General features: G+C 72.1%; 50 protein-coding genes and 3 pseudogenes (2 of these 53 cut by a window edge). 26 read left to right on the top strand and 27 right to left on the bottom strand.

Features of this window, described 5'->3' with window-relative positions; all coding sequences use genetic code 11:
* On the top strand, positions 1 to 1005 hold the 3' portion of the coding sequence (locus ACIQU3_RS05160) for an epoxide hydrolase family protein (RefSeq protein WP_403923396.1). The gene continues 159 nt to the left of window position 1, outside the view; only the last 1005 of its 1164 coding nucleotides appear in the window; its start codon lies beyond the left edge, outside the window; its stop codon occupies positions 1003 to 1005.
* A 73-nt stretch (positions 1006 to 1078) separates the two neighbouring features.
* Here ACIQU3_RS05160 and ACIQU3_RS05155 read toward each other — a convergent pair whose 3' ends face one another.
* Positions 1079 to 2434, bottom strand: a complete 1356-nt coding sequence (locus tag ACIQU3_RS05155) for a dipeptidase (protein WP_403923394.1) — start codon at positions 2432 to 2434, stop codon at positions 1079 to 1081.
* Positions 2435 to 2625: 191 nt separating this feature from the next.
* Here ACIQU3_RS05155 and ACIQU3_RS05150 point away from each other — a divergent pair, with 191 nt between their 5' ends.
* Complete coding sequence (locus ACIQU3_RS05150) at positions 2626 to 3891, top strand: geranylgeranyl reductase family protein (RefSeq protein WP_403727472.1); 1266 nt, start codon at positions 2626 to 2628, stop codon at positions 3889 to 3891.
* Positions 3892 to 3919: 28 nt separating this feature from the next.
* On the opposite strand, the gene ACIQU3_RS05145 is transcribed toward ACIQU3_RS05150, so the two are convergent.
* Positions 3920 to 4369, bottom strand: a complete 450-nt coding sequence (locus ACIQU3_RS05145; protein WP_403727474.1) for a nitroreductase family deazaflavin-dependent oxidoreductase — start codon at positions 4367 to 4369, stop codon at positions 3920 to 3922.
* A gap of 170 nt (positions 4370 to 4539) precedes the next feature.
* On the opposite strand from ACIQU3_RS05145, the gene ACIQU3_RS05140 reads away from it, so the two are divergent.
* From ACIQU3_RS05140 to ACIQU3_RS05130, 3 genes are all read left to right on the top strand, one after another.
* Positions 4540 to 5232 (top strand): TetR/AcrR family transcriptional regulator, encoded by a 693-nt coding sequence (locus ACIQU3_RS05140; protein WP_403727476.1) that lies wholly within the window; start codon positions 4540 to 4542, stop codon positions 5230 to 5232.
* A 96-nt stretch (positions 5233 to 5328) separates the two neighbouring features.
* Complete coding sequence (locus ACIQU3_RS05135) at positions 5329 to 6573, top strand: sensor histidine kinase (RefSeq protein WP_403923392.1); 1245 nt, start codon at positions 5329 to 5331, stop codon at positions 6571 to 6573.
* Entirely contained in the window at positions 6570 to 7235 is a 666-nt protein-coding gene (locus tag ACIQU3_RS05130; protein WP_403923390.1) for a response regulator, read from the top strand. The genes ACIQU3_RS05135 and ACIQU3_RS05130 overlap by 4 nt, the downstream gene beginning before the upstream one ends.
* Here ACIQU3_RS05130 and ACIQU3_RS05125 read toward each other — a convergent pair.
* Both ACIQU3_RS05125 and ACIQU3_RS05120 read right to left on the bottom strand, forming a co-directional pair.
* Positions 7196 to 7480, bottom strand: a complete 285-nt coding sequence (locus ACIQU3_RS05125) for a DUF6332 family protein (RefSeq protein ID WP_403727483.1) — start codon at positions 7478 to 7480, stop codon at positions 7196 to 7198. The two genes, ACIQU3_RS05130 and ACIQU3_RS05125, sit on opposite strands and share 40 nt — an antisense overlap.
* Before the next feature lie 79 nt (positions 7481 to 7559).
* Positions 7560 to 9047: an MFS transporter gene (locus ACIQU3_RS05120; RefSeq protein ID WP_403727485.1), complete on the bottom strand. Its 1488-nt coding sequence runs from the start codon at positions 9045 to 9047 to the stop codon at positions 7560 to 7562.
* Between the two features lie 86 nt (positions 9048 to 9133).
* Here ACIQU3_RS05120 and ACIQU3_RS05115 point away from each other — a divergent pair, with 86 nt between their 5' ends.
* Complete coding sequence (locus ACIQU3_RS05115) at positions 9134 to 9529, top strand: MarR family winged helix-turn-helix transcriptional regulator (RefSeq protein WP_403727487.1); 396 nt, start codon at positions 9134 to 9136, stop codon at positions 9527 to 9529.
* A gap of 18 nt (positions 9530 to 9547) precedes the next feature.
* Here ACIQU3_RS05115 and ACIQU3_RS05110 read toward each other — a convergent pair whose 3' ends face one another.
* The 3 genes from ACIQU3_RS05110 to ACIQU3_RS05100 form a co-directional block, all read right to left on the bottom strand.
* Positions 9548 to 10276 carry a maleylpyruvate isomerase family mycothiol-dependent enzyme gene (locus ACIQU3_RS05110; RefSeq protein ID WP_403727489.1) on the bottom strand — a complete coding sequence of 243 codons (729 nt, stop codon included), beginning with the start codon at positions 10274 to 10276 and terminating at the stop codon, positions 9548 to 9550.
* A 65-nt stretch (positions 10277 to 10341) separates the two neighbouring features.
* The gene (locus ACIQU3_RS05105; protein ID WP_403727492.1) at positions 10342 to 11220 is read right to left on the bottom strand and encodes an SDR family oxidoreductase; all 879 of its coding nucleotides are present in this window, start codon (positions 11218 to 11220) and stop codon (positions 10342 to 10344) included.
* Between the two features lie 101 nt (positions 11221 to 11321).
* On the bottom strand, positions 11322 to 12503 hold the full coding sequence (locus ACIQU3_RS05100) for an MFS transporter (protein WP_403727494.1): 1182 nt from the start codon (positions 12501 to 12503) through the stop codon (positions 11322 to 11324).
* 142 nt (positions 12504 to 12645) lie between these two features.
* On the opposite strand from ACIQU3_RS05100, the gene ACIQU3_RS05095 reads away from it, so the two are divergent.
* Complete coding sequence (locus ACIQU3_RS05095) at positions 12646 to 14124, top strand: glutamate--cysteine ligase (protein ID WP_403727496.1); 1479 nt, start codon at positions 12646 to 12648, stop codon at positions 14122 to 14124.
* A 2-nt stretch (positions 14125 to 14126) separates the two neighbouring features.
* Here ACIQU3_RS05095 and ACIQU3_RS05090 read toward each other — a convergent pair whose 3' ends face one another.
* Genes ACIQU3_RS05090 through ACIQU3_RS05080 form a run of 3 tightly spaced genes read right to left on the bottom strand, consistent with a single transcriptional unit; the run spans position 14127 to position 16819 of the window.
* The gene (locus tag ACIQU3_RS05090; RefSeq protein ID WP_403923388.1) at positions 14127 to 15236 is read right to left on the bottom strand and encodes a Gfo/Idh/MocA family protein; all 1110 of its coding nucleotides are present in this window, start codon (positions 15234 to 15236) and stop codon (positions 14127 to 14129) included.
* Entirely contained in the window at positions 15206 to 15916 is a 711-nt protein-coding gene (locus tag ACIQU3_RS05085) for a ThuA domain-containing protein (RefSeq protein WP_403923386.1), read from the bottom strand. Before ACIQU3_RS05085 ends, ACIQU3_RS05090 begins: the two co-directional genes overlap by 31 nt.
* Positions 15917 to 15967: 51 nt before the next feature.
* A complete protein-coding gene (locus ACIQU3_RS05080; protein WP_403923384.1) occupies positions 15968 to 16819 on the bottom strand; it encodes a class I SAM-dependent methyltransferase in 852 nt (283 codons plus the stop codon).
* Positions 16820 to 16926: 107 nt separating this feature from the next.
* On the opposite strand from ACIQU3_RS05080, the gene ACIQU3_RS05075 reads away from it, so the two are divergent.
* The 3 genes from ACIQU3_RS05075 to ACIQU3_RS05065 all read left to right on the top strand — a co-directional run bounded on the left by ACIQU3_RS05075 (position 16927) and on the right by ACIQU3_RS05065 (position 19380).
* Positions 16927 to 17358, top strand: coding sequence for a helix-turn-helix domain-containing protein (locus ACIQU3_RS05075; RefSeq protein ID WP_403923382.1), 432 nt, complete (start codon positions 16927 to 16929; stop codon positions 17356 to 17358).
* Positions 17359 to 17552: 194 nt separating this feature from the next.
* Complete coding sequence (locus ACIQU3_RS05070; RefSeq protein WP_403923380.1) at positions 17553 to 18572, top strand: LacI family DNA-binding transcriptional regulator; 1020 nt, start codon at positions 17553 to 17555, stop codon at positions 18570 to 18572.
* Positions 18573 to 18618: 46 nt separating this feature from the next.
* Positions 18619 to 19380, top strand: coding sequence for a thioredoxin domain-containing protein (locus ACIQU3_RS05065; protein ID WP_403923378.1), 762 nt, complete (start codon positions 18619 to 18621; stop codon positions 19378 to 19380).
* 138 nt (positions 19381 to 19518) lie between these two features.
* Here the strand turns inward: ACIQU3_RS05065 and ACIQU3_RS05060 are convergent, their stop codons facing one another.
* Positions 19519 to 23469, bottom strand: a complete 3951-nt coding sequence (locus ACIQU3_RS05060; RefSeq protein WP_403727512.1) for a glycosyl hydrolase — start codon at positions 23467 to 23469, stop codon at positions 19519 to 19521.
* Positions 23470 to 23677: 208 nt separating this feature from the next.
* Between ACIQU3_RS05060 and ACIQU3_RS05055 the strand changes: the two genes are divergently transcribed.
* The 3 genes from ACIQU3_RS05055 (at position 23678) to ACIQU3_RS05045 (ending at position 28339) form a co-directional block, all read left to right on the top strand.
* A complete protein-coding gene (locus tag ACIQU3_RS05055; protein WP_403727515.1) occupies positions 23678 to 24934 on the top strand; it encodes an MFS transporter in 1257 nt (418 codons plus the stop codon).
* Between the two features lie 171 nt (positions 24935 to 25105).
* Positions 25106 to 26569 (top strand): arabinose isomerase, encoded by a 1464-nt coding sequence (locus ACIQU3_RS05050; protein ID WP_403727517.1) that lies wholly within the window; start codon positions 25106 to 25108, stop codon positions 26567 to 26569.
* Between the two features lie 510 nt (positions 26570 to 27079).
* Positions 27080 to 28339: a cation:proton antiporter gene (locus ACIQU3_RS05045; RefSeq protein ID WP_403727519.1), complete on the top strand. Its 1260-nt coding sequence runs from the start codon at positions 27080 to 27082 to the stop codon at positions 28337 to 28339.
* A gap of 86 nt (positions 28340 to 28425) precedes the next feature.
* Here the strand turns inward: ACIQU3_RS05045 and ACIQU3_RS05040 are convergent, their stop codons facing one another.
* The gene (locus tag ACIQU3_RS05040; protein WP_403728294.1) at positions 28426 to 28623 is read right to left on the bottom strand and encodes a hypothetical protein; all 198 of its coding nucleotides are present in this window, start codon (positions 28621 to 28623) and stop codon (positions 28426 to 28428) included.
* Positions 28624 to 28949: 326 nt separating this feature from the next.
* Here ACIQU3_RS05040 and ACIQU3_RS05035 point away from each other — a divergent pair, with 326 nt between their 5' ends.
* The 4 genes from ACIQU3_RS05035 to htpG all read left to right on the top strand — a co-directional run bounded on the left by ACIQU3_RS05035 (position 28950) and on the right by htpG (position 32912).
* Entirely contained in the window at positions 28950 to 29237 is a 288-nt protein-coding gene (locus ACIQU3_RS05035; RefSeq protein ID WP_403727521.1) for a DUF3040 domain-containing protein, read from the top strand.
* Positions 29238 to 29434: 197 nt separating this feature from the next.
* On the top strand, positions 29435 to 30112 hold the full coding sequence (locus ACIQU3_RS05030; protein ID WP_403727525.1) for a hypothetical protein: 678 nt from the start codon (positions 29435 to 29437) through the stop codon (positions 30110 to 30112).
* A gap of 114 nt (positions 30113 to 30226) precedes the next feature.
* Complete coding sequence (locus ACIQU3_RS05025) at positions 30227 to 30928, top strand: class F sortase (protein ID WP_403727527.1); 702 nt, start codon at positions 30227 to 30229, stop codon at positions 30926 to 30928.
* A gap of 85 nt (positions 30929 to 31013) precedes the next feature.
* Complete coding sequence (gene htpG, locus ACIQU3_RS05020) at positions 31014 to 32912, top strand: molecular chaperone HtpG (RefSeq protein ID WP_403727529.1); 1899 nt, start codon at positions 31014 to 31016, stop codon at positions 32910 to 32912.
* A gap of 11 nt (positions 32913 to 32923) precedes the next feature.
* Here the strand turns inward: htpG and ACIQU3_RS05015 are convergent, their stop codons facing one another.
* From ACIQU3_RS05015 to ACIQU3_RS05005, 3 genes are all read right to left on the bottom strand, one after another.
* The gene (locus ACIQU3_RS05015) at positions 32924 to 33175 is read right to left on the bottom strand and encodes a twin-arginine translocase TatA/TatE family subunit (protein WP_403727531.1); all 252 of its coding nucleotides are present in this window, start codon (positions 33173 to 33175) and stop codon (positions 32924 to 32926) included.
* A complete protein-coding gene (locus ACIQU3_RS05010; RefSeq protein WP_403727533.1) occupies positions 33163 to 33828 on the bottom strand; it encodes a hypothetical protein in 666 nt (221 codons plus the stop codon). Before ACIQU3_RS05010 ends, ACIQU3_RS05015 begins: the two co-directional genes overlap by 13 nt.
* A gap of 76 nt (positions 33829 to 33904) precedes the next feature.
* On the bottom strand, positions 33905 to 34480 hold the full coding sequence (locus tag ACIQU3_RS05005; RefSeq protein ID WP_403727535.1) for a TerD family protein: 576 nt from the start codon (positions 34478 to 34480) through the stop codon (positions 33905 to 33907).
* 140 nt (positions 34481 to 34620) lie between these two features.
* On the opposite strand from ACIQU3_RS05005, the gene ACIQU3_RS05000 reads away from it, so the two are divergent.
* The gene (locus ACIQU3_RS05000; protein WP_403727537.1) at positions 34621 to 35007 is read left to right on the top strand and encodes a BlaI/MecI/CopY family transcriptional regulator; all 387 of its coding nucleotides are present in this window, start codon (positions 34621 to 34623) and stop codon (positions 35005 to 35007) included.
* Positions 35008 to 35013: 6 nt separating this feature from the next.
* Positions 35014 to 35967, top strand: a complete 954-nt coding sequence (locus tag ACIQU3_RS04995) for a M56 family metallopeptidase (protein WP_403727539.1) — start codon at positions 35014 to 35016, stop codon at positions 35965 to 35967.
* Between the two features lie 118 nt (positions 35968 to 36085).
* Here the strand turns inward: ACIQU3_RS04995 and ACIQU3_RS04990 are convergent, their stop codons facing one another.
* Both ACIQU3_RS04990 and ACIQU3_RS04985 read right to left on the bottom strand, forming a co-directional pair.
* Positions 36086 to 37180: an acyltransferase family protein gene (locus tag ACIQU3_RS04990; protein ID WP_403728260.1), complete on the bottom strand. Its 1095-nt coding sequence runs from the start codon at positions 37178 to 37180 to the stop codon at positions 36086 to 36088.
* Between the two features lie 227 nt (positions 37181 to 37407).
* Positions 37408 to 38240: pseudogene (locus ACIQU3_RS04985) on the bottom strand (cellulose binding domain-containing protein); the annotation flags it as partial.
* 99 nt (positions 38241 to 38339) lie between these two features.
* On the opposite strand from ACIQU3_RS04985, the gene ACIQU3_RS04980 reads away from it, so the two are divergent.
* Positions 38340 to 39491, top strand: coding sequence for a CaiB/BaiF CoA transferase family protein (locus ACIQU3_RS04980; RefSeq protein WP_403923561.1), 1152 nt, complete (start codon positions 38340 to 38342; stop codon positions 39489 to 39491).
* A 211-nt stretch (positions 39492 to 39702) separates the two neighbouring features.
* Here ACIQU3_RS04980 and ACIQU3_RS04975 read toward each other — a convergent pair whose 3' ends face one another.
* From ACIQU3_RS04975 to ACIQU3_RS04960, 4 genes and pseudogenes are all read right to left on the bottom strand, one after another.
* On the bottom strand, positions 39703 to 41196 hold the full coding sequence (locus tag ACIQU3_RS04975) for a tripartite tricarboxylate transporter permease (RefSeq protein WP_403727541.1): 1494 nt from the start codon (positions 41194 to 41196) through the stop codon (positions 39703 to 39705).
* 1 nt (position 41197) lies between these two features.
* Positions 41198 to 41737, bottom strand: coding sequence for a tripartite tricarboxylate transporter TctB family protein (locus ACIQU3_RS04970; RefSeq protein WP_403727544.1), 540 nt, complete (start codon positions 41735 to 41737; stop codon positions 41198 to 41200).
* Positions 41734 to 42717: a Bug family tripartite tricarboxylate transporter substrate binding protein gene (locus tag ACIQU3_RS04965; protein ID WP_403728264.1), complete on the bottom strand. Its 984-nt coding sequence runs from the start codon at positions 42715 to 42717 to the stop codon at positions 41734 to 41736. The genes ACIQU3_RS04970 and ACIQU3_RS04965 overlap by 4 nt, the downstream gene beginning before the upstream one ends.
* A gap of 213 nt (positions 42718 to 42930) precedes the next feature.
* Positions 42931 to 43038: pseudogene (locus ACIQU3_RS04960) on the bottom strand (FAD-dependent oxidoreductase); the annotation flags it as partial.
* A 243-nt stretch (positions 43039 to 43281) separates the two neighbouring features.
* On the opposite strand from ACIQU3_RS04960, the gene ACIQU3_RS04955 reads away from it, so the two are divergent.
* On the top strand, positions 43282 to 45180 hold the full coding sequence (locus ACIQU3_RS04955; protein ID WP_403923376.1) for an NAD-binding lipoprotein: 1899 nt from the start codon (positions 43282 to 43284) through the stop codon (positions 45178 to 45180).
* Positions 45181 to 45258: 78 nt separating this feature from the next.
* Here ACIQU3_RS04955 and ACIQU3_RS04950 read toward each other — a convergent pair whose 3' ends face one another.
* Positions 45259 to 46557, bottom strand: a complete 1299-nt coding sequence (locus tag ACIQU3_RS04950) for a PQQ-binding-like beta-propeller repeat protein (protein ID WP_403923374.1) — start codon at positions 46555 to 46557, stop codon at positions 45259 to 45261.
* A gap of 256 nt (positions 46558 to 46813) precedes the next feature.
* On the opposite strand from ACIQU3_RS04950, the gene ACIQU3_RS04945 reads away from it, so the two are divergent.
* Positions 46814 to 46984: a DUF5670 family protein gene (locus ACIQU3_RS04945; protein WP_031139394.1), complete on the top strand. Its 171-nt coding sequence runs from the start codon at positions 46814 to 46816 to the stop codon at positions 46982 to 46984.
* A gap of 89 nt (positions 46985 to 47073) precedes the next feature.
* On the top strand, positions 47074 to 47565 hold the full coding sequence (locus ACIQU3_RS04940) for a hemerythrin domain-containing protein (protein WP_403923372.1): 492 nt from the start codon (positions 47074 to 47076) through the stop codon (positions 47563 to 47565).
* A gap of 80 nt (positions 47566 to 47645) precedes the next feature.
* Here the strand turns inward: ACIQU3_RS04940 and ACIQU3_RS04935 are convergent, their stop codons facing one another.
* From ACIQU3_RS04935 to ACIQU3_RS04920, 4 genes are all read right to left on the bottom strand, one after another.
* Positions 47646 to 48530: a DUF4436 family protein gene (locus ACIQU3_RS04935; RefSeq protein WP_403727555.1), complete on the bottom strand. Its 885-nt coding sequence runs from the start codon at positions 48528 to 48530 to the stop codon at positions 47646 to 47648.
* Between the two features lie 64 nt (positions 48531 to 48594).
* Positions 48595 to 48828 carry a hypothetical protein gene (locus tag ACIQU3_RS04930; RefSeq protein ID WP_403923370.1) on the bottom strand — a complete coding sequence of 78 codons (234 nt, stop codon included), beginning with the start codon at positions 48826 to 48828 and terminating at the stop codon, positions 48595 to 48597.
* Between the two features lie 22 nt (positions 48829 to 48850).
* Positions 48851 to 49513, bottom strand: coding sequence for a response regulator transcription factor (locus ACIQU3_RS04925; RefSeq protein WP_093906458.1), 663 nt, complete (start codon positions 49511 to 49513; stop codon positions 48851 to 48853).
* Positions 49488 to 50660: a sensor histidine kinase gene (locus ACIQU3_RS04920; RefSeq protein WP_403923368.1), complete on the bottom strand. Its 1173-nt coding sequence runs from the start codon at positions 50658 to 50660 to the stop codon at positions 49488 to 49490. Before ACIQU3_RS04920 ends, ACIQU3_RS04925 begins: the two co-directional genes overlap by 26 nt.
* A gap of 175 nt (positions 50661 to 50835) precedes the next feature.
* Here ACIQU3_RS04920 and ACIQU3_RS04915 point away from each other — a divergent pair, with 175 nt between their 5' ends.
* Positions 50836 to 53106, top strand: coding sequence for an MMPL family transporter (locus tag ACIQU3_RS04915; protein WP_403923366.1), 2271 nt, complete (start codon positions 50836 to 50838; stop codon positions 53104 to 53106).
* 40 nt (positions 53107 to 53146) lie between these two features.
* Here ACIQU3_RS04915 and ACIQU3_RS04910 read toward each other — a convergent pair.
* Positions 53147 to 53515 (bottom strand): annotated as a pseudogene (locus ACIQU3_RS04910) (hypothetical protein); the annotation flags it as partial.
* Between the two features lie 899 nt (positions 53516 to 54414).
* On the opposite strand from ACIQU3_RS04910, the gene ACIQU3_RS04905 reads away from it, so the two are divergent.
* Both ACIQU3_RS04905 and ACIQU3_RS04900 read left to right on the top strand, forming a co-directional pair.
* Entirely contained in the window at positions 54415 to 55539 is a 1125-nt protein-coding gene (locus tag ACIQU3_RS04905; RefSeq protein WP_403923364.1) for a Gfo/Idh/MocA family protein, read from the top strand.
* Positions 55536 to 56448, top strand: partial view of a PmoA family protein gene (locus ACIQU3_RS04900; RefSeq protein WP_403727569.1) — the 5' portion only. It continues 11 nt past the right edge of the window; only the first 913 of its 924 coding nucleotides appear in the window; the start codon lies at positions 55536 to 55538; its stop codon lies off the right edge, out of view. The genes ACIQU3_RS04905 and ACIQU3_RS04900 overlap by 4 nt, the downstream gene beginning before the upstream one ends.

Here is a 56448-nt window from a genome sequence, read left to right as displayed (position 1 = left end):
CTCGTCGATGTCGTGAACCACTGGCGCACCGGGTACGACTGGCGCTCGTTCGAGGCGCGCCTCGAACGAATCGGCCAGTTCCGCACGACCGTCGACGGCCTGGGAATCCACTTCCTGCACCGCCGGTCAACGCGCGCGGACGCCACCGCGCTGATCTTGACGCACGGCTGGCCGGGCAGCGTCGCCGAGTTCGTCGACGTGGTGGACGAGCTGGCGGATCCGGACGATCCGGCCACGCCGGCGTTCCACGTCGTGGCCCCGTCGTTGCCGGGCTTCGGCTACAGCGACAAGCCGGCCACCACCGGGTGGGGGATCGAGAAGATCGCCGCCGCTTGGGTGGAACTGATGGGAAGGCTCGGCTACGACGAGTTCGTGGCCCACGGCGGTGACTGGGGAGGTGTGATCACCACCGTCCTCGGCGGCAGGTTCCCGGCGCACGTCCTCGGCATCCACACGACCACCGCGCAGGCACCGCCCGGGTTGTCCACGGACGGCCTGACGGCTGCCGAGCGGGCATGGACCGAGGAGACCCGCGACTTCTGGGGCCGGCACGCGGCGTACGCGAAGCAGCAGGCGACCCGGCCGCAGACCATCGGCTACTCGCTCGTCGACTCACCGGTCGGGCTGCTCGCCTGGATCCTCGACAAGTTCGCCGAGTGGACGGACACCGAGGACAGCCCGTTCGAGAGGATCTCCCGGGATCGCGTTCTCGACGACGTCACGCTCTACTGGCTGACCCGGACCGGCGCGTCGGCGGCCCGTATCTACTACGAGAGTCACCTTTCGCTCGACCCCGGTCTGCGGGTCGACGTCCCGTCGGCGATCACCGTGTATCCCCGCGACATCGAGAAGTGCCCGCGCGCCTGGGCGCAGGAGCGGTACCGGCGGATCGTCCGATGGAGGACTCCCGAAGCCGGGGGACACTTCCCGTCGCTGGAGGTCCCCGGGTACTTCGTCAGGGATCTGCGGGAAGGCCTCGCGGACGTGCTGGCCGCCGGCCGGTGAACACGGCCGCAACGGTGCGGCCGCAGGAAAGGCCCCCGTCCGCGGACGGGGGCCTTCTGCTGGGGCAGAGCGGTCAGCTCGCCGCGTAGTTGCGCAGGAACAGGGCCTCCGCCACCGACAGCCGCTCCAGTTCCTCCGGGGACACGCTCTCGTTCACGGCGTGGATCTGCGCCTCCGGCTCGCTCAGCCCGATGAGCAGGATCTCCGCACGCGGGTAGAGGGCGGCCAGCGTGTTGCACAGCGGGATGGAACCGCCCTGCCCCGCGTACTGCATCTCCTGACCCGGGTAGGCCACGGCCATCGCGGCCGCCATGGCCTGGTACGCCGGGCTGGTGGTGTCGGCGCGGAACGCCTGGCCCTGGCCGACCTGCTCGGTGCTCACCCGCGCCCCCCACGGCGTGTGCGACTCCAGGTGCGCCTGGAGCAGCTTGGTCGCCTCGCCCGCGTCCACGCCCGGCGGCACCCGCAGACTGATCAGCGCGCGGGCACCGGCCTGCACCGACGGGGTGGCGCCGACCACCGGCGGGCAGTCGATGCCGAGGACCGTGACGGCGGGGCGCGCCCAGATGCGGTCGGCGACCGTCCCGGACCCGATCAGCCCGACCCCGTCCAGCACCTTGGCGTCCTGCCGGAACTGCTCCTCGTCGTAACTCAGCCCTTCCCAGTCCGCGTCGGCCGCGAGCCCCTCGACGGTCGTCGAGCCGTCCTCGGCGCGCAGCGAGTCCAGCACGCGGATCAGCGCGGCCAGCGCGTCCGGCGCGGCACCTCCGAACTGGCCGGAGTGCAGATTGCCCGCGAGCGTGTCCACCTGGAGGCGCAGCATGGTCATGCCGCGCAGGGTGGAGGTGACGGTCGGCAGGCCGACGCGGAAGTTGCCCGCGTCGCCGATGACGATCGTGTCCGCCTCCAGGAGACCGGGGTGCTCCTCGGCGTACCGCTCCAGACCGCCGGTGCCCATCTCCTCCGAGCCCTCGGCGATCACCTTCACGTGGACGGGCACGCCGCCGTTCGCCTTCAGCGCGCGCAGCGCCAGCAGGTGCATGACCAGGCCGCCCTTGCAGTCGGCGGCCCCCCGCCCGTACCAGCGCCCGTCCCGTTCGGTCAGCTCGAAGGGCGGGGTCGTCCAGGCGGCCTCGTCCAGCGGAGGCTGCACGTCGTAGTGGGCGTAGAGCAGGACGGTCTTCGCGCCCTCGGGGCCGGGCAGGTAGCCGTAGACCGACTGTGTGCCGTCGGGGGTGTCCAGCAGGGCCACGTCCTCGAAGCCCTCGGCGGTGAGCGCGTCGGCGACCCAGCGGGCGGCGCCCTCGCTCTCACTGCGCGGGAACTGGTCGAAGTCCGCCACCGACCGGAAGGCCACCAGTTCGGTGAGCTCCTCCTTCGCCCTGGGCATCAGCGAGGCGACGGTCTCGGCGACCGGATTCGACGACATGGGCACGCTCCTCGTGGGTGCGACGTTGTAAGGATGCGTACCTTCTCGGTACGCATGATCGTGTGGCGCGGGCGCGTCCCCGTGTAAGGGCCACCCACGCCGCCGATCCTCCCACAGCGGCCTGCGGTGACCGCCGCCGTAGGATGCGGGAGACAGCGGCAGGCGGCTTTGATCGGGAGCAACAGACCATCGTGAGCAGCGAGAACACTTCGGCGGACGACGTGCGGCAGGTCTGGGACGTCGTCGTGGTGGGCGCGGGACCCGCGGGCGCTTCGGCCGCGTACGCGGCGGCGGTGGCCGGCAGACGTGTGCTGTTGCTGGAGAAGGCGGAGCTGCCGCGCTACAAGACGTGCGGCGGCGGCATCATCGGCCCCTCGCGCGACGCCCTGCCGCCCGGCTTCGAGCTGCCGCTCAGGGACCGGGTGCACGCGGTGACGTTCTCCAGCAACGGCCGCTTCACGCGCACGCGCCGCTCCCGGCAGATGCTCTTCGGGCTGATCAACCGGCCCGAGTTCGACCAGCAACTGGTGGAGCACGCGCAGAAGGCGGGCGCCGAGCTGCGTACGGGGGTCACGGTCCAGCGGGTCGAGCAGCACGGCTCGGTGGTGCCGGACCGGCGCACGGTCGCCGTGGTGCTGCAGGGCGGCGAGGTCGTGCTCGCGCGGGCCGTCGTCGGGGCGGACGGCAGCGCCAGCCGGATAGGGGCGCACGTCGGAGTGAAGCTGGACCAGGTCGATCTCGGTCTGGAGGCGGAGATCCCGGTACCGGACACGGTCGCGGAGGACTGGAAGGGCCGGGTGCTCATCGACTGGGGCCCCATGCCCGGCAGTTACGGCTGGGTCTTCCCCAAGGGCGACACCCTGACGGTCGGAGTGATCTCGGCCCGGGGCGAAGGCGCCGCGACGAAGCGGTACTTGGAGGAGTTCATCGGCCGGCTGGGACTCGCGGGATTCGAGCCGAGCATCTCCTCGGGGCACTTGACGCGCTGCCGCGCCGACGACTCCCCGCTCTCGCGCGGGCGGGTGCTGGTGTGCGGGGACGCCGCGGGACTGCTGGAGCCGTGGACCCGTGAGGGCATCTCCTTCGCGCTGCGGTCCGGCCGGCTCGCGGGGGAGTGGGCGGTGCGCATCGCCGAGGCGCACGACGCGGTGGACACGCGTCGGCAGGCGCTCAACTACGCGTTCGCGGTCAAGGCCGGCCTCGGCGTCGAGATGAGCGTCGGCAAGCGGCTGCTGACGGTGTTCGAGCGCCGGCCGGGGCTGTTCCACGCGGCGCTGACGGGCCTCCGCCCGGCGTGGAGGGCGTTCAAGGAGATCACGCAGGGGTCGACGTCGCTGGGCGAGATCGTCCGCACGTACCCGGTGGCCCAGCGGGCCCTCACCGCGCTGGACCGCCGTCCGGCCGCCGGTGGTGAGGCCGGCTCGGCGGACCGGTCGGAGGCTCCCCCCGCGCCGTGATCAGCCCGGCACCGTGATCCACGCGTGGTCACCCCTTCATCGTGATCTCGAAGACCGGGTGGTCGGGTGCGATGCGGCGCAGCCGGTCGTCCGGGGAGTCGGGGCCGACGCCGTCGAAGAAGACCCCCACCTCCGCCTTCCAGCGCTTGAGATAGGCGCGCAGGATCGGGGTCTTGTCGTCGTCGCCCACCTCGGCCGCGGTGAAGGCGTCCACCCGCTTGCCGAGGCGCAGTTCGCCGCCGCCCGCGGCGCGCATGTTGTGCGTCCACTGCACGTGCCCGCGGGGGGCGACCAGGTACTGCCTGCCGTCCAGGGTGAGCAGATTGACCGGTGTGGTGCGCCACTGGCCGCTCTTGCGGCCGCGGACGGCGAGGACGCGGGAGCCCCAGACGCTGATGCCGCGGCGGGTCAGCCAGGCCACGAAGCGGTTGAAGACGTTGACGGTGAACCAGCCGGGCTTCTGGACGTGCGTGGACATGGGGTCCCCTCGTCTGCGGTGAAACGGTGCTCTCTTTTGTGAGCACTGCTCTCGCTCTTTCTGGCGTCAGTCTGCACGAGGGCGGCCTGCCATGCAAGAGCACTGATCTCGTTTCCGTTCACCGCTCTCGTTTGCGTGCACTGCTCTGTTTTCGTGGAAGACTCCCCGTCATGAGCACCGCACACGGCGCCCGTGCCCGGGCGAGGATCGAAGTCACGGCGGCCATCAAGGACGAGGCCCGCAGACAGCTCGCGGCGGAGGGTGCCGCCCGGCTCTCCCTGCGGGCGGTCGCCCGCGAGCTCGGCATGGTCTCCTCCGCGCTGTACCGCTACTTCCCCAGCCGTGACGACCTGCTGACCGCACTCATCATCGACGCCTACGACTCCCTGGGCGAGAGCGCCGAGGCGGCCCACGAGGCTCAGGCCGACCCCTGCGAACGCTGGATCGCGGTCTGCGCCGCGGTACGCGGCTGGGCGCTGGACCACCCGCACGAGTACGCGCTGATCTACGGATCGCCCGTCCCCGGCTACACGGCGCCCGACGCCACCGTCCCGGCCGCCGCACGCGTCGGCCTCCTGCTCATCGGCATCGCACGCGACGCCCACGAGGGCCCGGGGCTCGAACGGCCCGCGCTGCCGGCCGGCCTCCGCCCGGAGGCCGAACGGATGGCCGCCGACCTCGCACCCGACCTCCCGCCGGAGACCGTGACGGCACTCGTCGCAGCGTGGGCCCAACTGTACGGACTGGTCGGCTTCGAGCTGTTCGGCCAGTTCAACCGGGTGGTGGAGGACCGGGAGACGTTCTTCCGGCACGCGGCGGAACAGCTCGCCCGGGGAGTGGGACTGGTTCCCGGGCCCGCGTAGGCCACGACCCCGCGGCGGGCGTACGCCCCGGGGAGTACGTGCGATCACCACGCCGGGGTGACGCGGCGGCGGGAGTGCGGCGTCTAGCGTGGCCGTATGGACGAGCAGCGTGCGCGGAGAGGGCCGCCGCGGTGGTGGCGGCACGGGCCCGCGTGGTGGGAGCGGAGGGAGGGGCGTGAGCCCCGGTGGCCCTGGCGGTCCACGGTCCTCGTGACCGTGTTCGTCCTGGTGGGCTCGAATGTCGCCGCCCATGGGCAGCAGGGCGAGCGGGCGGAGCCGGACCTCTTCGCGCGGGCGCTGCTGGTGGTGGCCTGCGGGGCGCTGCTGTGGCGCAAGCGCCATCCGGTGGCCGTGGTGTTCGGCACGGCGGCCGCCGTCATGGTCTATCTGGGGGCCGGGAATCCCTACGGGCCGGTGCTGTTCACCGTCGCCCTGGCCTGCTTCAGCGCCGTCGTCGCCGGGCACCGCCGGGCGGCGTGGGCCGCGATGGGCATGCTGTGGGCCGGGCACGTCCTGGTGGCGCACTGGCTCTTCAGATGGCTGCCGCCGCCCGCGGACCCCGCCGCCCCCTGGGGTGAGGAGATCGTGGTCGCCACCTGGGTGGTGGCCGTCTCGGCGGTGTCGGAGCTGTTCCGCGTCCGGCGCGAGCAGTGGGCCCGCGAGCGGGCCGGGCGGGCCGAGGCCGCACGACGGCGGGCCGACGAGGAGCGGCTGCGCATCGCGCGGGAGCTGCACGACGTCATCGCCCACAGCATCTCCGTCATCAACGTGCAGGCGGGGGTCGGCCTCGCCCTGCTCGACAGCGACCCCGAGCAGGCTCGCGGCGCCCTCACCACGATCAAGGACCAGAGCAAGGAGGCGCTCGGAGAGGTGCGGCAGGTGCTCGACACCCTGCGCGCCCCCGGCGCCGCGCCCCGCGCCCCCGCGCCCGGACTGGACCGGCTGCCCGAACTGGTCGAGCAGGCCGCGCGCGCGGGCCTCACGGTGGACGTCGAGGGCAGGCCGCCGCACCTCGCCCCCGGCACGGACCTGGCCGCCTTCCGGATCGTCCAGGAGGCCCTCACCAACGTCGTGCGGCACTCGGGTTCGCGGCACGCGCGCGTGCACCTCACGCACGAACGGGACCTGCTCCGGCTGCGCGTCGACGACGACGGACCGGCGACCGGCACCGACGCGGGCGGCAGCGGCAACGGGCTCGCCGGGATTCGGGAACGCGCCGCCGCCCTGGGGGGCACGATCGAGGCGGGCACCCGCCCGGACGGCGGGTTCCGGGTGCTCGCCGTACTTCCGCTGGCGGCGTCCGCCGGCACGGCTCCCCGACGGACGAAGGAGGACCGGTGATCCGCGTACTGCTCGCCGACGACCAGTCGCTGGTGAGGGCGGGGTTCCGGGCGCTGCTCGACGCACAGCCCGACATCGAGGTGGTCGCGGAGGCCGCCGACGGTGCGCAGGCCGTGCGCCGGATCCGCGAACTGCGGCCCGACGTCGTCCTGATGGACATCCGCATGCCCGTCCTCGACGGCCTGGCGGCGACCCGGCAGATCACCGACGACCCCGGCCTGCGGGACGTCAGGGTCGTCATGCTCACCACCTTCGAGCTCGACGAGTACGTCTTCGAGTCGCTCCGCTGTGGCGCCTCCGGTTTCCTGGTCAAGGACACCGAACCGGAGGAACTCCTGCGCGCGGTCAGGGCGGTGGTCGCGGGTGACGCGCTGCTGTCGCCGGGCGTGACGCGGCGGCTGATCTCCGAGTTCGCCTCCCGTTCCAAGGAACCGGCCGAGGCCGCGGCGCTGGGCCGGCTCACCGAGCGGGAGCGGGAGGTGATGGCGTTGGTGGGGATGGGCCTGTCCAACGAGGAGATCGCCCGGCGCCTGGTCGTCAGCCCGCTCACCGCCAAGACGCACGTCAGTCGCACGATGGTGAAGCTCGGCGCCCGCGACCGCGCCCAACTGGTCGTGCTTGCCTACGAGTCGGGACTGGTGCGGCCGGGCTGGCTGGGCTGACCCGCCCTGCGGAACCGGACCAGCACACTGACCACCCGGGCGGCGAAGAGCACCGGCGCGAGCACCAGACCGGCCTGCGGCAGCAGGCGCTCCGGGGCCCGGGGCAGGTCGAAGAGCAACGCGGGCCCGGCCACGGCCCCGAACACCACCGCCGCCGCGAAGGCCGCACTGCACAGCGCGTACCCGATCTCGACGGTGGCGGCGTCCCGTTCGGCCTGACCCCGCCGTCCCCCGTGACTGGTCATACGGCGAGTCAAACAGGAGGGCGCCCGGCGGGCAAGGCAGCCCGCCGGGCGCACTCTCGGAGGCGGTCCCCCGGTCGCGCTAGTCGCGCACGGCGACGCGCTCCGCCTCCTCGGGGATGGACCTGGCGACGACCACGGACGGTCCCGCCGACTTCCCTCGTCGGCGGGGCCGCAGGCCGGTGAGGGCGATCAGCAGGCCGGCGACGGCGATGCCCGTGGCGACCATGAACCCGGGCCGGTAGCTGTCCAGGACGGCCTGCGGAGTGGGGTCCGAGGGGGCGCCCGCGGTCACCACGGCGGTGACGACGGCCAGGAAGATCGCGCCGCCCACCTGGACGGAGGTGTTGAGCAGGCCGGAGACCATGCCCTGCTCGTGGTCGTCGACGCCGTCGGTGGCCTGGATGTTGAGCGAGGGGAAGACCAGGGCGCAGGCGGCGCCGATCAGCAGCATGCTCGGCAGGATCACCGCGGCGTACACCGGGTTCAGGTCGACGCGCAGGAACAGCGCGTATCCGAGGACCATGAGAGCGAAGCCCCCCGCGATCAGCCGCTGGGTGCCGAACCGGTCGACGATCGCGCCCACCTTCGTCGACGACACCGCCACCAGGGCGCCCGCGGGCAGGAAGGCGAGCGCCGTGTGCAGCGCGGACCAGCCCAGCAGCGACTGCATGTAGAGCGTCGCGAGGAACTGGAAGCCGACATACGAGCCGAAGAAGGCCATCGCACCGAGCTGGGCGCGGATCTGGCTGCCGGAGCGCAGCACCCCGAGCCGGATCAACGGTCCCGCCGAGCGCCGCTCCACCAGGACGAACACCGTCAGCAGCGCGGCCACCGCGAGGAAGGACAGCAGGGTGCGGGCCGACGCCCAGCCGACCTCCGGTGCCTGGACGACGGTGAAGACCAGCAGCAGCATCGAGGCGGTGCCGAGGACGGCGCCGGGGACGTCGTAGCCGTTGTGGTTCTTCTCCCGTTCGCTGCGCGGCAGCAGCTTCAGGCCGGCGACGAGCGCGATCAGGGCGATGGGTGCGGGCAGCAGCATGGTCAGGCGCCAACTGGCCTCGGTGAGCAGACCCGAGAGCACCAGGCCCATGGAGAAGCCGGTGGCCGCGCAGGTGGTGTAGATGGAGAGCGCGCGGTTGCGCAGCGGGCCCTGGGGGAACGTCGTGGTGATGATCGACAGGCCGGCGGGGGCCGTGAAGGCCGCGCTCAGGCCCTTGATGAAGCGGCTGGCGATGAGCAGTGGCCCGGAGTCCACGAGACCGCCGAGGAGCGAGGCGAGCGCGAACACGGCGAGGGCCGCCAGGAACACCTGACGCCGGCCCAGCAGGTCGGCGGCGCGCCCGCCGAGCAGCAGCAGACCGCCGTAGCCCAGGATGTAGCCGCTGACGACCCATTGCAGCGCCGAGGTCGACAGGCCGAGGTCGGCGCCGATGGACGGCAGGGCGACGCCGACCATGGACACGTCCAGGGCGTCCAGGAACATCGCGGCGCAGAGCACGAGCAGGGTGCCCCACAGCCGTGGCGTCCAACGCCCTTCGGACGTGGGGGAGATGAGCGGAGAGGTCATGCGGAGGACACTACATGCGTATGCATGAGATGCAAACGCATTTAATTCAGGTGCAACAATCTGGGTTCTCTGTTACGGTGCGCGTCATGGCGGCTCAGCAGGCCGAGCAGGCGCTCGTGGCACAGTGGCGGGACATTCTGGCGCTGCACGCGCGGACCCAGTGCGAACTCGACCGTGCGCTGCACGGCCACGGTCTGTGCGCCAGCGACTTCGAGGTGCTCGACGTCCTCGCCGGGTGCCGGACGCCCAAGGGCACGCCTTCCTATCGCGTGCAGGAGATCTCCGAGCGGGTGCACTTGAGTCAGAGCGCGCTGTCGCGGCTGATCGCCCGGCTGGAGAAGGAGGGACTCGTCGCGCGCGGCATCTGCCCCGAGGACCGGCGCGGCGTGAAGGTCTGCCTCACGGCCAAGGGGCGCGCGCTGCACGGCGAGGTGCTCCCCGTGCAGCGCGCGGTACTGGCCCGGATGCTCAACGACGGCTGACCACCCGTCGGTGACCGCTCAGATCGCCGACGCCTCCCGCCACAGCGTGGCGAGCGCCTGGTCGCCCGTGGCGGCCGGCAGCGCGGCCCGGTTCCACAGCGCCAGATACAACTGCTCGGCGGGTGCGGACAGTTCGCACGCGGCATCCCCCGACGCGTCCCGCGTCGTGACGGGCGGCTCCGGCGACAGCCGTACCGTCCACACCGCGCCGGTGTCCTCCGTGCGGATCCGCAGGACACGCGGCTCCGGGGTGCGGACCCGGCTCCTGGAGCGGGCGTGGAAGCCCCGCAGCAGTTCGTCGATGCCGTCGGTCGCGAACTCCGGGGTGACGCCGGTCGGGACGCCCCCGCGCGCGGACTCCGCGTCCACCCGGTGCACCGCCGTCTCGTGCGCCTGCCGCCGCGCCCAGAAGGCCAGCGGGGACGGCGCGGGCAGGAAGGTGAAGCACTCCAGGTCGGGCGGGGCGCCGGTCAGTGTGTCCACGAGCCGGCGGTGGCTGTCGCGGTACCAGGCGATGAGCTCCGCGCCGTCGAGGTCGGTCCGTTCGATCAGCGGGCGGCCCTCGGTGATCTGCTCGGCGACGTAGGCGGTGGCCCAGCGGTGCACGGCGCCCGTGTGCCGCAGCAGATCCCGCACCTGCCACTCGGGGCAGGTCGGCACCTTCGCTTCCGTCCCGGCCTCCTCGGCGGCCGCTGCCAGCAGCCGGCCTTCCGTCTCCAGTGCTTGAAGGAACTCGGCGGTCTCCATGGCGCCGAGTCTGCCGCATGAAGCGCTCTCCAGGCCCTTCGATTTCGGGAGGCCGGCCGCGGTGACTACGGCAGCGGCGTCCCGCCCGTAGCGTTGACGATCTCGGCGGTGATGTACGACGCCTCCTGCGAAGCGAGGAAGACGTACGCCGGAGCCATCTCGGCGGGCTGTGCCGGCCGCCCGATGGGGGCCTGCTTGCCGAACGTCTGCGTGTCCGGCAGGGTCGCCGGGATCAGCGGCGTCCACACGGGGCCCGGTGCGACCGCGTTGACCCGGATGCCCTTCTCGATCAGCATCTGCGCGAGCCCCTGCGTGAAGGTGACGATCGCGCCCTTCGTCGTCGCGTAGTCCAGCAGATGCGGACTGGGCTTGTACGCCTGCACCGACGTGGAGTTGATGATGCTGCCGCCCTCCGGGATGTGCGGCAGGGCCAGCTTGCACAGCCAGAACATGCCGTACAGGTTGGTGCGCAGCACCCGGTCGAACTGCTCGGTGGTGATCGCCTCGATGCCGTCCGGCTGGGACATCTGGTACGCCGCGTTGTTCACCAGCACGTCGATCCGGCCGAACTCGTCCACGGCACGCTCGATCAGCGCCCGGCAGTTCTCTTCCTCCCGTACGTCGCACGAGACGGGCACGGCGCGGCGGCCCGCCTCCTCGACGAGCCGGGCCGTCTCGGCGGCGTCGTCCTTCTCGTCATCCAGATGGGTGAACAGCACGTCCGCTCCCTCGCGGGCGAACGCCAGGGCGACCGCTCGGCCGATACCGGAGTCCCCACCGGTGATCACGGCCTTGCGGCCCTCCAGCCGGCCACTGCCGCGGTAGGAGTCCTCGCCATGGTCCGGGGGCGGGTCCATCGGCCCCGTCCAGCCGGGGTGCGGCTGGTCCTGGGAGGGAAACTCCGGGGTCGGGTGCTGCTCACCGGGGTGCTGCTGTTCGGTCACGGGTCTGCCTCCTCGTCCGCGGCGTACGGCCCGGTGATCACACCGGGCGTGGCCACGGGTACCCAGGATCGCCGGCATTCCCCCTGGCAGCGCCCCTCCTCTCAGCCCCTGACCGTCCGCCGCGCGGACGCCCCCACCAGGGCTCCGACGGCCGCCGCCACCGCCGCCAGGACCGCCACGCTCGTCAGCGCGGCCGGCAGGGAGAACCAGTCGGCCATGAAACCGATCGCGGGCGGGCCGAGGAGCATGCCCCCGTAGCCCAGGGTGGATGCCGTGGCGACGCCGCCGGGACCGGCGAGGGCGCCCGCGCGCTCCACGGCCACGGGGAAGAGGTTCGCGAGGCCGAGGCCCGTGATCGCGTAGCCGAGGAAGGCCGCCCAGAGGGAGGGGGCGAGGGAGCCGAGCAGCATTCCGGCCGCCGCGGTCGTCCCACCGGCGACGACGGTCCGGGTCCGCCCCAGACGTTCCAGGAGGGTCGTGCCGGTCAGCCGTCCCGCCGTCATGGCCAGGGCGAAGCAGGAGTAGCCCACGGCCGCGGCACCCGCCGAGGCGTGCAGGTCCTGTTCGAGGTGCAGGGCGCCCCAGTCGGCCAGCGCCCCCTCGCCGTAGGCGGTGCAGCCCGCGATGACGCCGAAGACGATCACCAGGACCCGGGTGCGGCGGTCCGGGCGGCTCGGGGCGCCCTCGGCGGGCAGGTCCCGTTCCGGGGGGACCGGTGGCTCGTGCCGCAGGAGGGTGGGGCCCGCCGCTGCGGTCACGAGCAGCCCGACGACCGTGAGCAGCAGCAGGTGCCGCGTGGGGGAGAGGACCCCCGCGACCAGACCGCCCAGCCCGGCTCCCACCATCCCGCCCAGGCTGAACGCCGCGTGGAAGCTCGGCATGACCGGCCGCCGCAGGGCGGCCACGAGTTCCACGGCCGCACTGTTGAAGGCCACGTTGATCCCGCCGTAGGCGGCCCCGAAGAGCAGCAGGACCAGGCCCAGTGCGAGCGCCGAGTGGGTCAGCGGAGGCAGGGCGACGCTGAGCGAGAGCAGGACCGCGCAGACGACGGTCACGCGATGGTTGCCGTAGCGGCGGCAGAGCCGGCCCGTGAGGGTCATCGTGACGACGGCCCCGGCGGAGACGCCCAGGAGGGCGAGGCCAAGGGTGCTGGCGGAGGCACCGGTCTGCGCCTTGATGGCGGGGATGCGCACGACCCAGCCGGCGAAGACGAAGCCGTCGAGGGCGAAGAAGACGGTGAGGGCGATCCGGAGCGGGGTCAGGGAGCTGCTGTGGCCCGGCACGTCGTTGTGCGTTCGGGCTTTGTTTATTTGCGGCACAAAGTCAGGCTAGGTGGGTGCGGGGTGGAGGACAAGGTGCGACTCTGGGACGAGACCCCGTCCGCCGGAGAGTGGACGCATCCGCCGAAGGAGCGCAGGAGGGCGCATGGGACGTGACGTGCCGGCCCTGGTGTTCACCCGGGAAGACCGCCGTCGGTACCGGGAGAAGATGCACACCGACCTCGAGGCGCTCGCCCGGATGCTCCGCGAGTCGGGATTCGAGAGCGAGCGCCCCCAGGTCGGGCTGGAGATAGAGCTCAATCTCGTCGACGACGCCGGGCTGCCCGCGATGCGCAACACCGACGTGCTCCAGGCGATCGCCGACCCCGCCTGGTCGAGCGAGCTGGGCCGCTTCAACCTGGAGATCAACATCCCGCCCCGGCAGCTGACGGCAGGCGGCCCCGGCTCCTGGGAGCAGGCGATCCGGGACGCCCTCAACCACGCCGAGGACCGGGCCGCGGCGGTGGGGGCGCACCTGATCATGGTCGGCATCCTGCCGACCCTGGGCGAGTCGGACGTCAGCGAGTCCGCGCTCTCCGGCGATCCGAGGTACCGCCTCCTCAACGAGCAGATCTTCGCGGCCCGCGGCGAGGACCTGCGGATCAAGGTCGACGGGGTGGAGCGCCTGTCGACGTACGCCGACACCATCACCCCGGAGGCGGCCTGCACCAGCACCCAGTTCCACCTCCAGGTCGCCCCCAAGGAGTTCCCGCACTACTGGAACGCGGCCCAGGCCATCGCGGGCGTGCAGATCGCCCTCGCGGCGAACTCCCCCTTCCTGTTCGGCAAGGAGCTGTGGCGCGAGACGCGCATCCCCCTGTTCGAGCAGGCCACCGACACCCGTCCCGAGGAGATCAAGGCCCAGGGCGTACGGCCCCGGGTGTGGTTCGGGGAGCGCTGGATCACCAGCGTCTTCGACCTCTTCGAGGAGAACGTGCGCTACTTCCCCGCCCTGCTGCCGCTGTGCGAGGACGAGGACCCGCAGAAGGAGCTGGACAGCGGCGGCGTGCCCCAGCTTGGCGAACTGACTCTGCACAACGGCACGATCTACCGCTGGAACCGTCCCATCTACGCGGTCACCGAGAGCGGTCCGCACCTGCGCATCGAGAACCGGGTGCTGCCCGCCGGCCCCACCGTCGCGGACATCATCGCCAACGGCGCCTTCTACTACGGCCTGACCCGCGCCCTGGTCGACGAGGACCGGCCGGTGTGGACGCGGATGTCCTTCTCGGTGGCCGAGGAGAACCTGCACACCGCGGCCCGGGACGGCATCGACGCCCGGCTGTACTGGCCCGGTGTGGGTGAAGTGCCGGTCACCGAGCTGGTGTTGCGGCGGCTGCTGCCCCTGGCCCACCGGGGCCTGGAGCTGACCGGCATGGACGCCGCGTGGCGCGAACCCCTGCTGGGCATCATCGAGCAGCGCTGCGTCACCGGCCGCAACGGCGCACTGTGGCAGGCGGAGACGGTGCACCACCTGGAGAAGGCCGGCATCTCCGACCGGCGTGAGGCACTGCGGCAGATGACCAGGACGTACATGGACTACATGCACATGAACGCCCCCGCCCACACCTGGCCCGTGGACTGACGTCAGCCGGTCCCGCCCTGCCACCGCGACGCCGCCGTCAGGGGTACGGGCTCGGGCACCTCCGCCGACGTCGACAGCTCGATCCGCCGTCCCTCGGCCGCCGAACGCAGCAGCGCGGTTATCGTCTCCAGCACGTGCAGGGCCAGGTCACCGTTCGCCCGCGGCGCACGCCCACCGCCCGCGGTGAGGAAGTCGAGCAGCCCGACGCCGCGGGCGCCGTCCGCGTAGCCCGCCGACACCGGGAGGGTGCGCCAGCCGCTGCCGCCGAGCGCGTGGAGGCGCACCTCGCCGTCGAAGCCGTTGGGATCGGGGACCGAGAGGGTGCCGCTCTCGCCGTGCACCTCGATCGGCGCGGCGGTGGTGGCCACGCCGTCGAAGCTGGTCGTGAGCGTCGTCAGCGTCCCGTTCACGTGCTCCAGCACTCCGGACACATGGCTGTCCACCTCGACCGGTATGCGCTCACCCGCGCGCGGGCCGGACCCGATGACGCGCTCGGTGCGCAGCCGTCCCGCCGCCCCGGTCACGGCGCGCACCGGCCCCAGCAGATGGACCAGCGCCGACAGGTAGTACGGCCCCATGTCCAGCAGCGGCCCGCCACCGGCCGTGTAGTAGAAGTCCGGGTGGGGGTGCCAGCGTTCATGGCCCGGTGTCACCATCACGGCCGAGGCGAACTGGGGACGCCCGATGGTTCCGGCCTCCACGGCCGCCCGCGCGGTCTGAACTCCCGTGCCCAGGACGGTGTCCGGGGCACAGCCCACACCGGTGCCCGCCGTGCCGGCGGCCTCCAGCACGGCCCGCGCCTCCTCCAGGCCCGCGGCCAGCGGCTTCTCCCCGTACACGTTCTTGCCGTGCCGGATCGCCCCGAAAGCGATCTCGGCGTGGGCCGCCGGCGTGGTCAGGTTCAGCACCGTGTCCACGTCCGGGCTGCTCAGCAGTTCCGCGACCGTCAGCGCACGGGCGCCGGGCAGGCCGGCGGCGGCCGCGGCCGACCGGGAGGCGTCGAGGTCGGCGACCGCGGTGACCCGCACCGCGGGATGGCCCGACAGTGTGTCCAGGTACGCGCGGGAGATGACACCCAGTCCTACGACCCCGACGCGGTGCGCGTCGCCCACAGCATGCCCCTCTCGACGATGGTGCGGACATCGGGGTGCTCCAGCACGTCGACGCTGTGCCCCGGCGTCGTCACCACGATTCGCCCGGCACCCCACCGGCGGGTCCAGACCGCCGGGGAGGTGACCGGCCGGTGCCAGGGCTGCCACGGACGGGTGGGGTGCGTGGTGGTGGCCAGGACGTCGACGAGGTCGTCGTGGAGCACCCAGTACTGCTCGGTGTCCAGCGTGAAGTCCTCGATGCCGGCGGTGATCGGGTGCGTCCGGCCGGCCTGCGTGATGCTGATGGTGTGCGACAGGAAGTTGTCCGCCGCCTCACCCCGGCGCTCGCACGGCTCCTTGCCGGGATGCGTGGCGAACTGCCCGCCCACCAGGTGCAGATAGTCCGAGGAGGCGCGGAACGAGTCGGCGATGCCGCCGTGCCAGCCGGTGAAGCCCGTGCCCGCCTCGACCGCGGAGCTCAGCCCCGCCAGTTGCTCGCGTGTGATCTCCGACATCGTCACGCACTGCACGACGAGGTCGGTGGCGGCCATCTCGGCGCCGTCCGCGTAGACCGCGGTCGACTCCTCGACCCGGACGGCGTATCCGTTGCCGCGGAGGAAGGGCAGGAACAGGTCCGTGGCCTCGACCGGCTGATGGCCTTCCCAGCCGCCGCGGACCACCAGCGCTCTTTTCTGCGTCATCGTGATCTCACTATGCGCCGGTCGCCCGCGGCCCGAGAAGAGGGCCGGACCTCACGAAAGTTTCGCGCCCGCGGCCCGCGCCGACACCATCCAGCACGCGGCGGTGTAGCGGACCTCCGCGCCCTGCACGAAGGGCTCGAAGGCGGGGCGGACCACCTCGACGATCTCCGCCCGGGTCCGCTCGTCGGCATCGGGCAACACGGTGCCGAGCGGTCCGAGCCGGCTGAAGAACGTGACGAGGTCCTTCTCGGGCAGGACGCAGGTGACGTCGGCCGGCCGGATGTCGATTCCGGCCCAGCCGCTCTCCGCCAGGACGCGGTGGACCCGCTCGGGGTCCGCGAACGCGAACTGGCCCGGCTCGTCCGGCCGGCGCACGGGAAGCTCCGGCAGGAACGGGGCCGCGGCGCTTTCCGCCGTCGTCATGAACGGGTTCTCCTCGGCGCCCCGCCACACGGCGCACCACAGCCCGGCCCCGTCCCTCATCGTGCTCCGGAGATTGGTGAAGGCCCGCACCGGGTCGCTGAAGAACATGACACCGAAGCGGGAGACGAGCGCGTCGAAGGCGGCGGGTTCGAAGGCGTACTGCTGCGCGTCCGCCTGAATGAAGGACGCGGGCACGCCCTCCTGTTCGGCCCGTGCCCGGGCCGCCTCGATCATCGGGCCGGAGATGTCGACCCCGACGCAGCGACCGGCCCGCCGGGCGACGGCCCGGGTGAGGGCGCCCGTGCCGCAGCCGACGTCGAGCACGCTCGCCGGGTGCTCCGCGGCCACGGCGTCGACGAGCAGCTCCTCGATGCCCCTGAACATCCCGTTCAGCACCTCCTGGAGGTCCACCCAGGCGTGGCCGGCGGGCCCGTTCCAGCGGGCGGCCTGCTCGTCGTAGGACTTGCGTGCGGCGTTCATCGTCGTCTCTCCCTCGGCTCGTTCTCGTCCCGCTCGTCTTCGTCCCGCTTGTCTTCGCCGGGACGGGATGACAGCGTTCTACTTCAAGTCGACTTGAGGTCAAGACAATGACAGACCTGGACATAGCGGAGGTGGCGCACCGCGCCGGGGTGCCCGCCTCGACGCTGCGCTTCTACGAGGAGAAGGGGCTGATCGCCCCGACCGGCCGACGCGGACTGCGGCGCCAGTACGACCCGGGGGTGCTGGAACGGCTGGCGCTGATCGCGCTGGGGCGGACGGCCGGGTTCTCGCTCGACGAGATCGCGCGGATGTTCGCGCCGGACGGGCAGCCGCGGATCGACCGGCGGATGCTCTCGGCCAAGGCGGCGGAACTGGACCGGACCGTCCGCGAACTGGGCGTCCTGCGCGACTCCCTGCGGCATGCCGCGGCGTGCCCGGCGCCGAGCCACCTGCAGTGCGACACCTTCCGCCGGCTGCTCGACGCGGCCGCGTCCGGCGGCATCCCGGCACCGGGAAGACGACCTCCCGAACGTCCCTGACGGCCTCCGTCCCCTGCCGGCCGGCTCCCGAACGCCGTTGGTGCTCCTGGTTCCGAATCGGCTCGGGCTCGGCCCGACTCCCGTCACCCCTGTCTCGGCTGGGAGGAAAAACGTTCCAACTCCGGCCACGTTATACTTGCCGTGCCCATGAAGGCCATCGTCGTGCCTGGTCGCGCGGCCGCAACAGCGAGGGGGTGGACGCCGTTCCGGCACGCCCCGCCCGCATCCAGGACGTCGCCGCAGCCGCCGGGGTCTCGGTGTCGACGGTGTCCAACGTGCTCAACCGGCCCGAGCGCGTCACCGCCCGGACGGCCGAACGCGTCCGCGTCGCCGTCGCCGAGCTCGACTACGTCCCCCACCCGGGAGCGGCGGGCCTGCGCACCGGCCACTCCTCCGCGATCGGGCTCGTGCTGCCCGACGTCACCAACTCCTTCTACGCACGCATCGCGCGCGGCGCCGCGGACGCCGCCTACGACCACGGCTACTCCCTCGTCCTCTGCCACAGCGGGGACGCCCCCGAACGGGAGCAGGGCTACTTCAGCATGCTCGTCGAGCAGCGGGCCGTCGGAGTCGTGGTCGTGCCGCTCAGCGCCGACCCGGGCCGGCTGGCCCGGCTGCGTGAGCGGGGCATCCCGCTCGTCCTGGCCGACCGTGCGATGCCCGACCGGGAGGGCTGCTCGGCCTCCGTCGACGACATCGCCGGCGGCCGTATCGCCGTACAGCACCTCCTGGACAGCGGGGCCCGTGACATCCTCGTCGTCAACGGCGAGCGCGGCATCCGCCAGTGCGCGGACCGGTACCAGGGCGCCCGGCAGGCCGTGCGCAGCCGCCGCGAGGCCCGGCTCGGCCAGGTCGTCGCCGAGCGGATGACCGTCGCGTACGGCACGGAGATCGCCCGCGGGCTGACGGACCTGCCCGACGGGGTGTTCTGCACCAACGACTTCCTCGCCGCGGGCCTGTGCCGCGGACTGACCGAACGGGGCGTGCGCATCCCCGAGGACGTACAGGTCGTCGGCTACGGCGACCTCGACGTCGCGACCTTCGGGGCGACGACCCTCTCCACGGTCCGCCAGCCGGTCGAGGACCTCGGCCGGGCGGCTGTGGAGATGCTGCTCGACGAGGTCGAGGCCGGTGCGGACCACCTTCACGAGACCCGCGTCTTCGCCCCGGGCCTCGTCCTGCGCGACTCCACCCGGCCGCCCGCTCTGGGGTAGGGGCGGGGGATGATCTAGAGTCGCCCTGCTCGAGGGAGGGTGGCGCATGGTGCGTGGGGGACATCGGCTGGCCTGGTGCGCGGCCGTGGTGCTGGCGCTGGCGGGCTGTGGGCGGGCGGAAGGGCCGTCGGAGCAACGGCCTGCCGACGGGACCGCGGAAGCGCGGCCCGCGTACGAGATCGCGGAAGAACTACCCGAGAAGCTGGGCGCGGACGGTACCACCATCACGGTCGGCGATCCCGGCGCGAAAGTGAAGGTGCACCTGTACGAGGACCCGCGGTGCCCCGTCTGCGAACAGTTCGAGATGTCGGGCGGCCCGCAGTTGCGCAAGGCAATGCTCGAGCGCTGGGCCTCGACGGAGTACACCATGGCTTCCTTCCTCGACGACCGCGTCGGCGGCAGCGGATCGAAGAAGGCGGTCAACGCACTGCGTGCGGCGCTGGAGCAGGGCAAGTTCGTGGAGTACCACGAGGTCCTCTACTACAACCAGCCCGAAGAGAGCGTCGACGGCTACACCGACGCCCGCCTGCTCGAGCTGGCCGGACAGGTGGAAGGGCTGCGCAGCACAGTGTTCGACAACGCGGTGAAGACCATGAAGTACCGCGACTTCGTGGCCGCTTCCCAGAAGGCCTACGAGCGCGCGGGAGACACGTCGGAGCCCGAGGGGCCCGGCACACCCACCGCGGTGATCAACGACAAGCGGATCACCGCTGAGACCGCCGGCGTTCTCTACGACAGCACGATGTTCACCGAGCTGCTCCGGCAGATCCACGCCCATCCACAGGAGTGGGAAGCCACCACCTTGTGAGGCCCGGGCGAGTGTCCGTGCGGTCGTGATGAATGCCGGGGCCAGGGCCGGCTGCTCAGTCGGGGCGGGCGCTGTGCCCGGTCGGCGATGTGCCGGTCGAATCCGGCCCGCACCCGCACCGGAACGTCCTTAACGGCGTCACGCCCTGACCCCGGACGGGATCCGCAGCGTCACCGGCCCCCACAGCCCCGACGACAGCTGGGACGCGAAGGCCCACTCGGTCGGTGTGGCCTGTGAGAGATACGGCGCCAGCGTGCCCCGGACCGTCACCTCCAGCCGGACGGTACGGCCCGCGGCACCGCGCAGCGGGAATCGGTACGGCGGACAGAACGCCTCACCGGCGAACTCCCCGTCGACCGCGATCTCCGCGCTGCCCCGCACCCGCCCCAGATCCAGCACCGGATCGGGCCCGGCCGGCACCTCCACCGTCCGTGCGTACGTCACGCCGCCGCTCCAACCGCCCAGCCCCAGCTCGCGCCAGTCGCCCAGCGCCAGCGGCGCCGGCACCGTCCGCACCCGCACCGGACCGCGCCAGGCCGAGCCGCCCCGCAGGACGCACGTGGGCTCGGTAACCACCTCGACCTCGGTGGCGTCCGGGGTCGGCTCACGGAGTGTCAGCCGATCGCCGGTCAGAGGCAGTTCGCCGCCGCCCCCGATCCGCACGGTGGCGTCGAGCGCCAACGGCAGCTCCAGCGACACCGTCCCCGGCGGAACCGTGAACCGGAACCGCTGCGGTACCGCCCGGACGTCATCGGTGGACCGCGACGGCCACACGGCACCGCCGAGCACCGGCGTGCCGTTGAGCCACGCAGTGCCCGGGAGCGGGTGCGGCCGCACGGCCGCGTGACAGTGCTGCAACTCGCCCCGCCTGCGGGCGTCCTCGACGGCAGGGCCCCGCCACGAACCCGTCCGGGCTTCCCAGCCGGCGCCGCTGACCAGGGCCCTCACCCCGGACGCGGATCGCACCACCAGGTCGACGAACACCGCGTCCCGGACGTCGGCGCTGTCGGCCACGACCTCCAGGAGATGCTCTCCCGCGCCGAGTTCCCGCTCGTGCCGGAAGAACATCGGCACGGCGCCCCAGTCCGCCTCGTAGTACTCCACCTTCTCCTGCCGCGCCAGCACGTCCCCGTCGAGCAGCACCGTCACCGCGCAGGCGGCCCCGACGACGAGCACCGCACGCGCCTCCCCGGCCGGGACCGGGAGCCGTCGGCGATAGACCACACGGCCGTCGGGCCGGACCCCGTCCGGCGGACGCATGAACCGCGGCCGCGGGCCGAGACCGCCCGGCTCGGACAGGCAGAAGAAACTGCCGAGCGGGGTGCCCGCGACGGCCGAGATCGTCGAGGGCCGGTCCTGAGCGTGTGACAACTCGTACTCGAGCACGTTGCGGTCCCGGTCCACGGTGACCGGAGCCGAGGCCAGGTAACCGCCGCCGTACGGGCCCAGCGGCTCGCCGTTCCACCACACCCGCTTGGCAGCCTCCGCGCCGACGTGCAGTTCGGCGGGGCCCCGAAGGCCGGTCTCCACGATCGCCCGGACCCGTGCGGCCGTGCCGACGGCCGGCACCGGGACCCGCACGAACTCCTCGTTCACCAGCCCTTTGGTGCCCAGCAGTCCGCCCTGGTCCGGGATGCCCCGGCTCGACGAGTACACTCCCGCCTCCCAGGCCGCGTCGGGCGGCACCAGCGGCAGTTCGCCGGCGAGCACCCGCTCCACGCCCGCCGCGTCCAGCGGCTCGGGAGCCAGGTCGAGCGGTACCGGGGGCAGGACACGGACCCGGTTGCCGTAGGTGACCCGGGCGCGCTCCCACACCGTGCCCTCGGTCCACTCCATGGTCCAGATCTGCGGCTCCCGCACCGAGGTTCCCGGGGGCAGGGCGAGATCACCCCAGGTGTTGTCCATCGTCGGAACCAGCCAGCCCTGCCAGCCGGACGAGAGGTCGAGCACCCGGACCGCCGTGGCCTTCGGAGGTGGCGCCGGTTCCGCACGGCCCTCGCGCCAGACGACGAGGACCGCCGGCGCGCCCTCCAGAGGCACCTCGACGGCCGACGAGGCGCCGTCCGCCCGGACCGTGACGCGGGCGGAGCTGCGGGAGCCGGTCGCCGGATTCCAGACCTCGGCCTGCGCCACGGCGGCCCGGACGGTGACGGACGAGGTGCGCACGGGCGCGGGCGCGGAACCGGGCGGCCGCAGCGGATGTGCGCCGATCTCCGGGAAGGCCGCCGTGACCAGCGCCACCGCCTCGCTCCCCTTCCGCCGGACGAGCAGCGGCACGTCGCCCGTCGCGTGCCCGGCCGCGTCGGCCACCGCCGCGGCCGCGGTCTCGGGGCCGCACACCCGCTCCAGCCGGGGATGGGCGAGCAGCGCCGTCACGACGGAGTCGTCACCGAACCGTCCGGCGGCCGTCGCGGGCGGGCGGCCCACGAGGACCACCCGCCCTCCGGCGTCGAGCAGTTCGGACAGCCGCCGTGCCGTGCCCTCCTCCAGCACGCTCGCCGAGGGCAGCAGCACCACCCGGTACGCCAGGTCCCTGATCCGCAGGGCGCCGTCGGTGGCCCGGGCGCGCTGGACCGAGTCGTCGTCGATGACGTCGAAGGACACCCCGTGCCGGTCCAGGGCACCGGCGTGCGGCCGGAGCCAGTTATTGGTGCCGCACAGGTCGAGGTAGTGCCGCTGGGTCTCGTCGGCGAGGGCGTGCCCCTCGCCCAGCCGGCCGTCGCCGAAGTGCCGGACCGGTGCGTCCAGGGGCACGAGGGCCTGCATGGTGGCGGTCGGGTGCAGCACCGCCACATCGGCGGCGTAGCCGCCCCAGGACATGATCGAGCAGATCCGGGACACGGCCCGGGAGAACGCCGGGTACTGCCTCCAGTAGGGCTGGCGCCAGTCGGTGGACGGCGGCGCCCACTCGAACCAGCCTCCCGCCGTGCCGAAGTAACTGGCATGCGGGTTGTAGAGGTTGGCCCCGCTGCGCAGGAACGGCAGCAGCCAGTCGTAGGTGTCCTCCAGCGTGCCGCCCCAGCCGGAGGAGTGGAACGCCTCGATCCAGACACGTTCGTGGCCGTGGAGGTGGGCCATCGACGAGTGCACCTTGGCGTCGCCGTGGTGGTCGCTGCCCGCGGCGCTGTACCAGCGGTGGGTGCGGAAGTAGTCGGTGTAGATCTGCGTGGACTGCGCCGGGTAACCCGCGCGGGCGGGGTGGCTCTGGTCGCTGCCCAGCAGCAGACCACGCTCGCGGTGCCAGGCGGCGAGCGGCCGGAACAGGGCCTCCTCGGTCAGTTCCGCCCGGACCGCGTAGTAGTCCGCGCGGACCTTCCCCTCGGCGACGCCGGCGTCCGCGCCGAACAGGGCGGGCAGGTGGTCGAGCAGGTCGTAGCCGCGCCGGGTGCGGAACTCCTCGGCGAAACGAGGGCTCCAGGCGTTGGTGCCGGGCAGTTCGTCCTGGAAGCTGCCCGCGATGACGGTGCCCAGGTGCTCCGGCACGCGGCGGTCGTACTCGTGGTGGACGGCGTCCATCAGCAGACCCACGGCGTGCCGGTCCAGGTAGTCGAACGCCGTGGGGACGGTGGTGACGAGCCGGACCCCGGTACCGTCGGCGGCGGCGATCCGGCCGTCCGCGCAAAGATCGAGCCGCCGACCCTGCCGGGAGTACGCGGCCAGCGGCGTCCCCGGGTCCGTCAGGTCCAGCGCACCCCCGCTGACACGGACATCACGGCAGCGCAGTGCCAGTCCGGAGGCCTCTGGGTGACGACGCGTCACACCGCCCTGCACATTGGCCCCGGAGAACCCGATCTGGTCGTAGAACCACAGCCGCGTGCCCAGTTCCGCCGAGATCTCGCAGGCTTCGGTGAAGCGCGCCCACCACTCCTCGCCGAACCACGCCGGATCGTCGGCCCGGGCTCCGAACGTCGGGCCCGCCGGGGCCAGGTTGATGACGACGAGGTTGTGGACACCGCCCGCCGCGAACGCCCGCAACTGCCAGGCGAGTCGCTCGCGGGTGACCTTCGCACCCGACCACCACCACAACGGAGTGGGGCCGAAGTCGCGGGGCGGGTCGTCGAACAGCCGGCGGAGCTCGGGGGAGATCACGGACACGGTCCTTCCCCTGAAACGTTTTCAGACCTCATTCACCGTAGGTGAGCTGGTGCGGTCACGCCACACCCCGGGCCGGAACCGCAGAATCCGACCCCGCGTCGGCGATACGTGCGCGACACCTTGTTGCAACGTTTTTCTCCCCCTATATTCGCTGCGACCAGGCCCCCGGGAACGCGATGTCACCAGACGACGGAGTCGCATCATGGCCGGTACCCGCCCCATCCCCAGACCGCTCTGGAAGGCCGCCGCCCTGTCGGGCATGGCCTCCTACCTCGACGCCGGGCTGATCGTGAGCATCTCCGTCAACCTGGCCGTCTACCGCGACAGTTACGACATGGGTGTGTGGATGGCCGGGGCGATCAGCGCGATCGTCACCGGCTGCATCGCCGTCGGATCCCTCGTCGGCGGTCGGCTCGCCGACCTCTTCGGCCGCCGCCGCGTCTACAACTGGGACATCTTCTGCTTCGCGATCGGCGCCCTCGTCATCACACTCGCGCCGGACGACATCACCCTGCTGGCCGGTGTACTCGTCGCGGGGCTCGCGGCCGGCGCCGACCTGCCGACGTCCCTGGCCGTGGTCTCGGACGCGGCGCCCTCCTGGGCCCGGGGGAGACTGGTGGCGTTCACCCAGGTCATGTGGATGCTGGGCATCGCCGTCGCCATCTTCCTCGGCTTCGTCCTGTCCACCACGGGCATGACCGGCGCACGTCTCATCACCGGGCAACTGGCCGTCGCCGCACTCCTCACCTGGGCGCTGCGGTCCCGGCTGAAGCTGTCCGACGGGCCCGCGGAACCGGACACCGGGAGCGTCCCCGAGGGCATCGCCCTGAAGAGTGTGTGGACCCGCGGCGCGATGCTGCCGATGGCCGCGACGTTCGTGTTCTACGTGACCTGGGGCCTGGGAGCCAACACCTTCGGTCAGTTCGGAACCTATCTGCTCGTCACCGTCAGCGACGCCTCGCAGAGCCTGGCCACCGGCATCAACCTGGCCGCCATCCCGATCGGCGTGCTGCTGACCTTCGCCTTCGTACGCGTCGCCGACACCCCCTGGCGCGACCGGCTGTTCCACGCGGCCGCGGTGGTGCAGATTCTCGCCTTCGTCATCGCGTCGCTCACCGCGGGCGCACTCGTCGGCATGCTCGTCTTCTTCGTGCTCTACCAGCTCTCCAACCCGTTCGCCGGAGAGGCCAACTACAAGGTGTGGTCGCAGCTCACGCTGCCCGCGGACACCCGCGGCACCACCCAGGGCCTGACCTACGCACTGTCGCGGGGCGTCTTCGCGGTCGCCGCGTTCTTCACCCCCGCGCTGGCCGACCGCAGCCCCACCGTCCTGCTCTGGACGATCACCGTCTGCATGACGGTGGCGGCGTTCGCGGGCGTGTTCATCATCCGCGTCCTGGTCCCGCGCTCCACGCGTGCCGTGCGGGACCGAACGGACCTGCCCGTCCCCAGCACCTGAGCCGCAGCACCCCTCCGCAAGGAGCAACCGGAGCCACAGCCCCGGCGAGAGCACCCGAGCCGCGGCACCCGTCTACAAGGACCAACCAGAGCCGCAGCACCCCGGCAAGAGCACCCGAGCCGCGGCAACCCCGCAACCCGAGCCGCAGCACCCCGACAAGGAGCACCGCCCATGGCAACGACCGCGGACGGCACGGCCGTACGTTCCGCCGCCTTGCACGATCTGCTCCCGCCCGTCACCCGGCGCCGCACCCGCATCGGACTGGTCGCCGGCGGACTCGGCACGTACTGGCCGCAGTTCCCCGGTCTCCTCCCGCAACTGCGGGAGTCGGCCGCGTATGTCGCCGGACGACTCCGGGAGATGGACGCCGACGTGACCGACGCCGGATTCGTCTCCGACGCCCGCGAGGGCGCCCGCGCCGCCGAAGAACTGCGGCGGGCCGACTGCGACCTGATCGTGCTGTTCCTGACGACCTACCTGACCTCGTCGATGGTGCTGCCGATCGCCCGGCGTTCGCACACACCGGTCCTGGTCATCGACCTCCAGCCGTCCGAGAGGATGGACCACGCCGCCTTCGACACCGGCGCCTGGCTGGCCTACTGCGGACAGTGCCCCGTCCCCGAGGTCGGCAACGTCTTCCGGCGCGCCGGCATCCCCTTCCGGTCGGTGTCCGGCTGGCTGCGCCAGGAGTCCGCCTGGCGGCGCATCGAGCAGTGGATCCGGGCCGCCCACATCCGTGCCGCGCTCCGGCACGCCCGGCACGGCCTCATGGGGCACGTGTACCCCGGCATGCTCGACGTGCAGACCGATCCGACGCTGCTCGCCACGACGTTCGGCTCACACGTCGAGGTCCTGGAGTTCGACGACCTGCGGCACCGGGTGGAACGGGTGACGGAGGCCGAGACCCGGGAGCGGATGGCCCTCGCCCGGCGGATCTTCACCCTGGACGACAGCGTCGTGGAGGGGGACTTCGCCTGGGGCGCGACCGTGTCCGTCGCCCTGGACCGGCTGGTCGCCGACTTCGAACTCGACAGCCTCGCCTACTACCACCGCGGCCTGGACGGCGAGCTGCACGAGCGGCTCGGCGCGGGCATGATCCTCGGCGCCTCCCTACTCACCGCCCGGGGGGTGCCCGCGGCCGGCGAATACGAACTGCGGACGTCTGTGGCCCAGTTGGCGTCCCAGAGCGTCGGCGCCGGAGGCTCCTTCACCGAGATCCAGGCCCTGAACTTCGAGGACGGCGTGGTGGAGATGGGCCATGACGGACCCGCCCACCTCGGGGTGGGCGCCCGTGACCCGCTGCTGCGCGGGCTCGGCGTCTACCACGGCAAGCGCGGCTGGGGAGTGAGCGTCGAGTTCGACGTCCGGCACGGGCCCATCACGCTGCTGGGCCTCGGCCAGGACGCCGACGGCGGTCTGTCCTTCGTCACCTCCGAGGGAACCGTCGTACCGGGACCGCTGCTGGCGATCGGCAACACCACCAGCCGCGTCGACTTCGGCCGGGACCCCGGTGAATGGGTCGACGCCTGGAGCGCCACGGGCGTCGGCCACCACTGGTCCCTCGCCGTGGGGCACCGCACGGCCGATTTCCGGGCTGCCGCGAGCCTGCTGGGCATCGACCACCGGCACGTCTGACCGCCTCGGCGGGGCTCACGGGCGTCGACCGGACCGGGATCGCCCGGTGGCCCCGTCTCAGCCGGGCTCGCCGGTGTCGACCGATGCGGGAGCGCCCGGTGACCACCTGCCGGCGAGACCCGCGCAGCCGCGCAGGACGCCGTATCCGTAGGGAAGGAGTTCGCCCGCCCCCTCCACGAAGGCAGCCCGGGATCGAGGACGCAGCCGGGATGTCCCCGGAGCCGGCACGGGCGGCGGTGCGCGACCCCGGCCCGAGATCGCTGAGGCGGGCACGGACGCGGGTGGGTGTCGCCCCCACCCGGAGATGGGTGGCGGCACCGATGGTGGAGCCACCGCCCCGCGTGTGAGGCTGGCAGCACCGCCTGAGCCGCCGCGCCCCTCGTCATGGCCGCGGTCTCGAGATGCGCCGAGAGGCGCACGTCCCCGTTCGTCGTGCCCCTGAAGGAGGAGCCCCTATCCATCCCCGTTCGGTGAAACGATCCGCCTGCGCGTCCACGAAGGTGGTGATCCGTGGGACACGCTGACAGCCTCCTCGCCATGGGCGGAGCCTTTCTGGCCGCCGCCCTCTTCGCCCGTCTCGGCGGCAGAATCGGGCTCCCCACGATCCCGCTGTTCATGCTCGCCGGCATCCTGCTCGGCCCGCACACCCCGGGCCTGGTGATCGTCCAGGACGCGCACGACTTCGAGATGCTCTCCGCGCTCGGTCTGGTGCTGCTGCTCTTCTACCTGGGCCTGGAGTTCCACCTCGACGACCTGAAGGACGGCGGTCGGCGCCTGCTGACGGCGGGTGGGATCTATCTGCTGCTCAACGTCGGCGCGGGCCTGGCATTCGGCTTCGCGCTGGGCTGGGGCGTCCGCGAGGCGCTGGTCCTCGCCGGTGTCCTCGGGATCTCCTCGTCCGCCATCGTCACCAAGATCCTCATCGACCTGGGCCGCATCGGCCGCCCGGAGACGCGTCTCATCCTCGGGGTCATCGTGGTGGAGGACATCTTCCTCGCGCTGTACCTCGCCGCCCTCCAGCCCGTCATCAGCGGCGCGCAGGGCGTCGGCGACATGGTCCTCCAGGGTGCCAAGGCCTTCGGCTTCCTGCTGCTGCTCGCGACGGCCGCGCGCCACGGCACGAAACCGGTCGGACGGCTCATCGCCACCCGCGACAACGAACTGCTCGTCATCAGCTTCCTCGGCGCGGCCGTCCTGGTGGCGGGGGTCGCCGAGGTCCTCGGAGTCGCCGACGCCATCGGTGCGTTCATGGTCGGCCTGATCCTGGCCGGAACCCCCTCCGGCCCGCGGATCCGGGACCTGGTGCATCCGCTGCGCGACGCCTTCGCGGCCATCTTCTTCTTCGCGTTCGGACTCTCCATCGACCCCGGCGACCTCGTGTCCGTGGCCGGACCGGTCGCCGCCGCGGCCGCGCTGACCCTCGTCATGAACGTCGCCGCGGGTCTCCTCGTCGCCCGCGTGTACCGCTACGGCATCGAGCCGGCCGCCGAGATCGCCACGACCCTCGTGGCCCGCGGCGAGTTCGCGCTGATCCTGGCCGCCATGGCCGCCGGCGCCGGTCTCGACGCCCGGCTCGCCCCGTTCATCGCCGGGTACGTCCTCGTCCTCGCGGTGCTCGGCCCCATCGCCGCCGGACGCGCCCACCTGCTCGCCCGCACGCTCCGGGCGGGACACGCCCTCCTGCCCCGCCCCACGTCCCCGGCGTCCGACGGCGAGCCCGCGGACGAGAGCGCCCCGTCCGTTCCTCAGCGGGCCGAGGCCGAGCGCTAGCGGGCGAGCGGGCGGACGAAAGCGCCCCGTCCGTTCCTCAGCCGGCCCAGGCCGAGCGCCGGCGGGTGCGCCGGGCGCCGACCCGCTCAGGGCTCGATCAGCCCCGCACGGATCGCGTACCGGGTCAGTTCCAGCCGGTCCTCGAGACCGAGTTCGGCCCGATGCCGTTCCACCACCATGGGGCTGAGGCCCAGCAGCAGCAACGGCTCGCCCCGCGTGGTGGCCCGGCACGCCTCGACCAGGTGGGCTTCGGCCTCCAGGACGAGCCGCGCACGGCGCCGCACCCCGCCTCCTCGAGACCGTCACCCCCGGCGTGCGCGCTGCCCGGCCCGGCGGCCATCCGTGACGGCACCCATTTCCGTGGTGAACACCCCACCCCCGGACCGGCGTTCGCGTGGGGCTGCCACCGGGAAGGATGGGGGTGGGGCCCGATGGTGCGAGCGCCGGAGGGGGGAGAGGCTGAAGCCCTGGTGAGGCGGCCGCTGCCGCCGGCACAGCCGCACCGGCGTCCCGCCCCCCTGCGCACCGTCACAGGACCCGACACCCCGAGGACCTGCCATGACCTCGGCCGCGCCTGCCTCGAAGCGCTCGGGTCCGGAAAGGAGAAGCCGTGCCCCGGTCCGAAGACCACCGTCTGATGCGTCTCGAAGCACGACTGGAGCGGGAGGACCCCCGGTTCGCGCGGGCCATGAGCTCCGGCCGCCCCGCCCGGCCCCGCGAGTACCGGCGGACCGGAGCCTGGTGGGGGCTGGCGCTCGGCGTCGTCGTGCTGGCCTCCGGCATCGCACTGGCCCAGGGGCTGCTCATCGCGGGCGGGCTGGTCCTCGTCGGCATGGCGGCCCAGCTGGCGGACCCGGACCCGGCCCGCATGACGCACCGGGGGTTCGGGCGCCGCTGACGCGGACGGCCCTCCGCGGCTCCCTCCCCGCGGCGCCCGGGCGACCGTGGTGTGCGCCGTCAGGGTGTCGCGGTAACCCGTGTGCACGCCCCGGATGGTGGGACGGCCCGGAGCGACTGACGGTGGTTCACGTCGAGACCGGGTCTCGTGAGCTGGCGAGGCGTCAGCTGCCCGGTTCGCGACGGAAGGACTCACCGATGCGCTCTGCCCGCATGATGCTCGCGACGGCCACCGCCACGGCCGCCCTCGCGATCGCCGCACCCGCCGCCTACGCCGACGCCATGGGCGACGGGGAACACGACTCGACCTCTTACAGCAAGGAGCACCACAAGGACGGCGACCACCACAAGCCCCACGGCGGGATGCACACGGGCGGTGGAGCGCTGGCCGCGGTGACCGCGGACGACTGGAGCTCCGAGCACGACAAGGGCGACAAGGGCGAAGAGGGCAAGCACGAGGAGCACGGCAAGGAGAACGGCAAGGAGCACGGCAAGGAGGACGGGCAGGAGAAGGGCTGGGAGGGCAAGCACGACAAGCCGCACGGCGGGATGCACACCGGTGGCGGAGCACTGGCCTCGGTGAACTCGGACGACTGGGAGGGCTCCAAGTACGACCCGGAGTCCTACAAGGACGGCGGGGAAGGCTGGGGCGGCAAGCAGGAAGAGGGCGGATCCAGCAAGCACGACAAGGGCGACAAGCACGGCAAGGGCTCCTGGGAGGGCAAGCACGACAAGCCGCGCGGCGGCATGCACACCGGTGGCGGCGGGCTGGCCTCCGCGCCGGGCGTGACCGCCGGCGGGCTGGCAGCCCTGGCGGTGGCCGGCACCGGCATGTACGCGCTGCGCCGCCGGAAGGCCACGCAGGGCGCCGCATGACCGGCCCGACCTCATAGCCGCCGTGGCCGCCGCACGTGCCCCGCACGTCGCGGCGGCCCGGCTCGTCCACCCGTGTGCCGTACTCGCTGCCGTGCCCGAATGAGGTGGTTCTTGATGGCAGCCCCTCCTTCCACCCTGTCCGACCTCGGCCCCGCACCGTCCAGACGGCGCTTCCGCGCATTCGTGACGGTGATCTGGGCGGTGGCCGCCCTCGTGCTGACCGTGAACCTGTTCGGCGGCGGTGAATCGCCCGACGATGCCGGCCCGCCGCACGCGCCGCCCGCCGTGGCCGCCTCCTCGGCCGCCCCGGTCCTGCCCGACACGCCCACGTCCGCGGCGCCGGCCCGATCCCAGGGCCTGCACCTGCCGCCGTCCCGGCCGGTCCGTCTGCTCATCCCCAAGATCTCGGTCGACGCGCCCTTCACCGACCTCGCCATCAACGCGTCGGGCCAGCTGGAGCCCCCACCGCCGAACAACACCAACCTCGTCGGCTGGTACGCCAAGGGCCACACCCCCGGAGAGGCCGGCACCGCGATCATCGCCGGGCACGTGGACACCACGACCTCCCCGGCCGTGTTCGCCGGGCTCGGCGAGCTGAAGAAGGGCGACCGGTTCCAGGTGGTACGGGCCGACGGCAGCAAGGCGACCTTCGCCGTGGACGCCGCCCAGTCGTTCGCCAAGAACGCCTTCCCCAGCGACCGCGTGTACGGCGACACACCCCAGGCCCAGGTCAGGCTCATCACGTGCTCGGGCTCCTACGACCGCCAGGCCCGGGACTACACCGAGAACCTCGTCGTCTTCGCCCACCTCGTCTGACTTCCGGGCACCGGCCTGACTTGGTGTTTTACAGTGGCTGTCACCAGTTCAGGCGACTGTGGGACCTGTGAGGGATTCGCGAACCATGACGACCGAAACGTTTGAGTTCCAGGTAGAGGCGCGTCAGCTGCTCCAGCTGATGATCCACTCGGTCTACTCGAACAAGGATGTCTTCCTGCGGGAGCTCGTCTCCAACGCCTCCGACGCGCTCGACAAGCTGCGTCTGGAGAAGCTGCGGGACGACTCCCTCGACGCCGATGTCTCGGACCTGCACATCGAGCTCGACGTCGACAAGGAGGCCCGCACCCTCACGGTGCGGGACAACGGCATCGGCATGTCGTACGACGAGGTCGGACGGCTCATCGGCACCATCGCCAACTCGGGTACGGCCACCTTCCTCAAGGAGCTGGAGGAGGCCAAGGACGGCGCCGGGGCCGAGGGGCTCATCGGCCAGTTCGGTGTCGGCTTCTACTCCGGCTTCATGGCGGCGGACGAGGTGACGCTGGTGACCCGGCGGGCCGGTGAGCGCCAGGGAACCCGCTGGACGTCGCGCGGCGAGGCCACGTACACCCTGGAGCGGGTCGACGACGCGCCGCAGGGCACGTCCGTCACGCTCCACCTCAAGCCCGCCGACCCCGAGAACCAGCTGCACGACTACACCTCGGAGTGGAAGATCCGGGAGATCGTCAAGCGCTACTCGGACTTCATCACCTGGCCGATCCGGATGGTCCCGGAGGTGAAGGACGGCGATGACACGCCCGAGCCCGAGACGCTGAACTCGATGAAGGCCCTGTGGGCGCGCTCGCGCGACGAGGTGTCCGACGACGAGTACCACGAGCTGTACAAGCACATCAGCCACGACTGGCGCGAGCCGCTGGAGACCATCCGGCTCCAGGCCGAGGGCACCTTCGAGTACCAGGCCCTGCTCTTCGTCCCCTCGCACGCCCCGCACGACCTGTTCACGCGGGACTTCAAGCGCGGCGTCCAGCTGTACGTGAAGCGCGTGTTCATCATGGACGACTGCGAGGCGCTGCTGCCTCCGTACCTCCGCTTCGTCAAGGGCGTCGTCGACGCGCAGGACCTCTCGCTCAACGTCTCCCGCGAGATCCTCCAGCAGGACCGGCACATCCGCATGATGCAGCGCCGGCTGACCAAGAAGGTGCTCTCCACGGTCAAGGAGCTCATGACCAAGGACGCCGACCGCTACGCCACGTTCTGGCGGGAGTTCGGCACCGCCCTGAAGGAGGGCCTGGTCACAGACTCCGAGAACCGTGACGCCATCCTCGCCGTCTCCTCGTTCGCGACCACGCGCTCCGACGACGAGCCGACCACGCTGGCGCGTTATGTGGAGCGGATGAAGGACGGCCAGGACGACATCTGGTTCATCACGGGCGAGTCCCGGCAGAGCGTCGAGAACTCCCCGCACATGGAGGCGTTCCGGGACAAGGGCATCGAGGTCCTGCTGCTCACCGACGCCGTCGACGAGGTGTGGGTCGACGCCGTCGGCGAGTACGAGGGCAAGAAGCTGCGGTCCGTCACCAAGGGCGAGATCGACCTCGACGCCGAGGGCGCGGAGAAGGCCGGCGAGGAGCGGGAGAAGCAGGCCGAGGAGTACGCCGGGCTGCTCGGCTGGATGAAGGAGCGGCTGGAGGAGGACATCAAGGAGGTCCGTCTCTCCACGCGGCTCACCGTCTCCCCGGCCTGCATCGTCTCCGACGCGCACGACCTGACCCCGGCACTGGAGAACATGTACCGGGCCATGGGGCAGGAGGTGCCGCGCACCAAGCGGATCCTGGAGCTCAATCCGGGCCACCCGCTGGTGAAGGGGCTGCACCAGGCGTACCGGGCGAGCGAGGACCGTTCGGAGCTCGCCGAGTCCGCGGAGCTGCTGCACACGTTGGCGGTGCTGGCGGAGGGCGGCCAGCCCAAGGATCCGGCGCGCTTCGTCAGGCTCGTGGCGGACCGTCTGGAGCGCACGCTGTAGTCAGGGTCGGATCAGGGGTGGTCCGGGGTGCCCGCGGGCCGGGCGCCGGGCGGGGTCGTGCCGGTGCCCGGCGGGACGATCTCGCCCTGGACCACCCGCGGCGCGGGGGCCGTTCCGGCCTCCTCGTCCTTGGCGGCGCGGGCCTCCGCCTTGAGGATGCGGGCCGCCTTGCCGGCCGAGCGGGTCAGCTCGGGGAGCTTCTTCATCCCGATGACGGCTATGACGACGATGAGAATGATCGCGAGCTCGCTCAGTCCGAACATGGTGTCCTGTCCTCTCTGGCCCGGGCCGGGCACGGCGTGAGCGTATCGGGCGGGGAGCACGGCGTGATCGCCATCTCGGGATGCGATCCCAGGTGCCCGCGCAGGTGGGGCAGCATCCCCCGGTCGAGCAGCTCCTGCCGCCAGACCAGCCGGGCGTGCTCCACCTGGTCGGAGGCCGGGGGCGCACCGCGTCGACGCAAGCCCGTGTACAGCAGCCCGGCCAGGGCGGCGAGGCCGGTCAGGGCCGCCACGAGGGCCAGGGTCCAGCCGGCCGCGACGAGCGATCCGGGCAGGGGGCCGAGCGCATGGGCGACGTGCAGCAGGCCGCCGGTCAGGAGCAGCGCCGCCGCCGAGGTGCCGGCCACGAGCGGGGTGAGCACCGCGAGGGCCGGCAGCAGTTCGCCCGCGCCGTACGGGCGCCGCGCCTCGTGCCGGGCGGCCCTGCGCACGGCGAGATACGAACGGTAGGGCTGCTCGGCCGCCGTCGCGATGGCGTCGGCGTGGGCGAGTGCGTGGGCGCGCAGGTGTGCCGCCGCCCGGCCGGCCGGGTCGCTGCCCAGGGCGTCGCGGACGTCCGCGGTGCCCAGCGCGTGGTGCAGGACGGCTTCGAAGTCGGCCCGGTCTTCCGGACGGAGGCGGGACGCGTCGGCCACAGGGGTCTCCCGGTCGGTTGCTGATGAGGCGCCGGGCCCGGCGGCACGCGGTCGGGCCCGGCGTGGTCGGTCCGTGTCAGACGTTGACGCCGAAGTCGGAGGCGATGCCGGCCAGACCCGAGGCGTAGCCCTGGCCGACCGCCCGGAACTTCCACTCGGCGCCGTGCCGGTACAGCTCGCCGAACACCATCGCCGTCTCGGTGGAGGCGTCCTCGGACAGGTCGTAGCGGGCGATCTCCTGGCCGCCCGCCCGGTTGACCACCCGGATGAAGGCGTTGCGGACCTGGCCGAAGCTCTGGCCGCGGCTCTCGGCGTCGTGGATCGAGACGGGGAAGACGATTTTGTCGATGTCCGCGGGCACGGCGGCGAGGTCCACCTTGACGGACTCGTCGTCGCCCTCGCCCTCGCCGGTGAGGTTGTCGCCGGTGTGCTCGACGGAACCGTCCGGGCTCTTGAGGTTGTTGTAGAAGACGAAGTGCCCGTCGGAGGGGACCTTGCCGGATGCGTCGAGGAGCAGGGCGGAGGCGTCGAGGTCGTAGTCGACGCCGGTCGTCGTGCGCACGTCCCAGCCCAGTCCGACCAGGACGGCGGTCAGACCCGGCGCCTCCTTGCTGAGTGAGACGTTGCCGCCCTTGGACAGGGAAACTCCCACGGGGTACTCCTTCTTGAGCGTTCGGCGTGTACGGCGTGGATGCCATTCTGGAATCTACAACACTGTAGAAGTAGGCGGGGCGGGGTGGGCGGTCTATACGATGTCCGCGAGGACGACGCAGGGCGGCGGGAGGCAGGGCGGTGACGGATCCCGGGCAGCGTGCCCGACGGGGGCAGGGCGAGCTGGAGGCGCTGGTGCTGTCGGTGCTGCGGGAGGCGGACGGCCCGGCCACGGCGGGGTGGGTGCAGCAACGCCTCGGTGATGACCTCGCGTACACGACGGTGATCACGATCCTCACCCGGCTGCTGGGCAAGGGCGCGGTCACCCGGGAGCGGGTCGGGCGGTCCTTCGCGTGGACACCCGCCTCCGACCAGGCGGGCCTGGCCGCCCGCAAGATGCGCAAGGTACTGGACGCCGAGAGCGACCGCGGGGCCGTGCTGGCCAGCTTCGTCACCGGCCTCGGCCCGGACGAGGAGCAGCTGCTGCGCGACCTGCTGGATCAGGCCCAGGGCGAAGGGGAAGACTGAGGACGCATGGGGGTCTTCGTCTTCCTTCCGCTCATCCTGCCGCTCACGGCCTGGCCGGTGGCCCGCCTCGCCGAGCAGCACCTGCATCCGCGCACCGCGACCCGGCTGCTGACGGTGTTCGCCGTGGTACTGGCGTTGTGCAGCACGGTGTGCCTGGCACTGGTGATGGTGGTCGGCACGGCCCAACTGCCCGGCAACCCGCTGCCGGACGGCTGGTCCGACCCCGAGGTGCGGGCGGCGGTGCCGTACGACGAGGTCGTGGGCAAGGCCGCGATTCCAGCGCTGTGCGCCGTGGTCGTCACCTGCGTCCGGACGGTGCGGCGGTACGGGCGGGTACGCCGTCGGGCGCATCTGGCCCTCGCCGGGCTGCGCGGGACGGAGGTGGCGGTACTGCCCGACGCCGTGCCCTACGCGTACGCGCTGCCGCCCGGGGGCTGGTCGACTCGCGGTGCCGGGCGGGGCCGAGTCGTGGTGACCACGGCCCTGCTGGACCGGCTGCGGCCGGCCGAGCGGCGGGCACTGTTCGCGCACGAGCGGGCGCACCTCGCCGCACGCCACGACCGCTTCCTGCTCGCCGTGCAGCTGGCGGCCCGCGCCAACCCGTTCCTGTGGCCGCTGCGCTCCGCCGTGGCGTACACGGCGGAGCGGTGGGCGGACGAGGAGGCGGCCCGGACGATCGGCAGCCGCCGCACGGTGGCGCGGGCGATCGGCACGGCCGCGCTCGTCTCGCGGGGCACCCCGCTGCCCACGCTCGCGGGACTCGCCGCTCCCGGACCGGTACCGCGCCGGGTCGCGGCGCTCCTGGGCCCGGCCCCCGCCGTGCACGACTGGCCGCCGGTGTGCACGGCGGTCGGCCTGGCCGCGTGGGGCGCGGCGGCGGGAACCGCCGTCTCGGCCATGTCCTCCGCGAACGCCGCCGTGACGATGGTCCTCATCCTCCACGCGGCGACACCCCTCTGACCACCGAGCCCGACCGCCGACAGCGCCGCCGACGGTGCACGCCCTCGAGCGTGGCCGAGGCGCCCTCGTAGGAGAGCGCTCATCCGGCTGGTCCAGGAGGAGCCGTGAGGCGTTGTGCTCACGCGCGGACGGCGTTGCGTTCCCGTGCCCGTGCGTGCGCGTCCCGGCGGAACGCCCACGCCATGTCGGGCTCCGTCACCCAGCGGAACAGCCGCCGCACGGGCGGGGTGCACAGGACGGTCACGAGCACCGCGGCGGCGACCGTCACGACGATCTCGCCCAGCGGCCGGTGCACCCACGTGGGCTCGTACCAGCCCCAGAACTTGGAGCCCTGCGCGACGAAGCCGTGCAGCAGGTAGCCGCAGAGCGTGCCCGCGCCCAGCACGGTGAACCAGGTGCGGCGGCCCGGCACCCAGGCGAGGAAACAGGCCACCAGGACCAGCGAGCAGCCGAACGTCACCAGCGTCATGACCGGCCCGTACCAGGAGGGCGCGGCCAGTTCCTCGGCGCTGTCGCGGTGGTAGAACCAGGCGGCGCTCATCCGCGGCACCGCCCAGTAGGCCACGGCGAGCGCACCGGCGAAGACCGGCACGGCGAGGAGCCGCGCCGCACGGCGCCGCACCAGCCGGAAATGCTCGGGGCGCAGCAGCAGACCGACGACGAAGTACGGCAGGAACTGCAGCGTGCGCTGCACATCGAGGTCGTTGCCGATGGACGGCGAGAGCGTCGCCAGCATCGCGACGACCAGCGCGGCCGGCAGCGGCCACCGCACGCGCTGCCAGATCGGTGTGGTCAGCCGCCAGATGAACAGGGCGATCAGGAACCAGGTCAGATAGAGGGGATCCAGCAGGCTCACCGGCCGGTCCGGTTCCTGGTCCGTCCACCGGGTGAACAGGGTGTACGCCGTCTCGAAGACGACGTACGGCACGACCAGCCCGGTGACCAGGCGCTTGATCCGGCCGGGGCTCGCGTCGAAGGACCGCGAGAAGTAACCGGAGATCACGATGAAGGCCGGCATGTGGAACGCGTACACGACCATGTAGAGCGCCGAGGCGGCCCGGCTGCCGTCCCGCAGCGGCTCCCAGGAGTGCCCGATCGCCACCAGCACGATCGCGAGGTATTTCGCGTTGTCGAAGAACGCGTCCCGCCGGGCGGCCGGTTCGCCGGCGGGCTGCGCCTGACGCTCCGTCCCGTCGGCCGGGACAGCGCGGATGCGCAGGGTGTCCTCGCTCACCACGCCTCCCGCCCGGCCGGCGGGGAACCCGGACGGGTGCGTACGCGTCTTGCCGGAGATACGGCGATGAGGTGCCGGTGCGACATTCCCGCCGCCTGACCGAAGCGGAGCGAGGTAAACCGCTTTTCGCGGCGCTGTAACGCGGATCACACGGACGGTGGTGCCGCCGGGCCCGAGGCGCGGCGGCACCGTCGCACGGGGGCCGGTCAGCTCACGGCACACTCGGCGCCGTTCAGGGTGAAGGCCGCCGGACTGGGGTTCGCGGCCGAGCGGGTGGCCGTGAAGCCGAGGGTGACCGAGCCCGACGCGGGGATCGCCGCGGTGTACGGGGCGGCCGCCACGCTCACCGCGGAGCCGCTCTGGGTCGCCGCGCCGCCCCACAGGTTGGTGATGCGCTGGCTGTCCGGGAAGGTCCAGCGCAGCGTCCAGCCGTTGATCGCCGCCGTGCCCGTGTTGCGCAGGACGATCTCGCCCTGGAAGCCGCCGGGCCAGCTGCCCGTCACCTGGTATCCGATCCCGCAGTTCGCCGGCGAGCCGCCGGGCGAGGTCGTGACCGTCACCGTGGCCGAGCGGGGCAAGCGGTTGCCGGCGGCGTCGCGGGCGTAGACGGCGAAGACGTGGGAGGTGGCGGGGGACAGGCCCGTGAGGGTGGCGGTCGTCCTCGTGGTGCTGGTGACGGCCGTCTCGGAGCCGCCGCTGATGCGCACGACGTCGTAGCCGCTGACGCCGGCCGCATCCGTGGCGGCGGCCCAGGAGAGGGTGGCGGAGGAGGAGGTCACGCCGGAGGCGGTCGGGGTGCCGGGGGCCGTCGGGTGTCGCCCCCGCCGGAGCCGTAGATCGCGGCCTCCTCGGCGGTGGCGGCGATGCCGTTCGCGCCGTTGAAGAGGCGCTGTCCCCAGGAGGTCGGCTGGTTCGGGTCGAAGTTCGTCACCATGTCCAGGTACTCGACTCCGCCGCCGTTGCCGCTCCACGACCAGCCGAGGTAACCGAGGCGGAGCTGCCGGGTGACGGCCAGGATGGTGTCCTCGTCGGGGTTGCCAGCCATCGTTGTCATTGACGCGTCAAGAGGTGTGGAGGTGAGAGGGTGAGTCCGAGGCCGGAAACGATCAGCGACGATCTCTCGGAGGCAGCAGTGGACCTGGAGCGTGGCGCCCTGACGGGACTGCGGATCGCGGACTTCTCCCGGGTCCTCGCCGGGCCGTACGCGACCATGCTCCTCGCCGACCTCGGCGCCGACGTGGTGAAGGTCGAGCGCCCCGGGTCGGGCGACGAGACCCGGCAGTGGCGTCCGCCCGCCGACGAACAGGGCACCTCCACCTACTTCCTCGGCGTCAACCGCAACAAGCGCTCGGTCACCCTGGACCTGTCGGACGAGGCCGACCGGGAACGGGCCCGGGCCCTCGTCGCCGAGTCGGACGTGCTCGTGGAGAACTTCCGGCCCGGCACGATGGCCAGGCTCGGCCTCGGCCACGACGACCTGAAGGAACGGCACCCGGGCCTGGTCTACTGCTCCATCAGCGGCTTCGGTCCCGGCGGTGGCGCCGCGATCCCCGGCTACGACCTCCTCGTCCAGGCGGTCGGCGGTCTGATGAGCGTCACCGGGCAGCCGGACGGGGAACCGACCAAGGCCGGTGTGGCCCTCGTCGACGTGATCACCGGACTGCACGCGGCGCTGGGCATCATGGCGGCCCTGCGGCACCGGGACGCCACCGGCGAGGGGCAGCGCGTCGAGGTCAACCTGCTGAGCTCCCTGCTGTCGGCCATGGTCAACCAGACCTCGGCGTACGCCGTCGCGGGCGTCGTCCCCGGCCGGATGGGCAACGCGCACCCGAGCATCGCCCCGTACGAGACCTTCCCCACCGCCGACCGTCCGCTGGCCCTCGCCGTCGGCAACGACGGGCAGTTCGCTGCCCTGGCGGGGGTGCTCGGCCGCCCGGACCTCGCCGGTGACCCCCGGTTCCGCACGAACCCGCAACGGGTGGCTCACCGCGCCGAGTTGCGCGAGGTGTTGGGTGAACGGCTGCGTACGGCGGGTGCCGACCACTGGTCGGGCGTGCTCGCGGCGGCCGGGGTGCCCGCCGGTCCCGTGAACACCGTCGACGAGGCGTTCGCCTTCGCCGAAAGGCTCGGATTGCCCGGTGTGGTCACGGTGCCCGGGGCGGGCGGCGGCGCGGGGTCCCGGCAGGTGGCCTGCCCGATCACCCTGAGCACGTCACCGGCACGGCACCGGCTGGCGCCGCCGGAGCTCGGTGAGCACACCGCCGAGGTCTTCGGCGGCTCCGACTGCTGAGCCCCGGACGGTGACGGGCCGTCGGTGCAGCGTGAGGAGCTGAATCCGAACCGCCTGCTCCCGTCCTGACGCGAAGGAGCCGGGCCGTCGGCGAAGACGGCGACCCGCACGCGCGAGGTTCAGGAACGCGCGTACGGGTCGCCGCGACCGGCGAGGCGGAGATCCGCTTCCCGTACGGCACCCCGGTACCGGAGTGCCGCAGGGCCGGACGTCAGGCCTCGGCGCTGCCGCGCGTCACCACCTTCCGCAGCAGCGGCCACACCAGCAGCAGCACGATCACCGCGTACACGGTCACCGCGAACGGCGTGTTGACCAGACCCGTCACACTGCCGTCGCTGATCTGCAGGGCGCGCCGCACCTGCTGTTCGGCGTTGGGGCCGAGGATGACGCCGATCACGGCCGGCAGCACGGGCAGCCCGTAGCGGCGCATACCGAAACCGATCAGACCGATGATCAGCAGGATCACCAGGTCGATCACCTCACCGCCGACGGCGTACGCGCCGACCGCCGCGAAGAACATGATCCCCGCGTACAGGTACGGCCGCGGGATGCGCAGCAGCTTGGCCCACACCGGCGCCAGCGGAAGGTTCAGCGCGAGCAGCAGCACCATGCCGACGAACAGCGAGGCGATCAGGCCCCACACCAGGTCGGGCTCACGCTCGAAGAGCAGCGGACCCGGCTGGATGCCGTACTGCTGGAAGGCGGCCAGCATCACGGCAGCCACCGCCGTGGTCGGCAGACCCAGGGTCAGCATCGACACCAGGGTGCCCGCCGCCGAGGCCGACGCCGCCGACTCCGGGCCGGCGACACCCTCGATGGCGCCCTTGCCCCACTCGTCCTTGTGCTTCGACAGGCGCTTCTCCGTCACGTACGACAGGAAGGTGGGGATCTCCGCGCCGCCGGCCGGGATCGCGCCGAACGGGAAGCCGATGAACGGGCCGCGCAGCCACGACTTCCAGGTCCGGTTCACATCCCCCCGCCCCAGCCAGGGACGTCCCACCGGGATGGGCTCGGGCGGCCTGCGCCGCAGGTGCGCGGCGACCCACAGCGCCTCACCGATCGCGAAGAGACCGACCGCGACGATCACCACGTCGATACCGTCGGCCAGTTGCAGCGAACCGAAGGTGAGACGCTGCTGACCGGTCATCTGGTCCAGGCCCACCAGGCCCAGGGTGAGACCGATCAGCAGGGAGGCGAGGCCCCGGATGCGGGACGAGCCCAGCACCGAGGTCACGGCGATGAACGCCAGCACCATGATGGCGAAGTAGTCCGGCGCGCCGATGTCCACGGCGAGTTTCGCGACCGTCGGTGCGAGCGCCACCAGCAGCAGCGTGCCGACTATGCCGCCCGCGAAGTGCCCGATCGCCGCTGCCGCCAGGGCCTGCGCGCCGCGTCCCGACTTGGCCATGGGGTTGCCCTCCATGGCCGCCACCACCGCCGCGCTCTCACCCGGTGTGTTGAGCAGGATGGAGGTGGTCGAGCCGCCGAACATCGCGCCGTAGTAGATACCGGCGAACATGATGAACGCGCCGATCGGGTCGAGCCCGTACGTCACCGGCAGCAGCAGCGCCACCGCCATCGCCGGGCCGATCCCCGGCAGCACGCCGATCGCCGTGCCGAGCAGGACGCCGATCGCGGCCCACAGCAGGTTGATCGGAGTCAGGGCCGTGCCGAAGCCGTCCAGAAGGGAGTTGAGGGCGTTCATGTCACAGCACTCCCATCAGCGGACCGCCGGGCAGGGGCACTCCGAGCAGGTTGTTGAAGACGGTGTAGGTGACGAGGGACAGCCCCGCGGCGATGAGCGGATCGCGGTCGGTCCGGCGGCTGCCCAGTGCGAACGCCGCGCCCCAGAACAGCAGCGCGCCCGCGACGGGGAACCCGAGCGGCTCGATCAGCACGGCCGCACCGAGGAACACCCCGGCGAGCAGCAGCACCGTGCGCCAGTCGGCGGGCTCGGACAGGTCGATGTCCTCACCGCCCTCGGCCTGGCCCCGGCCGCCGCGCAGGACGTCCACGGCGAGCAGGGCGGCGATCACCAGCAGTCCGGCGCCGACCACGACAGGCACCGTCTTCGGGCCGACCGGGCCGCGCTGCGCGATGTCGACGTCCATGGTGAGCGCGTCGGTCAGGACGAGCACGCCCAGTGCCAGCAGCAGTGCGCACACGCCGAGTTCGGAGTGCTCGCGCAGCCACGAGCGCCGTTCGCCGCCGGTCTCGGCGGTGGGTATGTCGGTCTGCGTCGTCACAGCCCCAGCTCCTTCAGCACCGAAACCACGCGCTTGTCCTCGGCGTCGAGGAACGCGCCGAACCTCTCACCGGTGAGGAAGGCGTCCTCCCAGCCGTTCTGCTCCATGGACGTGCGCCACTCGTCGGAGTCGTGGAGCTCCTCGACCAGCTTCACCAGCTTGTCGCGCTCCCCGTCGTTCAGCCCGGGAGGGGCGACGATGCCGCGCCAGTTGGTGAAGTTCACGGCGTAGCCCGCCTCCTTCAGCGTGGGCGCGTCCAGGCCCTTGGCGCGTTCCGGGCCGGTAACCGCGAGGAGGCGCAGCTCGCCCGCCTTGATCTGGTCCTGGTACTCGCCGACCCCGGAGACGCCGAAGGCGACCTTGTTGCCGAGGATCGAGGCGAGCAGTTCACCACCGCCGTCGAAGGGGATGTAGTTGACCTGCTTCGGCGGGATTCCGGCGGCCCGCGCCATCAGCATCGGCGCGAGGTGGTCGGGCCCGCCGGGTGAGGAGCCGCCGCCCACGGGGAGTTTGCCCGGGTTCTCCTTCCAGGCGCCGATCAGGTCGTCGATCGTCTTGTACGGCGAGTCCTTGGCCACGACCACCACGTCCTGCTCCTCGGTGAGCCGGGCGATCGGCGTGGTGTCCCCGAGGGTCTTCGGCGCGTCGTTGGAACGGACCGCGCCCACGACTCCGAGCCCCATGGACATGGCGAGCTTGCCGTTGCCGTGCTCGCTCACCAGCCGGCTCAAGCCCACCGTGCCGCCGGCACCGGGCAGGTTGAACACCTCGATGTTGTGGGTCAGTCCGGCGTCCTCGGCGTTCTTCGCGGCCGTCCGGGCCGTGATGTCGTAGCCGCCGCCGGGCGTGTTGGGGACCATGAAACGCAGGCCAGGGATCTGGGTGCCGGTCTCGGAGCCGCTGCCGGTGGTCAGCAGCGGTGGCCCGACGAGCACGAGCACGGCGGCCCCGAGCAGGGCGAGGGGGGTGCGCAGGCGCACGAGTGCCACCACCTGTCGGTACGTCGATGCGGGTAGGGAAAAGCCCTGTGGGGGAGGGTGACGTGGGCCACATGGTGCCCGGGCTCCGGTGGGCTGTCTCCCTTGCGGAAGCAACGGAGGTTTTGGTCTTTGCGGTCGCCGGAAGGGTCGCCGGGTGCGAGCCGAACGCACGAGGGGCCCCGGCACATGTGCCGGGGCCCCCTCGCTCAGCGGTCACTGATCCGTGTGGACCTCCGGGGCGGCCCGCACGGCCGATTCCAGGGCGCCCTCGATCCACGCCGGTTCGACGGACGTGTGGTCCCCGGCGAAGTGCAGCGGCCCCGGGCGTCGCCCCTAAGGAGCGAATCAGGGGAAAACCCTGACGTCGCAGCGGGGTTCGCCCCCTATCGCGTGCCCGGCGAACCCGAAGGAATGAATGCGTGGCGAACCGCGTCCGCCGCCGCGCATCAGCCTCCACACTGCGACTGCGTATCCACAACCGTGATCTCCGGCCGTGCCGGCCGGCCCACCGCGTACGCGGCGCCGGGCAGCCGCACGAGAACCCGGGACGACGAAGGGGGAAGGGTGGCGCAGCGGCGCACCGTTTGGGGTGACCGGGTCCGATACTGGTTCGACAGCACGCTGGCTCGCGGTGCCTCCGCCCTGGTCGGCTGGATGGCGCTGCTGTGTCTGGCCGTCGTCGTCCCGGTCAGCGCGCTCGTGGTGTGGACCGATCCGCACGCACCGCGGTCCCTGCCGGACCGGCTGGCGCAGGTATGGCGCCTCACGGGGGAGACCCTGCGGCTGGGCGGGACGACCGGCACGCCGCTGCGCGTGACCATGTCGGTGCTGCTCGCCCTGGTCGCGCTGCTGTACGTCTCGACGCTGGTCGGCCTGATCACGACGGCGCTGACGGAGCGTCTCACCGCGTTGCGGCGCGGCCGGTCCACCGTGCTCGAACAAGGGCACGTCGTGGTCCTGGGCTGGTCGGAGCAGGTGTTCACCGTCGTGGGCGAATTGTTGGCCGCCAACGCCAACCAGCGGCGCGCGGCGGTGGCGGTGCTGGCCGACCGTGACAAGACGACGATGGAGGAGGCACTCGGCACGAAGGTGGGCCCCGTCGGCCGGACACGGCTGATCTGCCGCAGCGGACCCACCACCGATCCGGCCGTGCTCACCCTGACCAGTCCGGCGACGGCCGGTGTCGTGCTGGTCCTGCCCCGCGACGAGCCCGACGCCGATGCCGAGGTCGTCAAGACGCTGCTGGCGCTGCGGGCGGCCCTCGCCGGGGTGACGCACCGGCCGCCCGTCGTCGTCGCCGTCCGGGACGACCGCTACCGGCTGGCCGCCGGTCTCGCGGCCGGCCCGGGCGGTGTCGTCCTGGAGAGCGACTCCGTCACGGCCCGGCTGATCGTCCAGGCCGCCCGCCGCCCCGGGCTCTCCCTCGTCCACCAGGAGCTCCTCGACTTCGCCGGCGACGAGTTCTACCTGGTCGGCGGAGAGTCCCTGACGGGCCGCCCGTTCGGCGACGCGCTGCTGTCCTATCCGACGTCCAGCGTCGTCGGCCTGGTGCGCGGCGGCACCCCGCTGCTCAACCCGCCCCCGCACACGACCATCGACGCGGACGATCTGCTCATCGTCATCTCCCGCGACGACGACACGGCCTGGCCCGGGGAGTGCGGGCAGTGGGTCGATAAAGCGGCGATGGCCTCCGGCCCCGAGGCGCCCGCGCAACCGGAGCGGATCCTGCTGCTCGGCTGGAACCGCCGGGCGCCGCTCATGGTCGAGCAGTTGCGCCGCCGCGCCCGGCCCGGGTCGGTCGTCGACGTGGTGACGGACGGAGGTGCAGCGACGGTCCGGCAGGTGCGCGCTTGCGGCGCCTCCCAGGGCACCGGCCCGGCCCTCACCCTCCACCGGGGGGACGTCACACGCCCCGAGACCCTCCGACGTCTGGATGTGCACTCCTACGACAGCGTGATCGTCGTGGGGGAGGACCCCGCGTCCGGGCAGTCCCCGGACGAACCCGACAACCGCACGCTCGTCACCCTGCTGTTGCTACGAGAACTGCAGGAACTCTCCGGGCGGGAACTGCCCGTCGTCACCGAGCTGGTGGACGACCGCAACCGGGCGCTGGCACCCCTCGGGCCCGGAGCCGACGTGATCATCAGCGGAAAGCTCATCGGCCTGCTCATGGCACAGATCTCCCAGAACCGGCACCTCGCGGCGGTCTTCGAGGAGCTGTTCTCCGCCGACGGCGCCGGCATCCGCCTGCGGCCGGCCGGCGACTACGTGCTGCCCGGGTGCGAGACGGCCTTCGCCACCGTCGTGGCCGCGGCACGAGGACGCGGCGAATGCGCCATCGGCTACCGCAGTCACGACGACGTCTCCACGCATCCGGGTTACGGCGTGCGGGTCAACCCGCCCAAGTCCGAGCGCCGCCACTGGACGGCCGCCGACGAGGTGATCGTCGTGGGGACGGACTGAGCCAGGCCGGTGCATGCACCAGGGGCGCATGCACCGGACCCGGGATACTGATGTGTGCTTGGACTCCTGCCGGGTCGGTCAGTCCTCGAACGCGATCAGGACGCCGTTCTCCGCGGGTGCGAACACGCGGCCTCCTGCGGTGGCGATGCCGGGGTTGACCCAGCCGCGCCAGTCGTTCTCCGCGGGCACGTACTCCGTCGGGTGCGGCTCGGTCCACAGCCGGTAGGACCAGACGACGGCGCCGGTCCGCTCGTCGAGGACCACCAGCTTGCCGTTGCCGTCCCGGACGTAGACGTAGCCCCCGGCGACCAGACGTACCGTGGCCGCCTGACGCGGACTGCTGTAGCTCCAGGCCGTCTTGTACGTCGTCGTGCTGATCGCCTTCACGACACCCCGGTACGCCACGTACACCCGGCCCGGGCCGAACGCGGGGGTGGCGTCGGCGGGGAAGGAACGCAGAACGGCACCGGTGCTCTGGTCGTACGCCACGGTCCGCTCGTCGTCGAGGTCGTCGCTTCGCAGCCACAGCGCCCCCGCTCCGCGCGCGATCGGGTTGCCGCCGAGCTCGGTCCGGTCGGGCACGTCGTAGCGGCGCATCTCCCGGCCGGTGTGCCGGTCCAGGAGCTGGTACGAGGAGTTGTCGAAGCCGAACCACACCCCGAGGTCGTCGACCACCACGGGTGACCATCCCCAGTCGACGAGCGGAGCCCGCCACAGCTCGGCTCCGTCACTCGGGCGCAGCGCCAGCGCCGTGCCCCGGCCGTCCTGGGTGTAGAGGGTGCCGTCGTACCACGTCGGCGGGTACTCGCAGGAGCCCGAGCCGATGCTGCGGGTCCACCGCTGCTTGCCCGTCGCCGGGTCCCAGGCGGTGACGACCCCCCTGCCGGTCTGGGTGTAGAGGAGGCCGCCGCCGTGGGCCAGGGTGGCCTTCGGGTCGTTGTCGGCGATCAGCCGCTGAGGCCAGAGGCGCTTTCCGGTGGCCGCGTCCAGACCGACGAGTTCCATGCGCGGGCCGTCGGACTCCTCCTCCTCGGCCGCGTTCACCACCACGAAGACCTTCCCGCCGACCGCGACCGGCGCGGAGACCGCCGAGCCCAGGTCGACGGACCAGGCCTTGGTGAACGGCGGGGCCGCCGTGGCTCCGCGGACGAAACTGTCCTGACGGGCATTGGCGCGGTACCCCAGTGTGGCGTTCGCCGGTTCGGTGCTCGCTTTCACTTTCGCCTTCGCCTTCACCTTCGCAGCCGCGGCCGCCGCCGCGGGTGCGGGCGCCGGGGCGGCCGCACCGCCCGGGCCCGCGCCGACGGCCAGGACCGCCAGCGCCGTCGCCACCACGCAGCTCGATCTCGCCCGGGCACGCCTCACGGTGCTGCCCATGGGAACCCCCCTCGGGTCGAATGAAGTGGGCCGGGTACACCGGCCGCCGCTCCGAATACCCCCCGGGGGCTGAACAACTCCTGTGCGTCCAGGGGCACTTCGGACCCCGTTCCGTTACTGCTCCCCCGCCCGGTCACATGTTCTCCCCGTCCGGCCAAAGCGATCCAAGTTCCCGTGATTCTTGTGAAGAAACACGGGAATTCGGCTGAGTGTTCGTCCGCGGACAGGGCAACAGGAGGATCGGAGGTTGATAACTATGGTTCCCCTGCTTCTTGTCCTGCTGCTGGCCCTGGTTCTTTTCGGTGCGGGTTTCGCGCTGAAGGCCCTGTGGTGGATCGCGGTGATCGTGCTGGTGCTCTGGCTGCTGGGCTTCGTGCTGCGCAGCGCGGACAGCGGTGGCCGTAGGGGCCGCTGGTATCGCTGGTAGACCGGTGGAGGCCCTGCGGTGAGCAGAACATCAGGAATGGGGTAAATGAAAGTGACCCGATTCTCTCCTGGGAAAGGCGTTCCATTTCCATGGCCGACACAAAAGACGTCGTAGAACTCATTCTTCAGGACCACCGGCGCATGGAGGATCTCTTCCGCCGCATGCGGAGCGTCGAGGACGACCGTGCGGGTGCCCTGAGGGAGTTCGCGGACCTGCTGATCGCGCACGCGCAGGCAGAGGAGGCCGAGGTCTACCCGGCACTCAAGCGGTACAAGAACATCGACGACGAAGAGGTCGAGCACGGCGAGCACGAGCACGACGAGGGCAACGAGGCCCTCCTGGGGCTCCTCGAGGTCGAGGAAGTCGGCTCCGAGGAGTGGGACTCGAAGCTCGAGGAGCTGGTCGAGGCCGTCAATCACCACGCCGACGAGGAGGAACGCACCATCCTCAACGGTGCCCGGGAGAACGTGGCGATGGAGCGGCGCGAGGAGCTCGGCCTGGCGTTCGTGCGGGAGCGTGAGCGACAGCTGAAGGCCGGGTGCGGTTCCCTGGAGAACGTACGCAAGATCGTCGAGTCCTGACTCGGCCAGGCCGGCCCCGGTGGTCGCCGCCCATGTGCGGTGACCACCGGGGCCGGTCGCTGTCGCGGTCCCGACACGAACTAGGGGGCGCCCTCACCTGCGCGGAGGGCGGTGCGGATGCCGAAGGTGACCACCACGATCAGGCACAGGGCGACGACGGCCTCGGCCCAGAAGAACGCGAACCAGTCCATCACGCAGCCGATCGGCGGAGTGCCGGGGGCGGTGTTGCGGAACGCCGCGAGAGCGAACAGCGTGGCCGCCATCCAGGCGAGGGCGGGCCAGACCAGGCCCTGTCTGCGGGTCGTCAGGTACCAGGCTCCGAGGAGCACGGACGACGCCAGCGCCCACATCGCGACCATCATGAAGACCGCGAAGGTGAGCAGGCTGCCCGACCGGGACAGCTTCAGCGCCACGGCGGCCTCCTGCCCGGAGGGCGGGGGTCTCACCGCGACCGAGAAGAGCGTGTCGGCGTTGGAGAACAGCATCCGCACCGGCACCGGTTCGCCGCCCAGCACGGCCCAGAACTCGATGTCGGTGTCGTAGGTGTCGAACGGGTAGTCGCTGATCGAGCCATCCGTGATCGCGACCCGCACGTCCTTGGGTGCGAGCCGTTCGTGCGCCTCGAACGCCAGGTCGCTGAGCGTCGCCGCGGACGTCTGCAGGCTCAGATCCCCCACGGGGGCCGTCCCGCCCTGCTCACCGAGAGTTCCGCGCGGGCTGACCCGGACGCGCAGGACGAGCTCTCCGGCCGCGGCGTCGACGCTCTGGACGGTGGCCTCCACGTCCACCCGGTCGGCGGCTCGGGATCCGGCCGTGTGCACCGTGTCCTTCGCCTGCCGCTCGCTGTACTGCAGCCACGACCCCACGGACACCGCCACCAGGATCAGCACCGCGAGCGGGATCAGGACCAGCAGGATGGACGGCCCGGTACGCGGTGGGCGGGAAGAGCGCGGGGGCGCGGCCATGGCGGCTCCGATGCGGTGGGCGGGGCGACGGGCTCGTCCCGCCCGACGGGGAGTCACCCTCCGATCACAGGCAGCCACTGTAAGTGTTGTGTGAGGTGACTTCACGGAGGCGGCGGCTCAAGGGCTGTGGCGCTGCCGCTGCTGTGGCACGCAGCACGAACTCCTTCGCGCGGGCGCGTTCCCGTTCCGGCGCACCCGAGTCGAACTTCGCCAGGTCGAACCCGACGGCACCGCGCCCCACGACGTTCTGGTCCTGCAGGATCAGCGGCGTCACGAGGCGGAAGTCCGAGGGACGCATGGGACATGGCCCGGCACCCTGCTCAGGTTCCGGGGAGGATGCGGCGCGTTTCGTAGGCCCACATCGCGATCTCGACCCGGTTGCGGGCGCCGAGTTTGGCCATCAGGCTGGCCAGATGCGTCTTCACCGTGCTGAGGCTGATGTGCAGTGCATCGGCGATCTCGGTGTTGGTCAGCCCGCGAGCGACGGCGAGGAGCACCTGCTCCTCGCGGGCGGTGACGGGGGACACCGGCTGGGCCACGGGCCGGCCGGCGGGCAGGTCCGCGAATGTCTGGAGCAGTCGGACGGTGACGCTGGGCGCGATGAGCGCCTCCCCGTCGGACGCCGACCGTACGGCCTGTGCCAGAAGGTCCGGTCCCGTGTCCTTGAGGAGGAACCCGCGGGCGCCGGCACGCAGTGAGCCGTAGACGTACTCGTCGAGGTCGAACGTGGTGATGACGACCACGGCCAGTGGGTCGGCGACGCCCGGGCCGGCGACCAGCCGGGTGGCCTCGAGCCCGTCGAGTACGGGCATGCGGATGTCGAACAGGCAGACGTCGGGGCGTAGTTCGCGGGCCAGACGTACCGCTTCCCGCCCGTCTGCGGCCTCGCCGACCACCTCGATGCCGGGCTGGGCGTTCAGCATGATCCGCAACCCGGTGCGGATGATCGTCTGGTCGTCAGCGACGAGGACGCGAATGGACACCGCTCTCGCTCCTCGCTCTCGGCAGTTCGGCTTCGACATGCCAGCCCCCATCGGTACCCGGGCCGGCTCGTAGTGTGCCGCCGAGCAGGGTCGCGCGCTCGCGCAGTCCGGTAAGTCCGTATCCGTCGCGACCCCGGCCGGTGCGTCGGCCGTTGTCGCGCACGCTCACCCGTACCGTGTGCCGTTCCGCGGCGACCCGGACGACGAGCTCGGTCGCGTCGGCCGCATGGCGCAGCGCGTTGGTCACCGACTCCTGCACGATCCGGTAGACGGCCGCGTCCACGGCCGGGGACAGCGCGTCCAGTTCGCCGTCGAGCCCCAGGTCGACCCTGAGGCGACCACCCGGGGTGCGCGCCAGGCGCTCCAGATCCGCAACTCCGGCAGGGGGCGCCACCTCGGCTCCGACCCCGCGGTCGCGCAGCGCGGCGACCATGGCGCGCATTTCCTCCAGCGTGCGCGCCCCTTCCTCCTCGACCCCCTCCAGCGCCTTGACGGCGGCGGACGGATCGGTGCCCGCGAGCACCCCGCCCGCCTGGGCGATGATCACCATGGCCGACACGTGGTGGGCCACCGTGTCGTGCAGTTCCCGGGCGAGCTGCTCGCGCTCGCGGGAGCGTACCTGCTCCAACTGCCGCTCGCGAGCGGTCACCCAGAACCGCACGGCAGCCCCGACCACGCCGGGCAGCAGCAGGAAGACAAGGCCCACGACCTTTTCGACGACCGGGGTCTCGTCCGCGACGACACACAGCGCGCCGGTCGCGACGATCACCGCGCCGCCCAGCACGATCTCGCGTCCCGAGCCCCACCGGGGCAGCGCGTACACCAGCACGAGCACGACCACGCCGGTGTACAGGCCGACGGACTCGCGCTGTGCGGCGACGAGCGAGGCCACCTGAAGCAGGGTCACCGAGCCGAACGCCAGCGTCACCATCGCCAGCGGGCGGGTACGGCGCCACAGGAGCAGCAGGCAAAGCCATACGGCGAACACCACCGCAACCGGCCGCCACACGACGTCCTCGCGCAGGGTGGCCTCCAGCACCACACCGGCAAGGCCCGCGGCGAGCAGCGCCCAGTCCCGCCGCACCCGCGCCGGCGCGTCGGGCGGCCGGGGTTCGGTCCACAGGGTTCGCAGGTCGTCTCGGAGCACGGTTCTCAGCCTAGGGACCGCGGCGTGCCGCGCATCGGCCGAAAGGATGGGTCGTCACTCCGCCCCGGGGCCGACGGATCCGCGGCCCGCGGGCCGATGCCGCGGAGCGCCGTGGCGACGAGCCTCGGCATCGTCGGCCGTACAAGGACGGCCGACGAGGTGGTTGGAGGACCCGATGCTCTCGAAAGCCCTGTTGCGCCTGGGCGCAAGCGCCGCCCGCCATCCCTGGCGGGTGATCGCGGCATGGCTGTTCGCCGCCACGCTCGCCGTCCTCGCCGCCCTCGCCTTCGGCGGGCGGACCGCGGACTCGATGACCGCTCCGGGACTGGACTCCCAACGGGCCGCGGAACTGATCGAGCGGGCAGGCACCGGCCAGGAGGGGATGACCGCCCAAGTGGTCGTCACTCCCCTCGACGGCGGTGCGACGTTCTTCGACGACGACGGCGCGCGCACCGCCCTCACGCGGCTGCGGGCCGAGGTGAAGCGGCTGCCGCACGTGCTCGGCACGAGCGACCCGGCGGGGGCACTCGACGCACGCCGGGACACCGCCGTGCGCGGCGGCCTCGTTTCGGCCGACGGGCGGATCGCGGTCGTCCGGGTGCAGTACCCCGACCAGAGCCGGCTGTCGGCCGAAGATCTCGATGCCCTCGTCGATCTCGGCGACCGGCTGCGCGCAGAGCTGCCGCTGCGCATCGAGATGGGCGGAAACCTCTTCTACGTCTTCTCCGACCCCGACGGCGGCGCGAGCGAGCTGATCGGCCTCCTCGCCGCGGCCGCGATCCTGTTCCTGGCGTTCGGTTCGCTCGTCGCCGCCGCGCTGCCGATCGGCATGGCGGTCTTCGGGCTGACCGTCGGGGTCGCCACGATGACGGTACTGGCGGGCGTGACAGAGGTCCCCACCTTCGCACCGGTCCTGGGCAGCATGGTCGGGCTCGGAGTGGGCATCGACTACGCGCTGTTCGTGCTCGCCAGGCACCGGGAGTACCTCGCGCGCGGGCTCGATCCGCAGGCGGCGGCCGGACGAGCGGTGGCCACGGCGGGGCGGCCGGTGGTCTTCGCCGGCGGCATCGTCGTCGTGTCGATCCTCGGCCTGGCGGTCGCGCACGTGCCGTTCATGACGGTGGGCGGGGTCGCCGTCTCGATCGTCGTCCTGACGATGGTGCTCGCGTCGCTGACGCTGCTGCCGGCCTTCCTCGGCGCGGCGGGCCCGCGTCTGGCCCGGGCCGGCCGGATCGGCCGGGCTCTGCAGACCAGGAAGCCGGGCCGACGCGCGCGGCGGCGGGACCCGGCGGCAGGCGCCGCCCACGCCGCCGGGTGGCGTCGCTGGATCGGGCACGTGAGCAGGCACCCGGTGCCGTACTCGGTCGGCGCGGCGGGGCTGCTGCTGACCGCGACACTGCCCGTGCTCGGCCTGCGTGTCGGCCTGCCCGACGACGGCTCACTGCCGCAGAGCCGTACCGAGCGCCGGGCCTACGACCTCGTCGCCGAGGGGTTCGGCCCGGGCACCAACGGGCCCCTCGTCATCGCCGCGGACCCCTCCGGCGATCCGGGAGTGGTGGACCGTCTGGTCACCACGGTCGCGGCGGATCCGGGCATCGCATCCGTCGCGCCGACGCACATCGATCGGGCCACCGGCATCGCGACCCTCGTGGTGTTCCCGAACACCGGACCTCAGGACAAGGCCACGGCCGACACCATCGCCCGGCTGCGCACCGACGTGCTGCCCACGGCGATCGGGCACGGCCCGGCCAGGGCCCACGTCGGCGGCGCCGCCGCGAGCCTGTCCGATGTGGGTCAACGCACCAGCCAACGCCTGCCGGTGTTCGTCGCCGCCGTGCTGGCGATGTCGTTCCTGCTGCTGATGCTGGTCTTCCGCTCGATACTCGTACCGCTCAAGGCGGTACTGCTGAATCTGCTGAGCATCGGCGCGGCCTACGGCATCATGGTCGCGGTCTTCCAGTGGGGCTGGGGAGGCGCACACATCGGGCTGGAAGCGACGGTTCCGATCGTGTCGTTCATCCCGATGTTCCTCTTCGCCATCCTGTTCGGCCTGTCGATGGACTACGAGGTGTTCCTCCTCTCCCACGTACGCGAGGAGTACCTGCGCACCGGCGACAACGGCACGGCGATCGTTGAGGGCGTCTCGCGTACCGCCCGGATCATCACCTCGGCAGCCCTCATCATGGTGGCGGTGTTCCTGTCCTTCGCCGTCGCCGAGGACCCCTCCACCAAAATGTTCGGGCTCGGCCTGGCCACCGCGATCTTCATCGACGCCACGGTCGTACGCATGGTGCTGGTTCCGGCGACCATGACACTCCTCGGCCGGACCAACTGGTGGCTGCCGAAGTGGCTGGACCGGACACTTCCCCGCGGCCGGGTCGGCGGCGACGACACCGACGCGGAATCCACGGGTGAGGCCCCGCGTGCACGGCTGGTTGACCGCTGACTCAACTCCTGCCCGCCCTTGCATCCGGCACCTCAGGGCGTCACCTGGAACTGATTGAGGTGCCGGCGACGATCGGCCCCTGGCCAAGGGGCTCCGTGCCTATGGATCGGTCCATCCTCGGCCCTTGCTCCACACAGGATCCCAACGCGGTCCGCGCCAGATCGCGCAGCCAGACGTGTGCGGGGTCGGTGTCATAGCGCTGATGCCATGACAGGTACACCGCGGCCGACGGCAGTTCGAACGGCAGCGGGAGCAGGGTCAGGCCGAGAAACGTCGCCGCTGAACGTGTCGTCGATTCGGGGGCTGTGACGAGGAGGTCGGAGCCGCGCACGAACTCGAACGCGGCCCCTTCGGTGGGCGCGCTCGCCACCACCCGTCGGGTGAGGCCGAGCCCTGCGAGAGCCTCGTCGGCCGACTCACACCCCATCATGCAACTCGTCCCGGCTTCGCATGCTCAGCTCCGACGTGATCTTCTCTGCGTCACTGGAAGCCCCTGGCGGCGGTCGGTACCGCCGTCGGCAAGTGTTCCGGCCGCAGGGGTCCGCAAGGAGCGTCAGCGCGAGTCCGGGATCGCGGGGGAGTGGACTTCGTCGGCGGGGATGTACACCAGGTGCTCCAAGGTGCAGTGACGGCAGACGATGACTGCCCTGCCCGGCAGACCTGGAGCGGGAGAAGCACACACCGATGGCGGGGGGAGTCGAGCACAGGTAGGAGGTCCGCCGCTCGTCGAGGGCGGCCCTGATGACATCCGGCAACTCCCTTCATCACCTTGCGCACCCACGACGGATCGCCGAGCGAGGGCCCGCCGGGGCCGCCCCCGTTGAGGAGCAGGGGGCCGGTGAGGTGTTGCCGGTGAAAGCGGAGGTGGGGGTCCGAATCCGCCGCGGCCGGGCAGTGCCGTGCAGGCGAGGGCGGCCGCCGTCAGGGCGAGGACGGCTCTGCCCGGGGTTCCGGGGAACGGGATGACACGTGGGTGTCCTTTCTGTCGCCCGTGTCCCCTCGGTGGCAGCGGCAGGGGCCTGCCCGAGAGGGGGAGGTGCGCCAGAACGGTAGGGGCGTCCCGCAGGCCAATCGCTGGGGTCGACAGCCGGTTCATGGTGGGGCCGGCCTCAGCGGAAAGGCGGGGGAACGCCGTTTCCATGGCGGGGCCGGCAACCCGCATCTCTGCCCCAAGCTGGGACAATGCTCGGGCAGACCTTGTGCAGGTCGTTGCAGGGGGGTTGTCCAGACATTCTCTCGCACCTAGGGTCCCTTCCGAGTGCAAACGCTTTCCAAGCGTGTGTCCGCCGGCCGTCCGAGGAGCGCCGCATGTCCGTGTCCCCAGGGTCTTCCGTCCGCCGCCGTGTGGCCGTCGTCGGCACCGGAGCCATCGTCAGCGGAAGCCATCTGCCCGCGCTCCGGGCCCACTCCGGCCGGGTGGAACTGGTGGCCGCCGTCGACGTCGACCAGGAGCGCCTCGACGCCTTCCGCGAGCTGGCCGGTGCGCGGGTCGCCGGGTACACCACGATGGACGCGATGCTGGACGCCGTACGGCCCGACCTGGTCCTCATCGGGACACCGCCGTCCCTGCACCGCGACCAGGCCGTCGCCGCGCTGAAGGCGGGCGCCTGGGTGCTCTGCGAGAAGCCGCTCACGCTGTCGCTCGCCGAGTACGACGAGATCGCCGCCGCCGAGGAGGCCTCCGGCGGGTACGCGTCGGTCGTGTTCCAGCACCGCTATGGATCCGGCGCCGTGCACGCCCGCGAGCTGATCACCAGCGGCGAGCTGGGAGCCCCGCTCGTGGCACACTGCCAGACCACCTGGCACCGGGACGCGGCCTACTACGCGGTGCCGTGGCGCGGGAAGTGGGCCAGCGAGGGCGGGGGTCCGACCATGGGCCACGGCATCCACCAGTACGACCTGCTGCTGCACCTGCTCGGCGAGTGGCAGGAGATCAGCGCCATGGCCGCGCGCCTGGTCCACGACACCGAGAGCGAGGACGTCTCCACCGCCCTGGTGCGCTTCGGGAACGGCGCCCTCGCCACCGTCGTCAACAGCGTCCTCTCCCCGGACGAGGTGAGCCGCATCCGTATCGACTGCGCCGACGCCACGGTCGAACTCACCCACCTGTACGGCCACAGCAACGACAGCTGGGCCTACACCCCGGCCCCGCACGTCGCCTCCGAGCGCGCCACCGCCTGGCGGTCCCCCGCGAGCGACGTGCCCAGTTCGCACACCGCCCAGCTGGGCGCACTCCTCGACGCCTACGACGCCGGCACCCGGCCACCGGGCAGCGGCCGCGACGCCCGCGCCACCCTGGAGTTCGCCGCCGCCCTGTACAAGGCGGCGTTCACCGGCCGCCCGGTGCACGCGGGGGAGATCGGCCCCGGTGACCCGTTCTACGAGGCCATGCACGGCGAGTACCCCGACTGGGCCCCCAAGGAGCGCGCATGACCATCCGCGTCACCCACACGCACGGCGAGGACATCGCCGTCACCGCAGGCGGCACGGAGATCCTCCGCTACGTCTACCGCCCCGACCCGGATCCCTTCGAGTCCCGCAAGCCCTACGCCCACCCGGTGCGCACCCTCTCGGGCCGTACCGTCACCGGCTACCGCCCGAACGACCACCGCTGGCACAAGGGCCTGCAGATGACCGCGAGCCATCTGTCGGGCCAGAACTTCTGGGGCGGCAACTGCTACGTCCACGGCCAGGGCTACCTCCCCCTGCCCGAGCGCGTCGGCTCGATGCGGCACGACGGCTTCGCGGACTTCACCGTCGAGGAGGACCGCCTCGCCTTCACCGAGAACCTCACCTGGATCGAGAACGGCGGCGAGGAGTGGGCGCGCGAGGTGCGCGGCCTGGCCGTTCACTCGGTGGACGAGGAGGCCGGTTCCTGGGCCCTTGACTGGTCGATCCACCTCACCAACACCCGTTCGGCACCGCTTCTGTTCGGCTCCCCGACGACCGCGGGCCGTGACATGGCCGGCTACACCGGACTCCAGTGGCGCGGCCCGCGCGACTTCACCGGCGGCAGCGTCTTCGCCCCGGACACCGACGCCGACGCGGGCAAACTGATGGGCACACAGGGCCCCTGGATCGCCTTCACCACCGAGCACGACGACGTCGACGGCCACTCCACGCTGGTCTTCGCGCACGCACCCGAGAACCTCGACGGGACGTCCCCGATCCACGAGTCGCACTGGTTCGTCCGCTCCGAGCCCTTCCCGACGGTCGCCTTCTCCTGGGCGTTCTTCGAGGAGTTCGAGCTGCCCCCGGGCGAGTCCTTCGGCTACCGGTACCGCATCGTCGTCGCCGACGGCGCCTGGGACCGCGACCGGGTCGGCATGTACCTGGACGGCC

The sequence above is a fragment of the Streptomyces sp. NPDC101110 genome (assembly GCF_044759525.1).
GTDB lineage: Bacteria > Actinomycetota > Actinomycetes > Streptomycetales > Streptomycetaceae > Streptomyces.
Note: the sequence above shows the minus strand (reverse complement) of the source record. Positions and strands in the feature narration are given on the sequence as shown.

Bases quoted from the DNA above. Each gene is read 5' to 3' on its own strand.
- ACIQU3_RS05155 (WP_403923394.1), bottom strand. From the start codon at position 2,434: ATGTCGTCGAATCCGGTCGCCGAGACCGTCGCCTCGCTGATGCCCAGG.
- ACIQU3_RS05145 (WP_403727474.1), bottom strand. From the start codon at position 4,369: ATGTCCACGCACGTCCAGAAGCCCGGCTGGTTCACCGTCAACGTCTTC.
- ACIQU3_RS05140 (WP_403727476.1), top strand. From the start codon at position 4,540: ATGAGCACCGCACACGGCGCCCGTGCCCGGGCGAGGATCGAAGTCACG.
- ACIQU3_RS05135 (WP_403923392.1), top strand. From the start codon at position 5,329: ATGGACGAGCAGCGTGCGCGGAGAGGGCCGCCGCGGTGGTGGCGGCAC.
- ACIQU3_RS05125 (WP_403727483.1), bottom strand. From the start codon at position 7,480: ATGACCAGTCACGGGGGACGGCGGGGTCAGGCCGAACGGGACGCCGCC.
- ACIQU3_RS05120 (WP_403727485.1), bottom strand. From the start codon at position 9,047: ATGACCTCTCCGCTCATCTCCCCCACGTCCGAAGGGCGTTGGACGCCA.
- ACIQU3_RS05115 (WP_403727487.1), top strand. From the start codon at position 9,134: ATGGCGGCTCAGCAGGCCGAGCAGGCGCTCGTGGCACAGTGGCGGGAC.
- ACIQU3_RS05110 (WP_403727489.1), bottom strand. From the start codon at position 10,276: ATGGAGACCGCCGAGTTCCTTCAAGCACTGGAGACGGAAGGCCGGCTG.
- ACIQU3_RS05095 (WP_403727496.1), top strand. From the start codon at position 12,646: ATGGGACGTGACGTGCCGGCCCTGGTGTTCACCCGGGAAGACCGCCGT.
- ACIQU3_RS05085 (WP_403923386.1), bottom strand. From the start codon at position 15,916: ATGACGCAGAAAAGAGCGCTGGTGGTCCGCGGCGGCTGGGAAGGCCAT.
- ACIQU3_RS05080 (WP_403923384.1), bottom strand. From the start codon at position 16,819: ATGAACGCCGCACGCAAGTCCTACGACGAGCAGGCCGCCCGCTGGAAC.
- ACIQU3_RS05075 (WP_403923382.1), top strand. From the start codon at position 16,927: ATGACAGACCTGGACATAGCGGAGGTGGCGCACCGCGCCGGGGTGCCC.
- ACIQU3_RS05065 (WP_403923378.1), top strand. From the start codon at position 18,619: ATGGTGCGTGGGGGACATCGGCTGGCCTGGTGCGCGGCCGTGGTGCTG.
- ACIQU3_RS05055 (WP_403727515.1), top strand. From the start codon at position 23,678: ATGGCCGGTACCCGCCCCATCCCCAGACCGCTCTGGAAGGCCGCCGCC.
- ACIQU3_RS05050 (WP_403727517.1), top strand. From the start codon at position 25,106: ATGGCAACGACCGCGGACGGCACGGCCGTACGTTCCGCCGCCTTGCAC.
- ACIQU3_RS05030 (WP_403727525.1), top strand. From the start codon at position 29,435: ATGCGCTCTGCCCGCATGATGCTCGCGACGGCCACCGCCACGGCCGCC.
- ACIQU3_RS05025 (WP_403727527.1), top strand. From the start codon at position 30,227: ATGGCAGCCCCTCCTTCCACCCTGTCCGACCTCGGCCCCGCACCGTCC.
- htpG (WP_403727529.1), top strand. From the start codon at position 31,014: ATGACGACCGAAACGTTTGAGTTCCAGGTAGAGGCGCGTCAGCTGCTC.
- ACIQU3_RS05015 (WP_403727531.1), bottom strand. From the start codon at position 33,175: ATGTTCGGACTGAGCGAGCTCGCGATCATTCTCATCGTCGTCATAGCC.
- ACIQU3_RS04995 (WP_403727539.1), top strand. From the start codon at position 35,014: ATGGGGGTCTTCGTCTTCCTTCCGCTCATCCTGCCGCTCACGGCCTGG.
- ACIQU3_RS04975 (WP_403727541.1), bottom strand. From the start codon at position 41,196: ATGAACGCCCTCAACTCCCTTCTGGACGGCTTCGGCACGGCCCTGACT.
- ACIQU3_RS04950 (WP_403923374.1), bottom strand. From the start codon at position 46,557: ATGGGCAGCACCGTGAGGCGTGCCCGGGCGAGATCGAGCTGCGTGGTG.
- ACIQU3_RS04945 (WP_031139394.1), top strand. From the start codon at position 46,814: ATGGTTCCCCTGCTTCTTGTCCTGCTGCTGGCCCTGGTTCTTTTCGGT.
- ACIQU3_RS04940 (WP_403923372.1), top strand. From the start codon at position 47,074: ATGGCCGACACAAAAGACGTCGTAGAACTCATTCTTCAGGACCACCGG.
- ACIQU3_RS04935 (WP_403727555.1), bottom strand. From the start codon at position 48,530: ATGGCCGCGCCCCCGCGCTCTTCCCGCCCACCGCGTACCGGGCCGTCC.
- ACIQU3_RS04930 (WP_403923370.1), bottom strand. From the start codon at position 48,828: ATGCGTCCCTCGGACTTCCGCCTCGTGACGCCGCTGATCCTGCAGGAC.
- ACIQU3_RS04915 (WP_403923366.1), top strand. From the start codon at position 50,836: ATGCTCTCGAAAGCCCTGTTGCGCCTGGGCGCAAGCGCCGCCCGCCAT.
- ACIQU3_RS04905 (WP_403923364.1), top strand. From the start codon at position 54,415: ATGTCCGTGTCCCCAGGGTCTTCCGTCCGCCGCCGTGTGGCCGTCGTC.